Source organism: Acidiferrobacter sp., assembly GCF_054609335.1.
In genome coordinates, this window is record NZ_JBTRWP010000003.1 from 57,672 (window position 1) to 99,250 (window position 41,579).

Below are 41,579 nucleotides of genomic sequence, written 5' to 3' on the forward strand. Positions count from 1 at the left end.
CAAAAAAATGCAGGCCACGCATGCGCCCGTAGTCCTTGAGCGCGTGCCACTGGCGGAAGAACACGAACTGCTCGAAGGCCACCGTCTCGCAGACATCCGAGCCCTTGATGGCCGCGATGGCATGCAAGTCGCGATCCTTGAGGGCCGCGGGCCACTCCCACCACGGCGCACCACCCCGCTCGGCCTTGATACATTCGTAGGCGCAGTAATCGGACAACCATGCCTTGTGGTCCTGCTTGAAATCAGCGAACGCGGCCAAGATCGCAGCCTCTCCACGCTGCTCTAGACGCAGACGCGCGCCCCAGAGTGCCATGCGTCGAGCAGACGCGTCCCACGCGCCGACGGACACCTCGGACGCTCCAATCCAGCCCTGCTCGACAAGATCCTGAAGACTGATGAGATCGGGGTCGCCGGCGTGCGCCGAAGGGCTGTTATAGGGGGAGCCGCCGCCAAGGGGCCCAAGCGGCAATACCTGCCACACCGTCGCCCCGGCCGTGCGCAGGACGTCCACGAAGCGCCGCGCCTCAGCGCCTAGCGTCCCCTTGGGACCATCTCCGGGCAAAGAACTTGGGTGCAGCAAGACGCCCAGACGCCGGCGATCCAGAACGGGGGCGCTACGCGACACCCTACCAGTCATACAGCTCCTGAACTGCGCATGGCCCCGCCGCGCTCGCAGCGGTCGCCGCCGTGCTGGACGAAGGCCTCCGCGATCATAGGTGGCGGCGGTTCGCCGAGGATTCGATAAAGGTCGTTGATGTGGCAGCGATAGAGGCGCTCAAAATCCCGAACCGACTCGCGGGGGTTGTAGTCACCGAACCACCAGCACCAATCAGACCCCTCGCACACGGCCAAGGCCTCCGTGGCGCGTTCGACGTCCTCCACTGAGAGGCGCCCCAGACCCACAACCCGGTCGTAGTCCTTTTTGGCCTGCACGAGCATCTCCCAACCACGGTTCTTGTCGGGACTGCCTATCCAGGTCGCGAAGGTCCCATTGACCCAGCTTCCCGCTATGAGCGGCGGCAGCGCGGTGTAAGCCGACTCTTCCTTCAAGTAGTCCGAGAAGGTCGTAAGCCGGATCAAAGGATGGTTCGCAAGCCTCTCGTAGAGCGCCCGCAAAAAGTAATAGGCGTTTTCGGGGTAATATTCCCAGGCATTTTCGCCATCCATGATGATAGACACAATCGGCGCATTATCAGTGTCGGCTGCACGGGCAATGGTCTCGAGATGAGAGATCAAATTGCCGACCGCATCATCGGCGTGCCAATCGGCGTAGGAAAACCCGATGAGGTCCGAGAGCCCGTCGTCCCGAAAGAAACACCGTATGGCCCGGCCCGGCGCACCATAGGCACAGTACCGATCCCCGTTGCCTGCATCCATCGCGCTCGCCTGCAGGCTATGGCGTAGGACGCGCTCACCGGACGCCGTCCACTTCACGCCCGCATCATCCAGGAGCGCGAGCGTCTGGGCGCTGATACCCCCCTCGGCCGGCCAACAGCCAGCCGGGGCGTATCCAAAATGTCGGATAAACGCCTCGCGGCCCGCCTTGATCTGCCAGCGTGCCCGCTCTTCGCCTCCGGGATAATGCGCGACCGCGGGAAGCTTCGCATCCGGCTGCGCCTCGCGGGCCACCGCAAAGTCCAGCAATAGTGGCACAATAGGATGCGCATACGGGGTAAACGACAACTCGATCTGCCCGCTTTCCGCGAGCTTGCGGAAGCGAGGCACGATACTTGCGAGGACCTCCGCAATCACGGTGAGCAACGTCTGGGCCGCATCCTCGTCGAAGTCCCGGGCCTTATCCATGAGCTGCCCCACGCGCGCGTCACTGCGACGCACCGTCTCTCCGAGCCAGCTTAGGTGGTACCACACGACGAGATCCCGCAAATAGCGCTCTTCGAGATATCCGGACAGCTCCGGGTCCGCGATCACGGGCTCGGCGAGCGCGGTCAATCTCTTGAAGGCCGGAAATCTCTCGATCACGCGGGCCTTATTGGCCCTGAGGCAGGCCTCTATGAGCGCCGCCCGCGCGGGCCCCGGCGGAGGCCAGTGACCAGCCAGCGCCGCAAGCAGCGGGTCTCGAAGGGGCGCGTGATCCTGGAGATGGGTCCGGACCTGTATGACATAGTCGGCGAGCTGCTCGAGCAGAACGGGTGAGAAATTGACGACCGCGCGGGCACCTGGGATCGCTTCGATGTGCGCCGCCATGTCAACGTAATCCTTGATGGCATGCAAATAGGTCCACGGCTGCTGGTACTGGCCGTCAGATAGGCGCCGATACTGCGGCTGATGCATATGCCAACACAGGACCAGGTTGAGCCCCCCTTTATCGCGCATGATGCAGATCCTGACCCAGCATCTCCGGCGTCACCACCACTACGCCCGCGGGGGTGACATGATAGCGGCGCGCATCTTCTTCGTGATCCCATCCGACTGTGGTGCCCTCGGGTATACGACACCCCTTGTCGATGATCGCCTTGCGGATACGGCTGTGCCGGCCTATATCGACATCGCCCATGACCACGGAATCCACGACTTCCGCATAGGAGTGCGTGCGCACGGCGGAAAAGAGCAGGGAATGGCGCACCACCGCGCCCGAGATCACGCAGCCACCCGACACCATGGAGTCCACCGCCATTCCCCGGCGCCCATCGTCATCAAAAATGAACTTCGCCGGCGGGTGCTGCTCTTGATACGTCCAGATCGGCCATGACGTGTCGTAGAGATTGAGCTCCGGAGTCACGCCGACCAGTTCCATGTTGGCCTCCCAATAGGCATCCAAAGTCCCGACGTCGCGCCAGTAGGCTGACTGGCCGCCGCTGTCGTTCGCAAAGGCATAGGCCATGACCCGATAGCGCGGCAAGGCCTCTGGTATGATGTTGTGACCAAAATCGTGCTGCGATTTCCTGGTATCGGCGTCTTTGATCAGCTGCTCATAGAGAAAACGTGCACTGAACACATAAATGCCCATGGAGCCGAGCGCCATATTGCCGCCTGGCACGGTTGGCGTCGGATTCTTGGGCTTCTCGTCGAACCGCACGATGCGGCCTTCCTCGTCGGTCGCCATGACCCCGAAGTCGCTCGCGCGTTCGAGCGGCACATGGACGCACCCTACGGTCAGGTCCGCGCCCTTGCGCACGTGATAGGCGATCATGGGTCCGTAGTCCATTTTGTAGACGTGGTCACCGGCCAGGATCAGGACATATTCAGGATTGTGATTGCGCACGATATCGAGATTTTGATAAACGGCATCGGCCGTGCCTGCATACCAGGAAGATTCGATCCGCTGCTGGGCCGGAAGGAGCTCCACGAATTCCCCAAAATCGCCGCGCAAGCTCCCCCACCCCTTCTGGATATGATGGATCAGAGAATGGGCCTTGTACTGCGTAAGAACCCCGATGCGGCGGATGCCGGAGTTCACGCAGTTCGATAAGGGGAAGTCGATCACCCGAAACTTGCCACCGAACGGCACGGCCGGTTTCGCGCGCCACATCGTCAAATGCTTGAGCCGCGAGCCACGACCTCCAGCAAGAATGAGCGCGAGGGTGTTGCGGGTGAGCTGGCTTACAAATCTTGGTGCTTGGTCCATGGGACAGCGATTCCTCGTTCTCATGAAATGTTAAGGACGCCGCCTCTCGCCGAGGCCGGCCCCAAGGCTCATGCCTAAGTCGCGGCGGTCAGCCGCCGCGCATCGCCAAATAGCGCTCGATCAAAGCTGTAGTCGAGCTGTCGTGGATCGCCTCGGGGGCACCCCCTTGCATCTCCGCCACGATCCGTCGCGCCAGCACCTTGCCCAACTCCACGCCCCACTGGTCGAAGGAATCAATACCCCAGATGACGCCTTGCGTAAAAACGACATGCTCGTAGAGGGCAATGAGCGCGCCCAGCGTACGCGGCGTCAAGCTCTCGGCCAGAATGACGGTAGTGGGGCGATTGCCTTCACAGACCCGGTAAGGGATCTGGTCGGAAGGAACCCCCTCCTCCGCAAGTTTGGCGGCCGAGCGCCCGAAGGCAAGCGCCTCCGCCTGCGCCAGAAGGTTTGCCATTAAAAGGTCCTGGTGGCCGGACAAACCAGCACGGGAACGGCAAAACCCGATCAGATCGCAGGGCACCACCTTGGTCCCTTGGTGCAAAAGCTGGTAGAAGGAGTGCTGCGCGTCGACCCCCGGTTCGCCCCAGATTATGGCGCCCGTCTGGTAGGTGACCGGTCGCCCGGCCAGATCGACGTGCTTGCCGTTACTTTCCATCTGAAGTTGTTCGAGATAGGCCGGAAGCCGTGCGAGTCCATGCGCATACGGCAAAATTGCCTGGGTCTCCATTCCAAAAAAGTTGTTGTACCAGACCCCTAAAGCCCCTATCAGCACCGGCAGGTTCTGCTCAAACGCCGCGGTCTGGAAATGCTCGTCCATATCCCGAAATCCCGCCAGCATCTCCCGGAAATGCGCCGGCCCCACTGAGATCATCACAGACAAGCCGACCGCCGACCCCAGCGAATACCGCCCCCCCACCCAATCCCAGAAGCCGAACATATGACCAGGATCGATACCGAAACGCGCAACCTCAGTGGTATTGGTCGAAACCGCCACGAAGTGCGCGGCGACGGCGGCGTCGCTTCCGAGCCCCGCTATGCACCATTGTCGCGCTGTGCGCGCGTTAACCATGGTCTCCTGGGTCGTGAAGGTCTTCGAGCAGACAATGAAAAGCGTCTCCGCCGGATCCAGATCCGCGGTCGCTGCACGAAATGCCTCGCCGTCGATATTCGCCACGAAACGCACCGCGATATTCGGATCGGCAAAGGCCCGCAACGCCTGGCAGGCCATCTCGGGGCCAAGGTAGGATCCACCGATCCCTATATTGATCACGGTGCGGATGCGTTTGCCGGTGTAGCCTGTCCACGAGCCGTCGCGGACCTTGTCGGCAAAAACCGCCATCTTCTCGAGGACTGCGTGCACGCCGGGCACCACATCGTCCCCGTCGACCAGGATCTCGACGCCTAAGGGGCTGCGCAGGGCGACATGCAGTACCGGCCGATCCTCGGTCACATTGATGCGCGCGCCCCGGAACATGGCATCGCGGCGGCCCTCAAGCCCGCGCGCCCGCGCGAGTTCCACGAGCAACCGCATCGTTTCCCGGGTGACACGATTCTTAGAATAATCGAGATGGAGACCGCCACCCTCTGCGGTAAGCGCCTTTCCCCGATCTGGATCGGCATCGAAAAGGGCGCGCAGGGTGAGGCCCTCCACGCTCCGAAAATGGCCGGCGAGCGCCCGCCACTCCGCACTATCGGTCAGCGCAACACCACCGCGCTCCGCGCCCGGCGCACCCGCGTCGCGCGACGTATCGAATTGATTGTCCAAGGCGGCTGCCTCCTAGCCTGATCTGTCGCTTTCGGTCGTCCAATTGACCCCTGTTCCTGGAACGCCGCCGCGTGCAATACGGCAGCGCTTTAATTGAGACCCTAACGCGACATGGCGGTTTAAGCAAGCCCCACGACGATCGCACAATCGTCACAAATCGAACCCGTCTCCCGAGCACCCCTTAAGGCTTTTCGACGTGCCCACCAAACTGGTATCGCATGGCAGCAAGAACACGGTCGGCGAAATCGGCGTGTCCGCGCGAGCCAAAGCGCGCATAGAGCGCCGCGGATATGACCGGGACCGGCACACCCTCCTCGACCGCCGCCTGGACCGTCCAGCGCCCTTCCCCGGAATCCGCCACCTGGCCGGCAAAACCCTTGAGGTCGGGGTTCCCTTGCAGGGCGGCCGCGGTGAGATCGAGCAGCCACGAGCTTATCACGCTACCGCGCCGCCAGAGTTCCGCGACCTCGGCGACATCGAAGTTATATTGAAAATGTTCCGGGTTGCGCAGGGGAGCGGTCTCAGCGTCCTTGTCATGGGACGATATGCCGACATTCGCCCGCTTGAGGATATTGAGTCCCTCGGCATAGGCGGCCATCACGCCGTATTCGATCCCGTTATGAATCATCTTCACGAAATGGCCCGCGCCATGCGGACCACAGTGCAGATAACCCAACTCGGCCGATCCGGAGCCTGCGGGCCGCCCAGCCGTGGGCGGCACGGCCGCGGCCCCTGGGGCCAGAGCTCGAAACACAAGGTCGAGAGACGCCACAACACGCGCCTCGCCGCCAATCATGAGGCAATACCCCCGCTCGAGACCCCACACGCCGCCACTCGTACCGACGTCGAGATAATGGAGGTCCCGCTCGGCAAGCGCCTGCCCTCGGCGGATATCGTCCTGGTAAAAGGAATTGCCCCCGTCGACTATGATGTCGCCCGGAGCAAGCAGCGGTGCAAGCTCAGCGAGCAGCGTATCGACCGAGGCCGCCGGGACCATGCACCAGACGACGCGTGGCGCAGGAAGCTGGGCTACAAGATCGGCCAATGTGTTGGCGCCGAGCCCGCCCTGAGCCTTGAAGCCGTCCACCGTCGCGCGACTGCGGGCATAGCCCGCCACCTCGTGGCCCGCTCGTATAAGGCGCTGCGCCATATTCGCGCCCATGCGTCCCAAACCACACATTCCTATGCGCATGCTGTCCCCTTTCATTATGGTGGGCCGTTCCCGACGCCCATCCTCTTGGCACACTAGCGGCTCGCCTGAAGTTTTTCCAGGGCCGCAGCGCACCGAAGACGGCCAATGCTGTACCATGGGGATGCACACCCCGGATCATAACTGCTGCAAGAGGGGGACCCTAGCCGTGCGAGAAAGCGACGTCTTATTGATCGGTGACATCGGGGGGACCAAGACCGACCTCCTTGTCGTATCGAAAGCGGCAGGCCTGGCCCAACCGCTCGCGCGCGCCCGGCTAAAGAGCGCCGAATATCCGAATCTCCAGACCCTGCTCGGCGAGTTCCTAAGGACCGCGGGCCTTTCCGTGCGACATGCCTGCCTCGACGTCGCGGGCCCGGTCATAAACGGCCGCGCACAGCTCACCAATCTCCCATGGGAGGTCGATGGGGCCACCCTCCGTGCCGAACTTGCCTTCACATCAGTCGATATCTTGAACGATCTCGCCGCCGTCGCCCACGCCATCCCGACCCTCCAGGCCACCGACCTGAAGACCCTGAACGCCGGCGAGGACACCCCCGGCGCGACCAAAGCCATCATAGCCCCGGGCACGGGCCTGGGCGAGGCCTTTCTCGTGTGGGATGGCGCCCGCTATCTGGCACAACCTTCGGAGGGCGGCCATGCGGACTTTGCCGCGCCCACGCCTGAGCTTACGGGTCTCGCCCCCTACTTGCGAGGCCGTTACGATCACGTGAGCTACGAGATGGTCTGCTCGGGCATCGGCATCCCGCATCTCTACGATTTCTTTCGTGATCAGGACGGCGCACAGGAATCGCCCGCATTCGCCGCACGCCTGGCTGCGAGCCCGGACCGCACGCCGCTCATCCTCGAGGCCGCCCTGCGTCCCGACACGCCGAACCCGCTCTGCAGCGCGGCGGTCGATGCCTTCCTGACTATCCTGGCCGCCGAAGCCGGCAACCTCGCCCTCAAGGTCTTTGCGCTGGGCGGCATCTATATCGCCGGCGGCATCCCGCCCCGGCTTTTGCCCCTCATAGACCGCGCGCGCTTCGCACAGACCTTTTGCGCCAAAGGGCGCTTCGCCAAACTGCTTACACAGATCCCGGTGCATATGGTGGTCAATCCCGACGCCACCCTCATGGGCACGGCCGCTTACGGCTGGGCCCGCATGCATCGCTCGCCCACACCCCCTTCACCCCCCTGACGTGGGCGCAACGGCCCGGCGGCCGGATGCGGATGCTTTAATGGGCCCCATCAGCAATCGCCTGTGGCGCGGCTCACGACACTCCCCCCACTCACGCGACTTAAAACTTATGCGGTCGCCGCAATCACGTGAGGAGACCCGTACTGGGACGGACACCCATTCAGCGCAGGTATTTTTCGAAGAACGCCAACGTCCGGTCCCAGGCGAGCGCCGCCGCCTTCGGCTCGTAGCCAAGCGGGGGCAGCTTCATGGAATCCGCCTCCTCGTTGGCGAAGGCGTGCTTGGCCTCGTAACGATGGAACTCGTAACCCACGCGCGCCTCTTTGAGCTTGGTCTCCAAGGCATCAACGCCGCCGATCGCGAAAAATTGGTCCTGGGTCCCGAAATGACCCAGCAGGGGCGCCTTGATCTTACCAGAATCAACGTATTCGAGTGGGGGGTAGCCATACCATGTGACATTGGCATCGCTTTCCGGAACCAGCATCGCGGTAAGCACCGTAAGCGCCCCGCCCATACAGTAGCCGGACACGCCCACATGAGAGCTCCCGCTCGTCCTTAAGTACTGCACTGCCCCACGGATATCCTGGCTCGCGGCATCGACGAAATTCAGCCCATTCATCAGATGCTCGGCCTCTTTGGCCTCCATGGTCACCTGCCCACGAAAGAGATCAGGCACCAAGACCCGGTAGCCCGCTGCCACGAAGCGTTCAGCAACACGCTTGATCTGTTCGTTGAGCCCCCACCACTCCTGGATCACCACGATCCCAGGCGCCTTAGCCGCTCCTACCAAATACCCCTCGCAGCTGCCACCATCCGGCCGTTTAAAACTGACCATTTCGCCCATATTGACCTCATCGATCTCTCATATTCGTAAAGAAATACCCCGCGATCGTGCAATCCGCGAGGCGCCTATGATAACCGCGCCGACCGGTCGCGACTAAGACATAAATCCCTCATTCGCCAACGATTGCTCCGCCGCCGCAAGCGTCTCGTCCCAAGCCGCTGGCCGCTCATCAAGCACCGCTACCAGCGGCACGGTGGGGCCTATGACATGAAGCGGTTCCATGGGATGGACTTGACCATGCTCGTCTATAACCGCTTCCGCTATCTGTTTCATGAGCACAACCCCTTCTCGCGAGAACGCACTGAAATTCTAGCAAAGACCAAGCGGCCAAGGAGGCGCACCCCTCCTTCCACGTGCCGCCCGCGGGTCTTGTGTGCGCTTGCTGCCCCGCGGCGGGGAAACGGCCAGGGCACCGCACCCCCCGTAGAGACAAGAGGTCGTGGCCGAGCCCCCTAGGGTTGCACGTTCCGCCCCGGGTCACGGATCAGGCCTTCATAGAGCGCACGGTAGCGCTCGGCGCTTGCCGCCCACGAGAAATCCTTGCGCATGCCGCTTACCATGATGCGCCGCCACCAAGCGGGAGTGCGATAGGCGCCGAGCGCCCGTTCGATCGACCCCCACAAGGCTGTACTCGTCGGTTCGTCGAACAAAAACCCGCTACCCTCGCAGTCTTCCGGGTCTACGCCATCGATCGTATCAGCGAGCCCCCCTGTGGCACGCGCTACGGGTGGCGTGCCGTAACGCTGACTGTACATTTGATTCAGGCCGCAGGGCTCGAAGCGCGACGGCATGAGAAAGATATCCGCGCCGGCCTCGATTTCGTGGGCGAGCGCCTCGTCGAATCCGATACGCACCGACACCGCCCCGCGATGACGATGGGCGAGCGCGCGAAGAACATCTTCGAGGCTTCGTTCACCAGTACCGAGGACCACGAGTTGACCACCAGCACGCACGAGACGATCTGTAACCTCCGCCATGAGATCGACCCCCTTCTGCCACGTCAGGCGTCCAACCATGGCAAAAAGCGGTCGCACCGGGTCGAGGGCAAGGTCGAAGCGACGCTGCAAGGCCTCCTTGTTCACGGCCTTTTCCGCAAGGTGGTCGCGATCATAGCGCGCGGGAATCAAGGGATCAGTGGCGGGGTCCCAGACTCTGTCGTCGATACCATTGACGATTCCGGTCAAATCGTCGCGCCGACGCGTAAGAAGACCATGCAGGCCGCAGCCCCAGGCCTCTCCCTGGATCTCCTGCGCATAGGTGGGACTAACGGTCGTAAGAATATCCGCATAATGGAGGCCCGCCTTCAGGAAAGAGAGGCGGCCATAGAATTCAGCGCCCTCCACAGCAAAGACCTCAGGCGGGAGCCGCAGAGCCTCCATGGTCTGCGCTGGAAACAGCCCCTGAAAAGCCAGATTGTGGATGGTCATAATTGAAGGGGCGGGCTTCGGCAGGCTCGTCTTCAGCCACAAAGGCCCAAGGCCCGCCTGCCAGTCGTGACCGTGAAAGATGTCCGGCCGCCACAAAAGCGGTGTCTCGTCGGAGGCCAGGATAGCCGCGGCACGCGCGAAGAGCCCGAAACGCTGAGCATTATCCGGCCAATCACTCCCATCGGCGTCCTGGTAGGGCCCGCCATCGCGCCCAAAGAGCCAGGGGGCATCGATCAGATAAGCGATGATGCCCGAAGGGAGGCGCGCCTTGCGTACGAGCGCGCCCACAACCGTCGCCACCGGCGGCGCTTCGCCCACCTCGGGACGCAGCGACCGGTAATAAGGCAGACAGACACGCACGTCGAGCCCCGCCGTTACCAGCGCCGGGGGCAAGGCTGCCACGACATCCGCAAGCCCGCCGGTCTTCACCCAGGGCGCGCATTCCGAGGCAACGAACAAGACGCGTAAAGACCGATCGTTCATGGTTCGCACGCTCGCTGCCTTTCGCCGACGGGCCGTCACGCCCAACCTTTAATGGGTCGGTCCGCCGATGGCGATGCGTTGACCTGCAGCAATGGACTTTAAATAACTCACAAGATCGACCATGGTCGAACTCCCATAGGCCGGTGCACGACCCACGATCCCGTCTCTCACGCAGTGCCGGATCTGAGCTTCCAGGGTCATGACGCGATGTGACTTCACGCTGTAGCGCGGGAACACGGCGGCGGCGTTACGCAGGCTCGCGATTCGGCGTCCGTCGGGGAGACGTCCGCGGACTAGGCCCCCCTGGATATGGCAGGCCGCGCACGTCATGAAGCGGGGTCCGCCATGCGGCGCCCCGTCCAGGGCCGCAAATGCGCTCGCGGCATCCGGAACGGGCTTTACGTGACTACCGAAGCTGTCGTCATTGAAGATGTGCGCGCCACGCGCCACGGCCTGCTGTAAGGCGGGCGGTAAAGGCGCGGCCCCCGCGACCCCGGCGATGACCAGAGCCGCAATTGCCAAAACGTTGCGTCCGCGGCGTGCCCTCCTTCGACCCCCCATAACCCGCCCCTCCCGTGTAAAGATCCGTGATCAAAGTACCCGCCAAAAAACCCGCCGCCCGTCTTGCTACGCGAGCTGCGATCGGGGCCTTCAAGATCGGGTCACTATACTATCGTTCGCGAAGCGGCAAAAGCGCCGCGGCCGCAAGCTTGCGGGCGAGCCGGGGGTGAAGCCGTGAGGTATTGGGAAGGGGTAAACCCCAGGACGGCCCCGCCAAGGCGGCCGTCCTGGAGATGGGGGCTTAGTTGCGGCGCCCCCCTTGAAGGGCACCCAGGATCTGGAGCAAGGCCATGAAGATATTCAGGACGTCGAGGTAGAGGCTCACGGCAATGATCACTGGGCGCGTCTCGCCACCGTTGATCATGCGGCTCGTGTCGAACAACACAAGCCCCGAGAATACGATCAAGGCCATGCCCGCCACCACAAGCTGCAGGCCCGCCAGATGGAAGAACATGTTGGCGAGCGAAGCCAGCACCACGATCACGAGCCCCGTCATCAAAAAGCCGCCCATGTAGCTGAAGTTGCGGCGTGACACCAGCGCGTAAATCGAGAGGCTCCCGAATATGACGGCCGTGCCGAGCAAGGCCTCGGCCACGATGTTCGGGCCCGCCGGCAGCCGCAGGTACATGGCGATCGCGGGGCCTAGTGAGTAGCCCATGAGCCCGGTGAACGCGAAGATCAGCGGGACGGCCATCGGGCTTCCGCGGCCCCCCGTCCATTCGACCGCGAACAGGCTCACGAAGGCCGCGATCATGACCATGATCGGATGCTGATAGGCGAACAGCGAATGCATGCCAAACGTCGCCGTGAACGTGCTGAACAGCAAGGTCGCGGCGAGCAACAAATAAGTCTTGTGGATGACCGTCGTGGCGGCGTAACCGCTCTGAGCGCCCGTGGGCGGGACATCCGCATACCAATTAGAACGAGCCATGCTGGCCCTCCTTACCGTGATGACGGTGCAAACCGATTATATCGACCTTCCGTACGATAGCACATTCCTGCAAACGGGTTCAGACGGACTCCTCCAGCGCGTGGAGGATCACGGCGACCAGGATGCCGACGAGTCCAACCCAAAAGAACACCCATACCAACGCCAGCAGGATATGCATGACGAACAACACAGCCCAGATCACGAGCAGGCTCAAGCCCACGCCCATGAGAGTCCGCTTGATATCCTTCACTATCGCACCCCCTTCCTCTCCACTTGGACCCTTATATGGGGTCGCATGGCGCCCAGGTCAAGGCCGCGCGCAAAGGGGCCCGCAGTGGTGCATTTTTTTGGCCATCACACAAGCTTGGTGCAGAGCGGATCCCCAGGATGCCCCATTTCTGCGCCTAGGGCGCCTGGCACGATGGTTGCTCATGGATCGAGAGGACGCGATCGCCGTTCCAGCGACCGCGCTTATCGGACCTCGCGAGGTGTAGGGCATGAACAATGCGGTTTCAGTGAAGCCCCGGCTGGTGGTGATCGGCAATGGCATGGCCGGCATGCGTACCATCGAGGAGCTCCTAAAGATGGCCCCCGACCATTACGACATCACCGTGTTCGGGGACGAGCCCCACCCCAACTACAATCGCATCCTGCTGTCCCCGGTGCTCGCCGGCGAGATGGCCTTCGAGGACACCATCCTGAATGGCCGGGCATGGTATGAGCAACACGGCATCTCCTTGCATACGACCGCCCCTGTCACGACCATCGACCGGGTCCGCCGTCAGGTGATCGCGGCGAACGGCACCGTCGCCCCCTATGACCGGCTGCTCCTCGCCATGGGCTCGCACCCCTTCGTCCCCGACATCGAAGGGGCGCGACTACCCGGCGTCATGAGCTACCGCACGATCGAGGACGTCAACGCCATGCGGGCCCTGCCAGCGGGCGCGAAAGCGATCATCATAGGCGGCGGCCTCTTGGGCCTCGAGGCGGCCTACGGCCTCCTCTCCCAGGGGGTGCAGGTGACCGTCGTCCATCGCCATCCCTGGCTGCTCGAGCGCCAGATGGACCGGGTCGGGGGCGACCTCCTGCAGCGGAGCCTCATCGAGCGCGGATTGTGCTTTTGTCTATCGTCGGAGACTGAGGCGATACTCGGCGGCGAGCGCGTCGAGGCCATACGCCTAAAAGACGGGCGCCTCCTCGAAGCCGATCTTGTGGTCTTCGCGGTCGGCATCAGGCCGCGCAAGACCCTTGCCCGCGAGGCCGGACTCCATTGCGATCGCGGCATCATCGTCGACGACACGCTCCAGACCTTTGACCCGCGCATCTACGCCGTGGGGGAATGCGTCCAGCATCGCGGCGCGACCTATGGGCTCGTGGCGCCACTCTTTGAGCAAGCCAAAGTGGCGGCCAATCACCTCGCATGCTACGGAAGGCTGCGCTACACGGGCTCGATCACGAGCACCAAACTCAAGGTCACGGGGATAGACCTGTTCTCGGCGGGGGATTTCGCGGGCGGCACGGGCTGCGAAGAGGTCTCCCTCCTCGACCCCGCAGCCGGCGTCTATAAGAAGGCGGTAATCCGCGACCACAAACTCGCGGGCATGCTTCTGTACGGCGACACTTCGCTCGGTCCCTGGCTCTTTCAGCTGCTGCGCAATGGCAACGACATCACCGACCTGCGCGACCACCTTCTATTCGGTGAACCCGCCGGCGATGCGCGTCACGGCGGCGAACGCGCCATCGCGCAAATGCCGGACACAGCGGAAGTGTGCGGCTGTAACGGCGTAAGCAAAGGGACGATCGTGCACGCGATCCGGGCCCAGGGACTCTTTACCGTAGACGACGTCCGTCGCTGCACCAAGGCGAGCAGCTCCTGCGGCTCGTGTAGCGGGCTCGTAGAGCAGATCCTCTCCAGCGTCCTCGGGGGGCTTTATGAAACGCCGCCCCAAAAACGGGCCCTGTGCGCCTGCACCGATCTCACCCACGACGAGGTTCGCGACGCCATCGTCACACGCAAGCTCTTGTCTGCGCGCGAGGCCTTCCGGGTCCTTGAGTGGAAGGCCCAGGGCGGATGCCCCACTTGCCGGCCAGCCGTGAACTACTACGTGCGCACCGCCTGGCCCATCGAGGCCTCGGACGATCCGCAGGCGCGCTTCGTCAATGAACGGGTGCATGCCAACATCCAGAAGGATGGCACCTACTCGGTCATACCGCGCATGTACGGCGGCGTGACCACGCCCGCCGAGCTCAAGCGCATCGCGGAAGTGGCCGAACGCTACGACGTACCCATGGTCAAGCTCACGGGCGGACAGCGTATCGACCTGCTCGGCGTAAAAAAAAGCGACCTCCCGGCGATTTGGGCCGACCTCGGGATGCCGTCCGGGCACGCCTACGGCAAGGCCTTGCGGACCTGTAAGTCGTGCGTGGGCACCGAATTCTGCCGCTTCGGGACGCAAGACAGCACACATCTGGCCATCACTCTCGAAAAGCGTCTGGAGCGCATGTGGTCGCCGCACAAGGTTAAACTCGCGGCCTCCGGCTGCCCGCGCAATTGCGCTGAAAGCACGATCAAGGACTTCGGCGTCATAGGCGTGGACTCCGGCTGGGAGATCTATGTCGGCGGCAATGGGGGGATGAAGCTGCGCGGCGGCGACCTGCTGGCCAAAGTCAAGACCGAAGACGAGGTCGTCGAGATCGCCGAAGCATTCATGCAACTCTATCGGAAAGAGGCCTACTATCTCGAGCGCACCGCGCCATGGATCGAGCGGGTCGGCCTAGACCATGTGAAGGACCAGATCCTTGCCAAACCCGAGACCCGCAAGCAACTCGCCGAGGAACTGAGGACCGCGATCGGCCAGGAGCGCGACCCGTGGGCCGCGGCCCTGGCAGGCGCCATCACCATCCATGCCGAGCCCCTGCGTGCGACGGAGGCCCTCCCATGAGTGCGGCGGCGGACGACATGACCTGGCGGGACGTCGCGGGGCTCGCCGATATACCGCCCCTCGGGGGCCGGGTCCTCGTGACCCCAACAGGCGAGATCGCCCTTCTGCGCAACGAGGACGGAGAGGTATTCGCTCTCGACAACCACTGCCCCCACAAAGGGGGTCCACTGGCCGAGGGCACGGTGACCGGATACACCGTTCATTGCCCTTTGCACGGCTGGCGCATCGATCTCTCCTCTGGGCAGGCGCGCGACCCCGACTGCGGCTCGGTCCGAACCTGGGATGTGCGCATCGAAGGGAACCGCATACTCCTGCGCTTGCCGCGATGAGCCTCGACCGATCCCTGGAGATGACGACGATGATCCCGGCCCAAGACATACCGGGGATATTGAGTGTAGTGGCACGCGGCGCGGACGGCTCCTCCGACTTGAGTCGCGAGGCCGCCCACGCCCTGTTCGCCGAGTGGTTGAGCGGCCAGCTGCCCTCGGTCGCCCAAGGCGCGCTCTGGGTCGCCTTTCGGTTAAAGGGCGAGACCCTAGCCGAGTTGCTCGGTTTCGTGGCCGCCACCGAAGAGTGCCTGGCGACCATCACGGCCCCGACGGGTCCCAAGCCCGTCGTCCTCCCCTCCTACAATGGGGCGCGGCGACACGCAAACCTCCTACCCTTGCTGGCCCTGCTGCTCGCCCGCGAAGGCGTGCCCGTGCTCATCCACGGTTCCTACGGCGGCCCCGCCGAGGAAACGACGCTCACCTTGCCGCAACATGATCCGAGCGCACGTACGACGACCGGCGAGATCCTCGCCCACCTGGGGTTTCCTCCGGTGCCCACGCGCTACGCCCTGCACAATCAACTCCAGCGTCACCATCTGGCGTACGTGCCTCTGGACATACTCCATCCAAAGCTCGCCTCCATACTATCGCTGCGCCGTGCGCTCGGCGTACGCTCGAGCGCGCACACGGTGATCAAGCTTTTCAATCCGTTCAAAACCCCCGTCGTGCAGTGCGCGGCCGTGACCCATCCGCCCTATCTCGAGCGCATGCGCGCATTCTTCGTCGCCGCCGGATCCACGGCCCTCGTGCTACGCGGAACCGAAGGGGAACCCGTGGCCCACGCCCGGCGCCGTCCGGCTCTGATTGGTATCGACGCCGGCTCTGAACGCGAGTGGTTCAGTGAGGATCGCGCGCCTTTGACCCACATCACCGAATTGCCGACCGACCGAGGCGCAGCCGCAACCTGTCTCTTCATCGAAGAGACGCTGGCCGGCCACCGGGCCATCCCCGACCCTATTCGTGACCAAGCGGCCTGCCTGCTCGTCATGAGCGGGGCTGCGCCCAACTTGGCACAAGCGTGGGCCACGCTCGATTCATCGCCGAGACATGCCGGGCGGCGATCGTGACGACTCCCGGTCCCACGATCGGCAGCCCTTGCGATCCCATGGCAGCGCGTAATACCCGGATCGCCGCGCACCCCGCGGCACGCCGCGCACCCAGCAAACACGCCGAATACATAATGGGTTTGTCGCTTATAGAAAGATGCGATGGCGATGGCCGCCGGCCCGACTACCCTCCATAAAGACCCTGCAGACCCGTGCCACCACGCGCACCCACCGTTCGGACACGCGCGACCCCCCCTCGACCCTGACCCCACGGAATGAAAGGGCATTTTCCGCGCTCGGGTGGCATTCTTGCCTCTGTGGGATACTAGCGCGACCGCCGCCTACGGCCGCGCCCGTACATCGCCCCTCGTAACCCGCTCATACCCCCCGTGCACCATGAGCGAAGGCCGAGCGTCTATGATCGTCCCTGCGAGACCGGACCGGTCCGCCTTCCGCGATCAGCGTCGCCAAGTTCTGTCCGACGTCGGTCGGGGGCTATCGAGGAGAGTCCATGGCCGCATACAAGAACCCGATATCGCCGCCTCTTCCGGAACAGCTTTTCCACGAGCTTGCAAACACGCTGGAATTCGACCGCTTCTTCTGCAATGCGGCGCGCGCCGCGGGGCTTGCGGTCAATGCAGATTACGCCGGTCTCATCCGGCGCTCCGGGAACCCGTCGCGTTATGAGTTCTTTTTCGCCCTAGACTCCGCAGGGAAACAGCCCCCCACGCCGGAGATCCTGATTGCAAACACCGACACCGTGGGGCGGGTCCTCAATCTGGGCCAAACCCTATACGCAACCAAAAGCGCCTTTGTCACCCCCGCACCGGACATAGACCTGGCCTCGCACCTCGTCGTGCCCATGCGTGTGGCGGGGCGCGTTGAAGGGGCGCTGGTGCTCGCTTGGCGGCATCGGCCACGGCGGCCGCCGACACGACGCAGACTGCGCCTCGTAGAGGCCTTGGTGGCCTTCATGGGTAATGCCAGCTACCGCTCGGCCGTCGAAGCCGCGCTTACCCGCGATGCAAGGTGCGATCCGCTCACGGGACTACCCAACCGCAGCGTCCTCATGGATCGCCTCGCCCATGGTTGTCGCAGGGCCGGGCGGAACGACCACTTACTTGTCATCGCGCTCCTCGATGTGGACAGCTTCAAGAGCATCAACGACGAGCTCGGGCATGAAGCGGGCGACCATCTGCTCGCGACCCTGGCCGGGCGGCTGGCGAATTCCGTTCGCCTGGCCGATACCGTCAGCCGATACGGCGGCGACGAGTTCGTGATCCTCATGGAAGACATAACGCATCTCGAGCAAATCGAGGGCATGCTCGACCGCATGCTGTTTGCCATCCGCCAGCCGATCCCGTTTGAAGGACGCTTCCTCAGTGTCACCATAAGCGTGGGCCTCACGATCTACCCTTTCGACGATCAGCCGCCCGACGTCTTGCTGCAGCACGCGGATCAGGCCATGTACGAGGCCAAGCGCGCCGGGGGCGACCGCTACCGCTGCTTCGAGCGCGCTAATACCGCGCTCCTCGCGCAGCGTTCGCAGCTGCGCCGCGATATCGAGACGGCCATATCGCATAATCTCTGGGAACCTCGCTACCAACCCATTCTCGATCGCGCGGGTCGCCCCGCCGGGATCGAGGTCCGCCTCCGCTGGCAGAGATCCGACGGCACCACTGTATGCGAAGAGACGGCGTCTGAACTTGTCGAAGCGTCCACGCGAACCGGCCTTCTCGAATGCCTGCTCGCGGCGACCCGACGTGACTGCCTAAGCTACGGCCGCCCGCCTGCGCCCCTGCACATCAATATCCACGCCGCCGAACTGTATGATCGACGGCTGCCCGCCCGGCTCTCGGATTGGCGCGACGAGATCTACGGGGCCGAGAGCGGCACCATCGTCGTAGAAGTTCCGGATGACGTGCTCGCGTCCCATCCCCAGGCCGGCGCGCGGCTTGCCTTGGCCCTGGAGGAGCGCGGTCTGCGTCTCATCGTCGATCAGTACCAGGCGCACAAGCGCGCGGATCTGGCCCATATCGCCGCCACGCCTCTCTATGGCGTCAAGTGCGATCCCGTCGCCGACGCGCGCGGCTCACGCCTCCTGCGGGCCCTCAGCGCGGGCATGAACGCTCTGGGGCTCGCGGTGTACGTCGACGGCATCGATACTCACCCCGCCCGCACGGTGGTCGACGCCATCGGCTGGGACTACGGTCAGGGTCTCGCCTTCGCGCCCGAACTCGACGCCCCGGCGCTCGCGCTCTGGCTCAAGAACGGCCTCCCTGCCCTATGACGTCGCGGATGATAGTCGTCCGATACCGGATAGGCAGGGAGTAGTGTCCCTCGCCCTCAATCAGGTGCGGACGGGCCCTTGGGAGCAGCGCGGCGATCTCGAGCGCCATACGCGCCGGCACGATGCGGTCGGCTGCACCCTGCCAAAGCGCACACTCCGATGAGATCTCGGCCAGAGAGAAGTCCCAAGGTCGCACGTACAACAGGAGATCCTGCACCGCCGCTTGCGCGCCGCGGCGCATGCCTTCGTACTGCGCGGCCACTAGGACATCGAGCACGGCGGGATCGGCCAGCACCTCGCGATCCGCGGCCGAGGCAAGACGGGCGCCCAACCTCAAACGACCCCGCAAACGCAGGAAGCGCGTCACGGGCCACGCCACAAGAGGGGCCAAGACCGGTCCAAGATCGGCGAGATGCAAGGCCCCGCGCACGAGCGGAAACAGGTCGTCGCGGCACGCCCTGAGCGCCTCCGGTGGTCCAAGGGCGCCCACCAAGGCGCCGCGCGTGACCCGCTGCGGCATGTGCGCAAGCAAGGACAGAGCGTAAGGTCCGCCACCCGACACCCCAACGACCGCGACGGAACCGAGTCCGAGCGTATCGAGCAGCACCGCGACATCATCAGCAAAACTTCTCAAGGTGCGCCCCTTGAGGGGACTCGACCGTCCGTAGCCCGGCCGGTCCGGGGCGATGATGCGCGCACCCTCGGCGGCCAACACGGGGGCAAGCAGGCCCGCCTCGAGCGAGCAACTCGGGAAGCCATGACAATAGAGGATCGGTATCCCAGAAGGTGGGCCGTAATCCGCATAAGCGAACAGGCGCCCGTCCGGCAGCGTCACGGACCCAAAGGAGGCGCCCGCCGGGATGACAATCCCATACCTCCGAAGCGCTCGCGCGCCACCCCCGACGCCTCCTGTATCGGCTGTGATCCGGGCATCTTTGCGACTCCAGTCAATAGACATGAGACATCCTCAATAGAGCGACCCAACGACAGAGCCCCCGATGGCGAGCGCCCCGACGGGCCGCGGCCGCCAAGCCTCCCGACGGCGCTCATACCATTATGGCGCAGGCCCAGCCATCCCCGGAATCGGACGTGCCTTACACCTCGATTGCAGGCGCCCTTCCCACCGACCGAGCGCGCAGGTGCCCTGAAGGCCCGACACCCCGGTCCACGGCGGTGAGTAATCGCTTCGCCATCGGGAGCTGCGAGACGTAATCATTGATCCTGCCCGGGTTCCCCTGGCTGCGCGTTTCGCGCTATCCTCCGACGTATACTCGCTCCAAAGAGGTTCGGCTTCCCGTCATGCCTTTGGCAACACCTTAACCGCTCGTGCGCAAACTCTCGTTTCTGACCGCCATCGCGCTCACCGGCGCGCTCGCGCTTTTGAGTTCGACTATGGCCAAGACCCCGGCCTTACCACTCTTTGCGCGATCGCTCGGGGCGTCCCCGCAGCTCATAGGTTGGGCGGTCATGGCCTCGACCGTACCCGGCATCCTCATAAGCCTGCCGGCGGGCCTCTTGCGCGACCGCTTGGGCGCCCGGCCGCTTCTGGTCGCGGCACTCTTCGTGTTCGCCACCGCCCCGTTCCTGTATCTGCTTGTGCAAACCATAGGGGAACTCGCCATCGTGCGCTTCTACCACGGCTTTGCCACAGCGATCTTCGGCACGGTTGTCGGCGCTGAGATCGCCGCCCGCTATCCGCAGAATCGCGGCCACGCGCTCGGCGTTTACAGTTCGGTAAGCACGGTGGGACGTTCCATCGCGCCCTTCCTGGGCGGCGTCTTGATCTCCGAGGCAAACTTTCCGGGCGTCTTCCTGGGGTGCGCGGTGGCCGGGGTACTGGCATTGAGCTTTGGGCTGCGCGCGAGCGCCTTCCACGCGCCGACGACAGCACGCGAGCGCCCCGCCTCCGGGACGAGCCCCACGCTGGCCGTGCTCCGCGATCGCGTCGTGATGGTCACAAGCCTCGTGGAGGCCCTGCAATACTTGGTGTTCGGGTCGGTCGAGGCCTTTCTGGCCGTCTACGCCGCCCACCACCACCTGCCCCCTTGGACCATAGGCCTGCTTCTTGGGATCCAACTGGGTATCGTCGTACTCTTCAAACCACGGCTGGGCGCCTTATCCGATCGGTTTGGACGTCGTCCGGTCATCCTCGTGGGCCTCTTGATTGGGACGCTGGCCGTCGCAGCCCTGCCGTTTACCGCCCGCGTCTGGGCGCTCTTGCTGATCAACGCGCTCTTCGGGTTCGGATTCGCGGCGACCACCGCGGCGACCGGGGCACTGGTGGCCGACCGCGCGCGCTCGGGGGGCTTTGGGGCCAACATGGGCGTGCTGCGCTCGATCATGGATATCGGGCAGGCGACCGGGCCCGTCATGACCGGCGCGCTCATAGGCGCAGGCGGCTACCGCTTGGCCTTCCTCACGCTCGCGGCACTCCTTGTAATCGGCGCCTGCGCCTTCGCGCTCTCAGGATACGGCCGAGCGGCCGCAGCAAAGCCCTGACGGAGGGCGCAGGCCCTTAGCCGAGTAACTTCCAGAGGCTGCGGCCACCACTTTTTTTGTCGAGCATTTCGAGGTAGGCCTCATGGGCGGCTAGTTCCTCCGGCGATGGCTTGATCACAAGCGCTTCACCCCCCTCGAAGCTAAAACCCTCACCCGCTACCGACTCGACCTTGGCAGTCTCCTCGAGAAACAAAGGCGTCTGCCCACCGGTCATGGCCAGATAGACATCAGCCAGGATCTCAGCATCCAAGAGCGCGCCGTGGACCACGCGCTGACTATTGTCGATGCTGTAGCGACGACAGAGGGCGTCGAGGTTGTTTTTCTGGCCCGGATGGAGGGTGCGCGCGAGCTTCAGGGTGTCCTGGATCGTACAGCACTGCCCGATCTGGGTAACCGGTAGCGCGCAGCCCTGCGCCGCGGCGCGGGCGAACTCGGCGTTCAGGAAGCCGACATCGAACGGGGCGTTATGGATCAGGAGTTCAGCGCCCTCGACGAAGGCGATGAATTCTGCGGCGACATCCACAAAGCGCGGCTTGTCGGCCAACATCGCATTAGTGATGCCGTGGATCTCGATCGCCGCCGCGTCGATCTCCCGATCAGGATTCAGGTACTGGTGGAACCGCCGCCCCGTGACCCGCCGATCGATGAGCTCGATAGCGCCCACCTCAATGATGCGGTGCCCCTCCGCGGGCTCGAGGCCCGTGGTTTCGGTATCCAGAACGATTTGCCGTATCATGATACTCCCTTACGCCTTATACCCTGGAGCCGGTCTATAGCCTCATTGGCAAGACGGTCCGCGTGCTCGTTCCCGGCATCGCCGGAGTGGCCCTTTACCCATCGCCAATGCACGTTATGGCGACTCGCCGCCGCCTCTAACTCTCGCCACAAATCCGCATTGGCAACCGGCTGCCGTGATGCCGTGAGCCAGCCCCGTCGCTTCCATTGCGCAAGCCATTCGGTGACGCCGCGCCGCACATATTGCGAATCTGTAACGAGCTCGACATCACAAGCGCGACTCAAGGCCTTCAAAGCCGAGATCGCCGCCATGAGCTCCATGCGATTATTGGTCGTCATGGCCTCAGCGCCGCTTAGCACACGTTCATGGGCGCCCGCTCGCAGAACCGCGCCCCAGCCCCCGGGCCCGGGATTACCGCGGCACGCCCCGTCTGTATAGATCAACACCTTAGCCATAACGTGCCCCCGCCGGCTGCGACAAGGCGCGCACGCGCGCCTGTCTGCGGGTGACAAGGATGGGCGTCATACCAACGACGCGCTTGCGTGCCACAAGCACATACACAGCACCCCCCAGGGGCCACCAGCGGTCGCCCATAGGCTCCATAAAGGATAGACGATCCATCCAGCGCTGACCCCGGAATGGAGGCCGATAAAAGAGCATACTGCCCTGCGTCAGCTCAAAGTCGAGCAGAGACAACCAATCGCGTAACCGCCGCACACCTATCCAATCGCCGCACCATGGGGCGCGAGCGGAAGCGCGACGCAGCAGACAGGGCACGCGCCAGAGGCTCATGGCATTGAAACCCAGAATCACGACGTGCCCCTCCGGCACGAGGATGCGGTACGCCTCGCGCAACAGTTGATGGGGCATGGCCGATACATCCAGCGTATGCGGCAACAGCACGACCTGCACTGACTTGCTGTCAAACGGCAAGGCCTCCGCGCGCCCCGCCACCCATTGGGGTCCACTCATGGCGGGCTTGGGATCGACCACGAGATGCACGGCCGTGGGGCTCGATTCAAGCAGGTTGCGGCGCCCGAGCCACCCACACTGGACCCCGAAGGTGCCGGGCAACATCGGCAGGATCTCGCGTAGCCGATGCGCCTCCAGGGCCTGTAGTGACTCGCCGAGTGGCCCCGAGAACCACTCGCGCAGTCGCGCGACGCGCGCCTCCATGCCCTCGTCCGTTGACTCCCCCACGGCTAACCCCCACACTGCGTCGCATGGACGACGTCATAGCAGTCCAAGCCTTTCGCGACAACTATATATGGCTTGCCCCTGGATCGGAACCCGGTATCGTCGCGGTCGTGGATCCCGGGGACGCCGATCCCGTCATCGCGACCCTTACGGCACGAGGGCTTGCGCCCGCCTTTGTGCTCTGCACACACCACCACGGCGACCATGTGGGCGGCGTCGAAGCCCTGGCGCGGCGCTACCGAATCCCCGTGTACGGGCCGGCCGCCGAATCGATCCCCGGCGTCACCCATCCCGTCGTGGAAGGCGACATCGTCGGATCCGACCTAGGTGGCCGATACCAGGTGCTGGCGGTGCCCGGACACACGCGGGGGCATGTGGCCTATGTGGGGGCCGGTCGTGTCTTTTGCGGCGACACGCTCTTTTCCGCGGGCTGCGGCCGCCTCTTCGAAGGCACGGCCTTTCAGTTGCACACCTCACTCATGAAGCTCGCGGCACTCCCCCCCGAAACCCTGGTCTACTGCGGCCATGAATACACCCTGGCGAATCTTGCCTTCGCCCGCACCGTGGAACCGGACAATGCCGACATCCTGACCTTCGAGCGACGCTGTCGCCGCAGGCTAGCCGCGGGCCAGCCGACTATCCCCACCAGAATCGCCGACGAACGGGCCATCAATCCCTTCCTGCGGACCGCGATGCCGGCGGTTCGCCAGGCCGCCACGCGCCAAAGTCACCAAAAGTCCGATACGGACGCGTCCGTATTCGCTACACTACGCCGCTGGAAGGATGATTTTAAAGGATAAGCATCGTTGACGCAGAGCCTGGCACCTCCTATAGTTCGGGCTTATGGTCACGGCGTTCTTACATGGCAATCGCGGCAAATAAAGCGTTTCGATATGCAGGGCTCGGCATTCTGCTCACGAGCTTGGTAGGATGCGCCACGGCTCCCATGGCGCGATTCGCGTCGAGCAGCCCCGCACCCTCCCCCCTATCAAACACCGCCCAAACGCAGCCCGCGGCGCCCGCCGCGCCAGTCCCGACGGTCGTGAAAGTGGGGGAATGCCCGGTCCCGGCCATAAAGAATGCGCCCATGGCGCACGCCGTGGAAACGAGTGACGAGAAATACTCAAACCTTTGGAACCGCATCCGCGCCGGCCTGCGCTTGCCGCGTATGGAAGGGCCTCGCGTGGCGCGGTACGAACAGTGGTTCGCGAACAATCCGCAGTATGTCAACCGCATGCTGCAGCGCGCCAACCTTTATCTCTACCAGATCGTCGAGGATGTCAGCAAACGCAATATGCCGATGGAGATCGCGCTGCTGCCAGCGATCGAGAGCGGCTACTCCCCGAACGCCTACTCGCGATCCGCGGCGATCGGGCTTTGGCAGTTCGAGCCCTCGACGGGCCGACTCTGGGGCCTCAAGAACAACTGGTGGTACAACGGCGAACGCGACATCATTGCCTCAACGAATGCCGCGCTCGACTTCCTTCAATCGCTCCACCATCAATTCCATAGCTGGAACTTGGCGCTTGCAGCCTACAATTCGGGCCAGGGCACAGTCGCCAATGCCATTGCCCACAACAAGGCCTTGGGGCTCGGCACCCGCTACCGCGATCTGAGACTACCGCTTCAGACCGAACACTACGTGCCCAAGCTCATGGCGTTCGTGAACATCGTGCGCGATCCCGCGAAATACGGCCTGACGCTACATGCCATCCCCGACAGCCCCTATTTCGTGCGCGTGAATACGGGTTCCCAGGTCGATTTGAGCGTAATCGCGCGACTGGCCAACATGTCCTTGAAACAGCTCTACGCCATCAACCCGGGCTTTACGCAGTGGGCAACCGCGCCGAATGGCCCGCACACCATCCTCGTGCCGGTAGCCACCAAGGCCGCCCTCATTGAAGGCTTGAGTCAACTGCCGCCGCAGGATCGTATGCAGTGGGCCCGACACCGGGTCGTGCCGGGCGATTCCTTGTATCAAATCGCCCGCGAGTACGGCGTGAGCATCGCGTCGATACGCTCCACCAACCACCTCTACGGCAACCTCCTGCATGTAGGCCAAAGCCTCCTCATCCCCATGGCCGGGCGCCGGCTGGTCGTGTCGCGGCTTCATGATCACCACCCGCGCCCCGAGGTGACGTTGGCACGCCGTGGCGTACGACGCGTCAAGATCATCCATCGCGTGCGTCCCGGCGACACCCTCTGGAGCATCGCGGCACGCTATCGCGTCTATGTCGGACAGCTCGAGCGCTGGAACGTCCTCAACGCGCACGACGTCCTGCGACTCGGCCAACACATCCTCATATGGGCATCTCCCGCCATGGTGCCGCAAGCGGTGGCCAAGGCGCGCATCACGGAATAACGCCAAACCAGCTCAGGCCCGGCTGGCGACCGCAGTCGGCCTGACGTGCCGCGCCTGAGGATGGCGTGGCTTCTGTCGGGCAAGGAATAGCGTTAGACTGCGGTCCGTCATCGGCACCCCTCCGACATCATGCGAGTCCATCAGCATCACGAGGGGGCCACGACCGCCGTTACGGGGTCCGGTCTTGCGAGAGCGGGCCGTCACGAGCCTTACGGCCATCAAGCCCCGAGTGCGATCGGGGTCAGTCCACACAGCAATGGAGAGAGTCTCATGGGATTTCTGGCGGGTAAGCGCGCCCTTGTCGTCGGAGCACTGAACGAACGGTCAATCGCCTGGGGAATCGCCCAGGCCATGCACGCCCAGGGCGCGGAGATCGCCTACACCTACCAAAACGACAAGGTCCAAAGTCGCGTCGAGGGACTGGCTGCCCTTACCGGAAGCCACATCGTGCTGCCTTGCGACGTGAGCCGTGACCAAGATATTGCGACTCTGTTCGAGGAGTTGCGCAAGGCGTGGCCGGACGGATTCGATAGCCTCATCCATTCCGTGGCCTACGCCCCACGCGAACAGCTCGAGGGAGACTATCTGGACGCCGTAACGCGCGAGGGCTTCCTCGAGGCCCACAACATCAGCTCCTACAGCTTTGCTGCGCTCGCCAAAGGTGCCCGCGACGCAATCGTCCCGCGCAAGGGCTCGCTACTTACCCTTTCCTACCTAGGCGCCGTGCGTGTCGTGCCGCACTACAATGTAATGGGGCTCGCTAAGGCAAGCCTCGAGGCCAATGTCCGTTATCTTGCGCAAAGCCTGGGACCGCATGGGGTCCGCGTCAATGGCATCTCGGCGGGACCCATAAAGACCTTGGCGGCAGCGGGGATCAGCGATTTTCGCAAGATGCTCGACTACTACGAGCGCAATGCGCCGTTGCGGCGCGGTGTCACCATAGAAGAGGTCGGCCACGCCGCCGCCTTCCTGTCGTCGGACTTAGCCTCCGGCATCACAGGCGAGATCCTCTACGTTGACTCCGGCTACCACATGATAGGCATGGGTGAAGGGGAAGGCTGAGCGGCCTTAGCGTCCAGTGGGCGGGGGCATTAAGGCCACCCGCCCCCGGGCCCACCACATCTACGCCCTCAGAGCGCCCGAGCGCTAATATGAATGTCAGCGCGTTCACGTAGGCTCTTCATATAGGCGAGGTAGGCGCCGACACCGCTATCGCTTATCAACGACCGTGCAAGCTTGATCTCGCGCGCACTGCCGTTCTGCACAGTCCCGGGGATCACCTGGCGCAGCACGAACACAGCATGGCGGCCGTCACCCAGGCGCGCACTGCCCGCCACCGGGTGACCGCCGGCCGCTGGCGCAGACGTACGGAACACAGCCGTGACCAGGGGCTCGGGCAGACCCGGCGCCACCGCCTCGACAGGTGCCGGCACCTCGAGCACGAGATGCATCTGGCGCGCGAGCACGGGTAGCGACGCCCCCTTGCGCAGCTCCTTGAGGAGCAAAGCCTCCTCGCCCTTCATGTGGTCGCGGGCGATGGCTGCGCGGATATCCCGGATAACCGTAGGTCGCGCCAGCGCCAAGGGCTCCACACGTGCCACCTTGCGCCCGATGACGTGCGCCACGAGCAGCGCGTCGGTCCCGAGCGTGATCGCGTGAGTGTTGCGCCGACCGGCCAAGACCTTGGGCGCGAACACCGCCTTCGCGACCTGCGGCAGGGCGCCGATACCAACACCCCCGGCACGCGTAAACCAGCCGCTCTTGTGCAGCGTGAGGCCCAGTTTGGAAGCCGCCGGCGCGAGGCTATGCGGATGTTCATAGGCCACACTGCGCAGCCGCTCGGAGAGATGGTAGAGGCGTCGGCGCGCGCGTTTACGCAGTACCATGCGCTCAAGCGCGGGCTGCGCGGTCGCAAATGGCGTAACTGAAGCCGGCCGCACGGCGGTTACCTCCAAAAGGTGTACCCCGGAATGCCCGACGATGGGCGCGCTCACGGTGCGCAGCGGTAATGCAAATGCCGCCTGGCCTACGGGTTTCGATAGATCCGCCTCGGTGACAAAACCCAAGCTTCCCCCGTTGACGGCCGATGCGGCGTCTTGGGAGTAGCGTTTGGCGAGCGCCGTAAACGACGCGCCGTGCGCGATCTGGGCCCGCAAAGCGATCAGTTTCGCTTTGGCCTGTGCCACGTCCAGCGTGCTCGGGTGCGGCGGCAGCGCAATCATGATATGCCGGAGCAGACGTTGTTGTGGCTGCGTGAATTGCGCGATATGGCTCTGATAGGCCTTTTGCATGGCCGCCATGCCAACCTTGTGCGACATCTTGCGCATGACTGCTTGGGGGGAGAGCACGACATAGGCGACCCGGACCTGTTCTGGGAGACGGAAGGCCTTGGGGTGCTGCGCGTAATACTGGGAGATCTGGGCGTCGCTTACGGGGGGCTTGGGACCCGCGGACCGCGGTGACAGGGTGACGTAGGCGAAGGCACGCTTTTGCCCGAACAAGGCGGCCGCGCGCGCGATCTGCTGCTGCGGCACGAAGGCGCTCGCGAGCAGTCCTGCCTTCATTTGATTCAGGAGCATAAGGTCGCGCACGCGCCGTTCGAAGCCCGCCACGGTGAAGCCTTGACCGGCGAGCAGTTCGCGGTAGCGCGAGGGGCTGAAATGACCCTTCACGCGAAACGCCGGGACATGGCGAATTTCGTAGCCGAGTTGGTCCTCATTCACGACGTAACCCGCCTTGACGGCGGCGTGCACCAATAGCGTCTTGTCGATGAGCCCCTTCAGGACGGCCTTTTTGAATTTGCGGCCGCTCAGAACCGCAGGATTCAGATTCTTGCCGAAGGCGTGTTGGAGCGCGGCGCGCTGCTGCGCGAGCGCCCGCTGGAATTGCGCCTGGGTGATGCGCAGACCGTGCCCGCGCGCCACATAGACCTGCGATCCCCCGCCGAAGTAGGAGCTGATGCCCCAGAGCGCGAAGGGAACCACCAGAACGACGAGCAAAGCGCCGCCGATCAAACCTTGGGTCTTTTCTCTAAGAGCATTTAACATGATTTTAAGACAGGCCTCGTGTGATAAGACCCGTCGTCGGAAAGATGGCGGAGTGGACGGGACTCGAACCCGCGACCCCCGGCGTGACAGGCCGGTATTCTAACCAACTGAACTACCACTCCATGATCGATATGGTGGGTGCTGAGGGATTCGAACCCCCGACATTCGCCTTGTAAGGGCGACGCTCTACCAACTGAGCTAAGCACCCGGGCGGCGACTCCCACCAAGGGTCGCTAATTTACGGCATCCTTGAGACCTTTGCCAGCCTTGAAACGCGGATTACGCGAGGCGGCGATGTTTATGGTCTCACCGGTCCGCGGATTGCGACCACTGCGGGCCGCACGCTCTCCGACGGAGAAGGTGCCAAAGCCCACCAAATTGATGGTCTCGCCGTTGCGCAGACCCTGCGTAACAGCCTCAAACACGGCATCTACCGCGCGGGCGGCCGAGGCCTTGTTGAGGTCGGCCCGTTCCGCCACTTTCTCGATCAGTTCGGATTTATTCACCTGATGCTCCCTTCCTGCTAGTGGTCCCAAAATGCCGGTCTTTAGGCGCCGGCCTTATGATCAGACTGGTCTTATACAAGCCGCCCCATCCCGCTGTCAAGGAAAGCCGGGGGGAGGTGCGTTTCCCTGCTTCACGCGCCGAAATGGTACACGATTGTCGCGACCGCTGCGCGCTCAATGGCTCAGTGTGTACGAATCGCCTTGGGCTCGGGCTCCGCCTCGCGTGGCTTGCCCCCCTCCGGGGGCTCGGCGACCGGCTTAGGTATACGCTCCAAGGCGACCTCGAGCACCTGGTCGATCCAACGCAACGGCTTAATGTCCAGAGATTCCTGGATGTTTTTAGGCAATTCGACCAGATCCTTCCGGTTCTCCTCTGGGATGATCACAGTCTTGATCCCGCCCCGGTGGGCCGCCAGCAGCTTTTCCTTCAAGCCACCTATGGGAAGGACCTCACCCCGCAAGGTGATCTCGCCTGTCATCGCCACATCGGCCCGCACGGGAATGCCCGTCAACATCGACACCATGGCCGTACACATGCCGATGCCGGCGCTCGGGCCGTCCTTGGGGGTCGCCCCCTCCGGAACATGGAGGTGGAAGTCATGCTTCTGGTAGAAGTCTTCCGGAATGCCGAGGGACGCGGCCCGCGAGCGGACCACGCTCATGGCGGCCTGTATGGACTCCTGCATCACATCCCCAAGCTTACCCGTAATAGTAAGTTTGCCCTTACCCGGCAAAAGCGCGCTTTCGATGGTCAAAAGCTCGCCGCCAACCTCGGTCCACGCAAGCCCCGTGACCTGGCCCACCTGGTTACTCTGTTCGGCCATGCCATAGCGGTAGTGCCGGACACCCAGATACTTGTCGAGGTTCTTGGCGTTCACCGCAATATGTTCGCGCTTCTTGTTCAGCAAGAGTTCGCGCGCCACCTTGCGCGAGATCTTGGCGACCTCCCGCTCCAGATTGCGCACCCCGGCCTCGCGCGTGTAGTAGCGCACGATATCGCGCACCGCGCTCTCCGAGAGCTGAAGCTCGCTGGACTTTAGGCCATTGTTCTGCTTCTGTTTCTCCACCAGGTAGCGCATCGCGATATTGATCTTCTCGTCTTCCGTGTAACCGGACAGACGGATGACCTCCATGCGATCGAGCAGCGGCCCGGGGATATTCAGACTGTTCGAGGTCGCCACGAACATCACGTCCGAGAGATCATAATCGACCTCCAGATAGTGATCGTTGAAGGCATGGTTCTGCTCGGGATCCAACACCTCGAGCAGGGCCGATGACGGATCGCCCCGGAAGTCCATGGCCATCTTGTCCACCTCGTCCAGCATGAACAAGGGGTTGCGTGTCTTGGCCTTAGCCATGTTCTGGATGATCTTACCCGGCAAGGACCCGATGTAGGTGCGGCGATGACCACGGATCTCCGCCTCGTCGCGGACCCCGCCGAGTGACATGCGGATAAATTTGCGGTTGGTTGCGCGCGCGATCGACTGACCCAAAGAGGTCTTGCCAACGCCGGGTGGGCCCACGAGACAGAGAATCGGCCCCTTGACCTTGTTCACGCGCTGCTGGACCGCGAGATACTCGATGATGCGTTCCTTGACCTTCTCAAGGCCATAATGGTCGGCCTCGAGGATGCGCTCCGCCTCGGCGAGATCCTTGCGGATCTTACTGTGCTTCTTCCAGGGCACGGCGAGCAGCCAATCGATGTAGTTGCGCACCACCGTCGCCTCGGCGGCCATGGGCGACATCATCTTGAGCTTGTTGAGCTCCGCCTGCGCCTTCTCGCGCGCCTCCTTGGGCATGCCCGCCTTCTTGATCTTCTGGGCAAGCTCCTCGGCCTCACTCGGGTTGTCCTCGAGGTCCCCGAGCTCCTTTTGGATCGCCTTCATCTGCTCGTTCAGGTAGTACTCGCGCTGACTCTTCTCCATTTGGCGCTTCACGCGCCCGCGGATGCGCTTCTCGACCTGCAGAAGATCGATTTCGGACTCCATGACGCCCAGGATGTGCTCGAGCCTATCGCGGACGTTCAGCATCTCGAGGATCTGCTGCTTTTCCTCGATCTTCAGGCTCAAATGCGCTGTGACCGTATCAGCAAGTCGCCCCGGGTCATCGATGCCAGCCAGCGAGGTCAGGATCTCGGGCGGAATCTTCATATTGAGCTTGACGTACTGATCGAATTCGTTCAGGACCGAACGCATGAGGGCCTCGCCCTCCTTGTCGTTCAGCTCCTCGCTCGCAAGTCTCCGGATCTCCGCGGAAAACGTCTCACCGGTCTCCACGAACCGCGTCACTTCCGCCCGCTGCTCCCCCTCCACTAGCACCTTCACGGTGCCGTCGGGCAACTTCAGGAGCTGTAGGATATTGGCGACCGTCCCTATGGTATGGATGCCAGTGGGAGACGGATCGTCGTCGGACGCGCTCTTTTGGGCCACCAGCATGATCTGCTTGCCGCCCTCCATGGCGCGCTCCAGCGCTTTGATGGATTTCTTGCGACCCACAAACAGCGGGATCACCATGTGTGGGAAAACCACTACATCCCGCAGGGGCAAAACGGGTATGGCCGTGGATTCCGGCGCGTGCGACAAATTCGATTCTTCAGTCATTAGGTGGCCCTCGTGACGATTGGCGCCGAAGTGAAGGGACCCCGGAGCGGCCCGGGGATCCACAATCGGTAAATGGGCCCGGCCCGACTTGAATTCAAGCCCGGCGGCGGCCGCAGCGCCGGGCGATCCACAAACACCGCCGCGGCCTTAGGGGCGTGTCGACACCCGTTTCGGGCTCGTCTGCTCGGCGTGGTCGTGATCAGCATATATGAGGAGCGGCTTGCTCGTATCCGCTATGACCCCCTCGTCGATCACCACCTTCTTCACGTTCTCCAAAGACGGCAGGTCGAACATGACTTCCAGCAGGGCGTGCTCGAGGATGGACCGCAGACCGCGTGCCCCCGTCTTGCGCTCCATGGCCCGGTGCGCCACCTTGACGAGCGCATCGTCCCGCACCTCCAAGTCCACGCCTTCAAACTTCAAAAGCTTCTGGTACTGCTTGATGAGCGCATTCTTCGGTTCCGTCAGGATCTGGATCAGCGCCGCCTCGTCCAACTCGTCCAGGACCGCGACCACCGGCAGACGGCCCACAAACTCGGGGATCAAACCGAATTTGATCAGATCCTCGGGTTCGACCCCACGGAACACGTCACTCGCACGCTTGCTCACGACACGGCTTTTAATCTCGGCGTTGAAGCCGATGCCACTCTTCTCGGAGCGATCCTGAATGATCTTCTCGAGCCCCGAGAAGGCACCGCCACAGATGAACAGGATGTTGCGCGTGTCGACCTGCAGAAACTCCTGCTGCGGGTGCTTGCGGCCGCCTTGCGGCGGGACCGAGGCGACGGTCCCCTCTATCAGCTTCAAAAGGGCCTGCTGCACGCCCTCACCCGATACGTCGCGCGTGATCGACGGGTTGTCCGACTTGCGCGATATCTTGTCAATCTCGTCGATGTAGACGATGCCGGTCTGGGCCTTCTCAACATCGTAATCGCACTTCTGAAGCAATTTCTGAATGATGTTCTCAACGTCCTCGCCAACGTAGCCGGCTTCCGTCAAGGTCGTGGCGTCGGCAATCGTGAACGGCACATTCAGGAGGCGCGCCAAGGTCTCGGCCAGCAAGGTCTTTCCGGAGCCGGTCGGCCCTATGAGCAGGATGTTGCTCTTCGAAAGCTCGACCTCCCCGATCTTCTCCTGGTGCTCGATGCGCTTGTAATGGTTGTAGACGGCCACCGACAGCACCTTCTTGGCCGTCGCCTGCCCGATCACGTATTCGTCGAGAATCTGCTTGATCTCTCGAGGCTTGGGGAACTTGTTGCGGGCCAGCCCGATCTCCGCTTCGTCCTGCACTTCTTCGCGGATGATATCGTTACACAGCTCCACGCATTCGTCACACACGAACACGGATGGGCCGGCAATCAGCTTGCGCACCTCGTGCTGGCTCTTGCCACAGAAAGAGCAATAGAGGAGCTTCTCACCCTTGCCATCATGCTTGTCGTCTGCCATCACTGAACCTCGCTCAAGGGAACCGCAGACCTGCGCGGCTTCATGCACGCAGACCCCGCGCTTACGTTCCAGTCTAGCATAACCCCCTATTTACGCTTGTCGATCACCGAGTCAATCAGACCGTACGCGACAGCTTCGCCGCCGTCCATGAAATTATCCCGCTCAGTGTCCTGCTCAATCCGCTTGAGCTCCTGGCCTGTATGTTTGACCAGAATGCCATTTAATCGTTCTCGGACCCGCAGGATCTCGCGGGCATGGATATCGATATCCGTCGCCTGCCCCTGAAACCCGCCCGAAGGCTGATGCACCATCATCCGCGCGTGCGGCAGGGCGTAACGCTTGCCCTTGGCGCCGCCTGCGAGCAACAAGGCCCCCATGCTGGCCGCCTGACCGATACACACGGTGCTCACATCGGGCTTTATGAACTGCATCGTATCGTAGATGGCAAGCCCCGCCGTCACCGCGCCGCCCGGGGAATTGATATAGATATGGATGTCCTTATCCGGGTTTTCGGATTCGAGGAACAGAAGCTGCGCCACCACGAGGTTCGCCATATGATCTTCCACCGGCCCCACGAGGAAAATCAGACGCTCCTTCAGCATCCGCGAATAAATGTCGTAGGCACGCTCACCGCGGCCCGTCGTCTCGATCACCATCGGCACGAGCTGCGCTCGTGGCGAAAGGTTGTCCGGGAATTCCGACTTAATCATGCACCGTCCCAGATAATATTAGGTCAACTCCTCAAAGCGCACGGCCTTTTCGGTCACCTGCGCCTCACCCAACAACTGCTCCACGACCTGATCCTCGAGCACTAGCGATTCCGCTTCCGCCACCCGCTCGCGTTCACCGTAATACCAGTCCACGAAACGCGCCGGGTCGTCGTAATCGGCCGCCATCTCCTCGATACGCGCACGCACTCGGCCAGCATCCGGCTTCAGGTCGCGCGCGCGGATCAATTCCGAAATGATGATGCCGAGCGCTACACGCTCTGCCGCGCGCTCACGGAACGGTGCGTTGTCCGCGGGCAAGGCCTCGGTGCGCAGACCTTGGCTTGCCAGCTGGCTGCGCGCCGCCTCCCGCAAGCGGATCGCCTCGTTCTCTACCAAAGAGTTCGGCAGATCAATCGCGTTGACTTCCCGCAAGCGCTTGAATATCTCACCTTTCACCCGGTCCCGAATCCGCCGGGCGGACTCGCGCTCGAGATTCTTCCGGACCTCCAGGCGCAACGCCTCGACGCCCCCTTCGGCAACACCGAGCGAGGCGGCAAAGGCATCGTCCAGGGCCGGCAGTACCGGCTCACCGACCTCACGCACGGTCACATGGAACTGCGCGGTCTTGCCGGCCAGGGTCTCGGCGCCGTAGCCCGCAGGGAACGCGACCGGGATGTCGATGGCCGCCCCGGCGGCGACACCCTTTAGACCCGCCTCGAAATCAGGCAGTAGGTTCCCGGCCCCAAGGATCAAGGTGTGACCCTCGGCGCTACCGCCCGGAAAGCGCTCGCCATCCAGAGTCCCCGCGAAATCGATGGTCAGCCGGTCGCCGTCTGCCGCCGCCCGATCTGTCGGCACGAAGGTCTGGCGCTGCTTGCGCATAACCTCGACGGTCCGCTCGACATCGGCGTCCTCGATCGCGCATGTCGGCCGCTCGACATCGACACCCTTCAGATCAAGCCGCGGGACCTCGGGGTACACTTCGAAGACCGCGACATACTGCACATCCTGACCCCGCACCATAGCCTTGGGCTCGATCATGGGACCACCAGCGGCCTTCAGGCCCTCGCGATTCAAAGCTTCATAGAAGCTGTCGCGGATCAGATCCTGTGCCACCTCGTCGAGCAGCTTGTCGCCGTACTGGGCCTCCACGATTCTCAAAGGGGCACGGCCTGGGCGAAACCCGGCAAGCCGCGCGGTCCGTGAAACGCGCTTCAAGCGCTCCGTGAACTCGCGCTCAAACTGTTCGGCCGGAACCGCCACCGTCATTCGCCGGCCGAGCCCGCCCGTTGCTTCAATGGATACTTGCATGCTGCCTTCTCATGAAATATTGGGGTCAATGGGGAAACGTGGTCGTTTACCTGATCATACCGATTTGCTGGCTAACGGCCAAGACGAAAACGCGTCGCCACCCGCGGCGCGGGATGAATACATGGTTTTGGTGCGAAAGGGGGGACTCGAACCCCCAAGGGCTTCCCCACTGGAACCTAAATCCAGCGCGTCTACCAATTTCGCCACTTTCGCCCGCAGTCGACGGAACGGTAGCACAAACCCCGCTGCGCCGGCCAGCCTCGGCCCAAGAGGCACTCAGACGGCGGGGGCCGTCAGCACGCGCAAGGCCTCTTCGTAGCGCGCCACGGTCTGCGCGACGATCTCGGGGGGCAAGGATGGTGCTGGTGGGCGCTTATCCCACGTCAAGGTCTCCAGGTAATCGCGGACGTACTGCTTGTCGAAGCTGGGCGGGCTCGTTCCTGGCCGATACAAAGATTTGGGCCAGAAGCGGGACGAGTCCGGGGTGAGAACCTCATCGATCAGTACGAGTGTGCCGCGGGCATCGGCGGCGAACTCGAACTTGGTGTCGGCGATGATCACCCCGCGCGAGTCCGCATAGGCCGCAGCTTCGGAATAAAGCCTGAGGCTCGTCTCCCGGACTTGGCGCGCGAGATCTGCACCGAGCAGGGCCTCGGCCGCCCGGAAATCGATATTCTCGTCATGCGCCCCCACCGCCGCCTTGGTGGATGGCGTGAACAAGGGTTCGGGGAGCCGATCGGCCTCCTTCAAGCCCGCCGGCAACGGGATGCCAGACACGGCGCCCGTCCGCCGGTATTCCTTCCAGCCGGAGCCCGCCAAGTAGCCCCGAACAATGGCCTCGATCGGCAGGGGCTTCAATCGACGCACAACCACCGCCCGCTCGGCCACCGTCGCCCGCTCGACGGGGTCGGGCAGGACCGAGGCCAAGGGCCGGTCCGCGAGGTGGTTGGCGACTACGCCGCCCGTCCGCCCGAACCAGAACCTCGACATCGCATTCAAAATTCGGCCCTTGCCGGGAATCGGATCAGGCAAGACACAGTCGAAGGCCGACAGGCGATCGGTTGTCACCACCAATAGGTGCTCAGGACCGGCGTCATACAGGTCCCGCACCTTGCCTCTATGCAACAAGGGCAAACTCAGGCGCGACTCATAGAGCGCCTCCACCTTAAGCACCCGTCCCGGACGCCACCGCTACCCTCGCCGCACCACCTGCCAACGACCTCACGCGCTCCTGCCCCCGGGCGCCCAGCGCCACCTCTTTGAACGATTCCATACTATCCGCCCTGGAGACCCAACAACAAGCCGTTCAGACGCTGCACGAAGCCCGCCCCATCCTCAAGCGCCCCCCCTTCGGCGAGAACCGCCTGATCAAGCAACAAGAAAGCCCAATCCGCGAAACGATCGTCCGCGACCTCGGCCCGCAACCGCGTAACCAGGGGATGCCCGGCATTGATCTCCAAGACAGGCTGGCTGCCGGGGGTCTTTTGGCCGGCGGCCTTCAAGAGCCGCTCGAGATGGATGCCGAGGTCATGCTCGCCTGCTACCAGGCAGGCCGGGGACTCGGTGAGCCGGTGGCTTAGGCGCACCTCCTTGACTCGCTCGCCCAGAACCCGGGCCATGCGGTCGGTGAAGGCCTTCCATTCGGCATCCTCGGCCTTGGGGGCATCGATCGGGTCCTCACCGTTGCCGACCCCTTTGAGGTCGAGATCGCCCTTGGCGACGGAACGTAGCGCCTTGCCCTCGAACTCCGCAAGGTGGCTCACGAGCCACTCGTCGATTCGGTCGGTCAGAAGCAAGACCTCTATCCCCTTGCGCCGGAAAATCTCCAGATGCGGGCTGCGCCGCGCGGCCGCTAGACTCTCACCGGTCACATAGTAGATGTTGTCCTGTCCCTCGACCATGCGCCCGATATAATCGGCAAGCGACACCATATCGCCCGACTCGCTCGTGCTCTGAAAACGCAAAAGCTTCGCCACGCGATCCCGATTGGTCGTATCCTCGACAATGCCCTCTTTCAACACCACGCCGAACTCGGTCCAGAAAGTTCGGTATTTATCAGGCTCGCGCTCGGCCAATTCGGCCAGGAGGTCCAGGACCTTGCGCGTGGCGCCGCTACGGATGGTATCGATATCGCGACTCTTTTGCAGGATCTCGCGCGAGACATTCAACGGGAGATCAGCCGCGTCGATCACGCCCCGGACAAAGCGCAGATAATTCGGCATCAACTGCTCGGCATCATCCATGATAAAGACGCGGCGCACATAGAGCTTCACGCCATAGCGCCGATCGCGGTCAAAGAGGTCGAAGGGGGCGCGGCGCGGGACGAAAAGCAGGGCCGTGTACTCCTGCTTGCCCTCGACGCGACTGTGAAGGTGCGCCAAGGGCGGATCGATGTCGTGCGCCACATGCTTATAGAACTCGTCGTATTCGAGTTCGGTGACCTCACTCTTCGGTCGCGCCCAAAGCGCCGAGGCCTTGTTGACCGTCTCCGGCATGCCGTTGGAGTCCAGCATGACGATCGGCAGGGTGATGTGATCCGAGTAGCGGCGCACGATGGTTTGCAGGCGGTGTTGGTCGAGGAACTCGTCCTCGGCTTCGCGCAGATGCAGCACGACGCTGGTGCCCCGCTCCTGGCGCTCGACAATCTCGACGGTATACTCCCCCGCACCCGTTGATTCCCAGATCACACCCTGATCGGCGGACGTGCCGGCCCGGCGGGTATGTAAGGTTACGCGGTCGGCCACCATGAACGCCGAGTAGAACCCCACGCCAAACTGCCCTATCAGTCGCGCATCCTTGGCCTGATCACCACTCAAGCTCTCGAAGAATCGCCGCGTACCCGAGCGGGCGATAGTGCCGATATTCTCGATGACCTCTTCGCGCGTCATGCCGATGCCGTTATCGGCGATCGTGAGCGTGCGTGCGTCCCGATCGACCAGTACCTGAATCTTCAAATCGGAATCGCCCTCATACAGGGACTCGTCGCGCAAGGCCTCGAACCGCAGCTTGTCGGCGGCGTCAGAGGCGTTCGAGATCAACTCCCGCAAGAAAATATCCTTGTCGCTATAGAGCGAATGGATCATGAGATCGAGGAGCTGGCGCACCTCGGTCTGAAAGCCCAATGTCTGTTTTTCAGTCGTCGTCATCGCTGCTCGTGGCCTCTCTTGCCGCAGTATTCCAGGAATCCCAGGCCCCTTTTGGGGGTGGCCTCGCCAAAAATCAACTCCCGGCGGCCTCCTGCGTGCGGAGATAGGCGGTCGCCGCCTCGGCATCGAGGGGCGCTGCGATATAATGGCCTTGCATGGCGTCACAGCCCGCGTCCGCTAGGAAGCGATGCTGGGCGGCGGTCTCGACCCCACTGGCCACCACGCGCATGTTGAGGGCGTGTCCAAGGGCGATGATGGCCAGGATGACCGCGTCATTGCTGCTCTCGCCGATCCCGGCAATGAACGCGCTCTCGATCTTTAACATGCCCACGCGCAGCTGCTTAAGCATGCCGAGCGAGGACGAGGCGCCCCCGAAATTCTGGACGGCAAACTGGATACCCTCATCCAGCAAGGCATGCAACCCCCCCGTCGACGCTTCCGCGGCGGCCACGAGAACCGACTCCGTGAACTCCAGGACAAGATCGTTGGGGGTCAGATCGTGCTCGCGCAAGACTGCACGGATCGCGCAGGCCAAGCCCTCGTCCCCACACTGGTGTCCCGATACGTTGACGGTCACCGGGAAGGTGGCAAGGCCGAGATTGCGCCACTCGCGATTCTGACGACAGGCCGCGCGCAAGACCCACACGCCAAGCTCGGTCATAAGACCCGCCTCCTCCACGGCCAGGAGGAACTCCCCGGGGTATTTGACCCCCTCCACCGGATGCATCCACCGCAGCAAGGCCTCCATCGCCACGAGCCTGCGGTTCATCGCCCGCACCTGTGGCTGGTAGACAAGACAAAATTCCTCGCGCTCGAGGGCGCGCCGCAGAGTGGTCGCGACCGAGAACGGATGCGCCTGGGGCCGACCGGCGGTAGGGCCTTCGAAAAAGCGATAGGCGTCCTTGCCGGCGGCCTTGGCCTCGTACATGGCGGCATCCGCTGCCCGCACGAGCGCGCGCCCATCGCCGCTGTCTTCCGGATACGCCGCAATACCGATACTGACACTCAAGGAGACTTCGCCGAGCGCCACAACCAGGGGCTCGCGAAAAATGGCCATGATCTTGTGCACAACCGGCAGCGCATCCTGACGGCTCCTGAGTCCCGGCAAAACTACCGCGAACTCGTCGCCGCCCAGGCGCGCCAAGGTATCCGCCGCGCGCACCGCACGCCTCAGGCGCTCCCCTATGAGCACCAGGATACGATCCCCGGTGCTATGGCCGAGCGTGTCGTTCACCCTCTTGAAGCCGTCCACGTCAAGAAAGAGAAGCGCGACCACGCTGCCGCTCTCCTTGGCCTCGACCAGCGCCCGCTCCAGGCGCTCGTTATACAGGATACGATTAGGTAGCTCGGTCAGCGGATCGTGGGTCGCCTGATGGACGAGCCGTTCTGCGAGCTTGCGCTTCTCGGCTGCATCGCGGAACGATAGCACCGCCCCCACGAGCTCGCCCTGCGGACCGAACCTGGGTGCCCCGCTGTACTCCACCGGAATCCCCCGGCCGTCGCGGTGAAAGACAAACGCGTCCCCGGGGGCGAGCGCCTGCCCTGCCAGACATACCCCGAGCGGATCTATAGACTCGCCGCTATATTCATCGAAGCACGGCAGGACGTCATTTAGCGCGCGCCCCCGGATTTCCCCCTCCGCCCACCCGGTGAGACGCTCCGCGGCGCGGTTCACGTACTCTACGCGACCGTCCTGGTCGGTCGCGACCACCGCCTCCGCCAGCGACTGCAAGGTCCCCTCAAAATGCGCCTTGGCGGCCGACAGTTGCGCCTCGGTGAGGGCCCGCTCCTCGGCCGCGCGCGTCTGGCCGTGCACCGTGCGCCTGTACAAAAAGATGATGATCGCGAGCACAAGACCCAGCAAAAGCAGGCCTAGGCGAGTGATGTGCCACCATTGCGCATCCACGGCACGCATGGATCGAAGGGCGAATACCCTGAAAGGGTATCGTCGCACGCGCCGCGCGACCCCAAGCCACGTCCCCTCGCGCCCTTTCAGGTGGGCGACAAAACGACCTTCACCGGCCAGACCCACGGCGGCGGCCGCCTTGATCGCCGGAGCGCTGAGAGAGGCAGGCCACACGGCCTCGACACGCCCATCGACTCCGAAGAGACCGATCGCGGTCCCGGGTGCCATCCTCCGACCCGGCCACAATCCTTGCCGCCGGGAAAGGGACAAAAGCGCACAGATCCGAAATCGCACCCGGCCTCCCGCCCGCATCGTAGACCAAAGAGGCAGCACTGGGACGCGTGCATTCGACTGATCGACCGACCCGACCTCAAAGATGCCGGGCTGCGCGGCGGTACTTGCCCTCACCCAAGGCCGGACATTGTGGGGCGCGAGCCCTTCCCGCCACCAGAGCGATCCGTGTGGACCCAGCAGGGCGAGACCTGCGATCTCCGGATGCCGACGACTGAAGCGCCGGCCGAGGCGGTCGATGGCCGCGCTGTCTTGGCCGGCACTCAAGCCCGGCAAGCGGCCGATGTCGCGACCCAGCAAGCGCAGAGCGGAGCGGTCACCGTTAAGACGCAGCTCGGTGGTGGTCGCCATGAAGCGCGCCGCCCCCGAGAGCTCACCCCAGGCCTCGCGCCGCATATCGCCCCAGAAGGTGACGGCATAGAGGACGACCGTAAAGATCGCGACGAGCGCGAGCCCGACGAACGCCACGACAATCAATCGTCCCGATCGTGGAGCCATCCTGTCACTCATAGAGTAAGGACAGCGTCCCGATGGCGTACGGGCGCGGGCCCGCCCAACGGACGACCCGCGAGGAGCCACCGGGGGCGATCGACACCCAAGGGCCCATCGGTCCCGCCGTGTAGTCAATACGGACCGCCTGATGTCGCGGCCAGCCCCAGGCGAATACAGCGTGAAGACATAGGGCACCCCGGGCCTTGATCAACCCTGGCGCGCGCATAGACCCTGCCGATACCACCCTCATGCCCCCATCCACGCAGTCGCGAGAGGCCCAAGTGCGTGCCGAGTTGCCCCTATAGGCCCCCTCACCCGCCTCCCATCCCCTCTTGTTTTTTTTAAGTATAGCTGAGCCTGGAGGAATACCGACCCATTCGGCAGGGTCGTACACGATCTCCGTCTATTGATTCGTATTCCCGGTATGCACTACCATGCCGCGCGGGCTACGAGCACCCTCACCTCACGTTGAACCGTTCTCAAAGACGCGAGAGAAGCGGAGAGCCCGCCTACGGCAGGTATGGGGGATGCCTCCGCGAGGCACACCTCGGCCGCCGAAAACACACCCCGCGGGGCCGCCGCCAGGTTCCGCCGGCGCAATGAAGCGCGGGGCGCACCTGCGCGAAACCGCAAAAGATCAGCTGCTGAAATTCTTGTTGGCCCCTCGGGCCCCCGGAGCTGTGCTTAAAGAACGGCGCGGGAATTCCCATCCCCTTTAGGGGATTGGGATGAG

33 protein-coding genes and 3 tRNA genes (1 of these 36 only partly in view) are annotated in these 41,579 nt (G+C 63.4%); 9 read left to right on the plus strand and 27 right to left on the minus strand.

Translation table 11 applies throughout. The annotated features are described in order from the left end of the window. From malQ to gnd, 5 genes are all read right to left on the minus strand, one after another. Nucleotides 1-637, minus strand: the 5' end (the start) of a protein-coding gene (gene malQ, locus ACYCTF_RS01365) for a 4-alpha-glucanotransferase (protein WP_461282303.1). Its footprint begins 851 nt before the window's first position; 637 of the gene's 1,488 nt are visible here — the first part of the coding sequence; its start codon is at nucleotides 635-637; its stop codon lies beyond the left edge, outside the window. Then, on the minus strand, nucleotides 634-2,334 hold the full coding sequence (locus ACYCTF_RS01370; protein ID WP_461282304.1) for a glycoside hydrolase: 1,701 nt from the start codon (nucleotides 2,332-2,334) through the stop codon (nucleotides 634-636). The genes malQ and ACYCTF_RS01370 overlap by 4 nt, the downstream gene beginning before the upstream one ends. Continuing rightward, entirely contained in the window at nucleotides 2,324-3,586 is a 1,263-nt protein-coding gene (gene glgC / locus ACYCTF_RS01375) for a glucose-1-phosphate adenylyltransferase (protein ID WP_461282305.1), read from the minus strand. Before glgC ends, ACYCTF_RS01370 begins: the two co-directional genes overlap by 11 nt. Before the next feature lie 88 nt (nucleotides 3,587-3,674). After that, nucleotides 3,675-5,288: a glucose-6-phosphate isomerase gene (gene pgi, locus ACYCTF_RS01380; RefSeq protein ID WP_461282337.1), complete on the minus strand. Its 1,614-nt coding sequence runs from the start codon at nucleotides 5,286-5,288 to the stop codon at nucleotides 3,675-3,677. A gap of 247 nt (nucleotides 5,289-5,535) precedes the next feature. Beyond that, nucleotides 5,536-6,546, minus strand: a complete 1,011-nt coding sequence (gene gnd, locus ACYCTF_RS01385; protein ID WP_461282306.1) for a phosphogluconate dehydrogenase (NAD(+)-dependent, decarboxylating) — start codon at nucleotides 6,544-6,546, stop codon at nucleotides 5,536-5,538. Between the two features lie 166 nt (nucleotides 6,547-6,712). Between gnd and glk the strand changes: the two genes are divergently transcribed. Beyond that, nucleotides 6,713-7,744, plus strand: a complete 1,032-nt coding sequence (gene glk, locus ACYCTF_RS01390) for a glucokinase (protein WP_461282307.1) — start codon at nucleotides 6,713-6,715, stop codon at nucleotides 7,742-7,744. A gap of 160 nt (nucleotides 7,745-7,904) precedes the next feature. On the opposite strand, the gene ACYCTF_RS01395 is transcribed toward glk, so the two are convergent. The 6 genes from ACYCTF_RS01395 to ACYCTF_RS01420 all read right to left on the minus strand — a co-directional run bounded on the left by ACYCTF_RS01395 (nucleotide 7,905) and on the right by ACYCTF_RS01420 (nucleotide 12,240). Continuing rightward, entirely contained in the window at nucleotides 7,905-8,588 is a 684-nt protein-coding gene (locus tag ACYCTF_RS01395) for a dienelactone hydrolase family protein (protein WP_461282308.1), read from the minus strand. A 93-nt stretch (nucleotides 8,589-8,681) separates the two neighbouring features. Further along, entirely contained in the window at nucleotides 8,682-8,861 is a 180-nt protein-coding gene (locus ACYCTF_RS01400) for a hypothetical protein (RefSeq protein ID WP_461282309.1), read from the minus strand. Nucleotides 8,862-9,040: 179 nt separating this feature from the next. Next, nucleotides 9,041-10,498: a glycogen synthase GlgA gene (gene glgA / locus ACYCTF_RS01405; protein ID WP_461282310.1), complete on the minus strand. Its 1,458-nt coding sequence runs from the start codon at nucleotides 10,496-10,498 to the stop codon at nucleotides 9,041-9,043. Between the two features lie 48 nt (nucleotides 10,499-10,546). Beyond that, nucleotides 10,547-11,020 (minus strand): c-type cytochrome, encoded by a 474-nt coding sequence (locus tag ACYCTF_RS01410; RefSeq protein ID WP_461282311.1) that lies wholly within the window; start codon nucleotides 11,018-11,020, stop codon nucleotides 10,547-10,549. Nucleotides 11,021-11,300: 280 nt separating this feature from the next. Next, a complete protein-coding gene (locus ACYCTF_RS01415) occupies nucleotides 11,301-11,990 on the minus strand; it encodes a Bax inhibitor-1 family protein (protein ID WP_461282312.1) in 690 nt (229 codons plus the stop codon). A 79-nt stretch (nucleotides 11,991-12,069) separates the two neighbouring features. Further along, nucleotides 12,070-12,240 carry a hypothetical protein gene (locus ACYCTF_RS01420; protein WP_461282313.1) on the minus strand — a complete coding sequence of 57 codons (171 nt, stop codon included), beginning with the start codon at nucleotides 12,238-12,240 and terminating at the stop codon, nucleotides 12,070-12,072. 247 nt (nucleotides 12,241-12,487) lie between these two features. Between ACYCTF_RS01420 and nirB the strand changes: the two genes are divergently transcribed. The 4 genes from nirB to ACYCTF_RS01440 all read left to right on the plus strand — a co-directional run bounded on the left by nirB (nucleotide 12,488) and on the right by ACYCTF_RS01440 (nucleotide 18,597). After that, nucleotides 12,488-14,932, plus strand: coding sequence for a nitrite reductase large subunit NirB (gene nirB, locus ACYCTF_RS01425; protein WP_461282314.1), 2,445 nt, complete (start codon nucleotides 12,488-12,490; stop codon nucleotides 14,930-14,932). Nucleotides 14,933-14,949: 17 nt separating this feature from the next. Continuing rightward, nucleotides 14,950-15,261 carry a nitrite reductase small subunit NirD gene (nirD, locus tag ACYCTF_RS01430; protein ID WP_461284425.1) on the plus strand — a complete coding sequence of 104 codons (312 nt, stop codon included), beginning with the start codon at nucleotides 14,950-14,952 and terminating at the stop codon, nucleotides 15,259-15,261. 20 nt (nucleotides 15,262-15,281) lie between these two features. Beyond that, nucleotides 15,282-16,328 carry a DNA-binding protein YbiB gene (ybiB, locus tag ACYCTF_RS01435; RefSeq protein ID WP_461282315.1) on the plus strand — a complete coding sequence of 349 codons (1,047 nt, stop codon included), beginning with the start codon at nucleotides 15,282-15,284 and terminating at the stop codon, nucleotides 16,326-16,328. Between the two features lie 490 nt (nucleotides 16,329-16,818). Further along, nucleotides 16,819-18,597 (plus strand): diguanylate cyclase domain-containing protein, encoded by a 1,779-nt coding sequence (locus ACYCTF_RS01440; RefSeq protein WP_461282316.1) that lies wholly within the window; start codon nucleotides 16,819-16,821, stop codon nucleotides 18,595-18,597. On the opposite strand, the gene ACYCTF_RS01445 is transcribed toward ACYCTF_RS01440, so the two are convergent. Then, entirely contained in the window at nucleotides 18,572-19,555 is a 984-nt protein-coding gene (locus ACYCTF_RS01445) for an alpha/beta fold hydrolase (RefSeq protein ID WP_461282317.1), read from the minus strand. The two genes, ACYCTF_RS01440 and ACYCTF_RS01445, sit on opposite strands and share 26 nt — an antisense overlap. Before the next feature lie 368 nt (nucleotides 19,556-19,923). Here ACYCTF_RS01445 and ACYCTF_RS01450 point away from each other — a divergent pair, with 368 nt between their 5' ends. Next, nucleotides 19,924-21,096: an MFS transporter gene (locus ACYCTF_RS01450; RefSeq protein ID WP_461282318.1), complete on the plus strand. Its 1,173-nt coding sequence runs from the start codon at nucleotides 19,924-19,926 to the stop codon at nucleotides 21,094-21,096. Nucleotides 21,097-21,112: 16 nt separating this feature from the next. Here ACYCTF_RS01450 and dnaQ read toward each other — a convergent pair whose 3' ends face one another. The 3 genes from dnaQ to ACYCTF_RS01465 are packed head-to-tail and all read right to left on the minus strand — an operon-like array spanning nucleotide 21,113 to nucleotide 23,032. Then, on the minus strand, nucleotides 21,113-21,829 hold the full coding sequence (gene dnaQ / locus ACYCTF_RS01455; RefSeq protein WP_461282339.1) for a DNA polymerase III subunit epsilon: 717 nt from the start codon (nucleotides 21,827-21,829) through the stop codon (nucleotides 21,113-21,115). Continuing rightward, entirely contained in the window at nucleotides 21,829-22,287 is a 459-nt protein-coding gene (gene rnhA, locus ACYCTF_RS01460; protein WP_461282319.1) for a ribonuclease HI, read from the minus strand. The genes dnaQ and rnhA overlap by 1 nt, the downstream gene beginning before the upstream one ends. Continuing rightward, nucleotides 22,280-23,032 carry a class I SAM-dependent methyltransferase gene (locus ACYCTF_RS01465; protein ID WP_461282320.1) on the minus strand — a complete coding sequence of 251 codons (753 nt, stop codon included), beginning with the start codon at nucleotides 23,030-23,032 and terminating at the stop codon, nucleotides 22,280-22,282. Before ACYCTF_RS01465 ends, rnhA begins: the two co-directional genes overlap by 8 nt. A 23-nt stretch (nucleotides 23,033-23,055) precedes the next feature. Here ACYCTF_RS01465 and gloB point away from each other — a divergent pair, with 23 nt between their 5' ends. From gloB to ACYCTF_RS01480, 3 genes are all read left to right on the plus strand, one after another. Then, nucleotides 23,056-23,829, plus strand: a complete 774-nt coding sequence (gene gloB / locus ACYCTF_RS01470) for a hydroxyacylglutathione hydrolase (protein ID WP_461282321.1) — start codon at nucleotides 23,056-23,058, stop codon at nucleotides 23,827-23,829. A 287-nt stretch (nucleotides 23,830-24,116) separates the two neighbouring features. Beyond that, a complete protein-coding gene (locus ACYCTF_RS01475; protein WP_461282322.1) occupies nucleotides 24,117-25,391 on the plus strand; it encodes a LysM peptidoglycan-binding domain-containing protein in 1,275 nt (424 codons plus the stop codon). A 270-nt stretch (nucleotides 25,392-25,661) separates the two neighbouring features. Continuing rightward, entirely contained in the window at nucleotides 25,662-26,453 is a 792-nt protein-coding gene (locus ACYCTF_RS01480; RefSeq protein ID WP_461282323.1) for an enoyl-ACP reductase FabI, read from the plus strand. A gap of 68 nt (nucleotides 26,454-26,521) precedes the next feature. Here ACYCTF_RS01480 and ACYCTF_RS01485 read toward each other — a convergent pair whose 3' ends face one another. From ACYCTF_RS01485 to ACYCTF_RS01540, 12 genes are all read right to left on the minus strand, one after another. Further along, nucleotides 26,522-28,438: a SurA N-terminal domain-containing protein gene (locus tag ACYCTF_RS01485; protein WP_461282324.1), complete on the minus strand. Its 1,917-nt coding sequence runs from the start codon at nucleotides 28,436-28,438 to the stop codon at nucleotides 26,522-26,524. A gap of 45 nt (nucleotides 28,439-28,483) precedes the next feature. Next, a tRNA-Asp gene (locus ACYCTF_RS01490) sits at nucleotides 28,484-28,560 on the minus strand. 10 nt (nucleotides 28,561-28,570) lie between these two features. Further along, nucleotides 28,571-28,646: transfer RNA gene (locus ACYCTF_RS01495), tRNA-Val, on the minus strand. Between the two features lie 25 nt (nucleotides 28,647-28,671). Further along, nucleotides 28,672-28,944: an HU family DNA-binding protein gene (locus tag ACYCTF_RS01500; RefSeq protein ID WP_461282325.1), complete on the minus strand. Its 273-nt coding sequence runs from the start codon at nucleotides 28,942-28,944 to the stop codon at nucleotides 28,672-28,674. A 182-nt stretch (nucleotides 28,945-29,126) separates the two neighbouring features. After that, a complete protein-coding gene (gene lon / locus ACYCTF_RS01505) occupies nucleotides 29,127-31,544 on the minus strand; it encodes an endopeptidase La (RefSeq protein WP_461282326.1) in 2,418 nt (805 codons plus the stop codon). A 147-nt stretch (nucleotides 31,545-31,691) separates the two neighbouring features. Further along, complete coding sequence (gene clpX / locus ACYCTF_RS01510) at nucleotides 31,692-32,990, minus strand: ATP-dependent Clp protease ATP-binding subunit ClpX (protein WP_461282327.1); 1,299 nt, start codon at nucleotides 32,988-32,990, stop codon at nucleotides 31,692-31,694. 86 nt (nucleotides 32,991-33,076) lie between these two features. Beyond that, complete coding sequence (clpP, locus tag ACYCTF_RS01515; protein WP_461282328.1) at nucleotides 33,077-33,700, minus strand: ATP-dependent Clp endopeptidase proteolytic subunit ClpP; 624 nt, start codon at nucleotides 33,698-33,700, stop codon at nucleotides 33,077-33,079. 18 nt (nucleotides 33,701-33,718) lie between these two features. Continuing rightward, nucleotides 33,719-35,011 carry a trigger factor gene (tig, locus tag ACYCTF_RS01520; protein ID WP_461282329.1) on the minus strand — a complete coding sequence of 431 codons (1,293 nt, stop codon included), beginning with the start codon at nucleotides 35,009-35,011 and terminating at the stop codon, nucleotides 33,719-33,721. A gap of 128 nt (nucleotides 35,012-35,139) precedes the next feature. Then, nucleotides 35,140-35,224 (minus strand) — tRNA-Leu (locus tag ACYCTF_RS01525). 63 nt (nucleotides 35,225-35,287) lie between these two features. Next, complete coding sequence (locus ACYCTF_RS01530) at nucleotides 35,288-36,175, minus strand: phosphoribosylaminoimidazolesuccinocarboxamide synthase (protein WP_461282340.1); 888 nt, start codon at nucleotides 36,173-36,175, stop codon at nucleotides 35,288-35,290. A 110-nt stretch (nucleotides 36,176-36,285) separates the two neighbouring features. After that, nucleotides 36,286-38,157, minus strand: coding sequence for a molecular chaperone HtpG (gene htpG, locus ACYCTF_RS01535; protein WP_461282330.1), 1,872 nt, complete (start codon nucleotides 38,155-38,157; stop codon nucleotides 36,286-36,288). A gap of 73 nt (nucleotides 38,158-38,230) precedes the next feature. Further along, on the minus strand, nucleotides 38,231-40,852 hold the full coding sequence (locus ACYCTF_RS01540; RefSeq protein WP_461282331.1) for a putative bifunctional diguanylate cyclase/phosphodiesterase: 2,622 nt from the start codon (nucleotides 40,850-40,852) through the stop codon (nucleotides 38,231-38,233). Between the last annotated feature and the right edge of the window lie 727 nt (nucleotides 40,853-41,579).

What these genes read in the sequence shown, in the direction of transcription:
- nirB (WP_461282314.1), top strand. Translation starts at nt 12,488, where the DNA reads ATGAACAATGCGGTTTCAGTGAAGCCCCGGCTGGTGGTGATCGGCAAT.
- ACYCTF_RS01480 (WP_461282323.1), top strand. Translation starts at nt 25,662, where the DNA reads ATGGGATTTCTGGCGGGTAAGCGCGCCCTTGTCGTCGGAGCACTGAAC.
- ybiB (WP_461282315.1), top strand. Translation starts at nt 15,282, where the DNA reads ATGACGACGATGATCCCGGCCCAAGACATACCGGGGATATTGAGTGTA.
- glgA (WP_461282310.1), bottom strand. Translation starts at nt 10,498, where the DNA reads ATGAACGATCGGTCTTTACGCGTCTTGTTCGTTGCCTCGGAATGCGCG.
- ACYCTF_RS01440 (WP_461282316.1), top strand. Translation starts at nt 16,819, where the DNA reads ATGGCCGCATACAAGAACCCGATATCGCCGCCTCTTCCGGAACAGCTT.
- clpP (WP_461282328.1), bottom strand. Translation starts at nt 33,700, where the DNA reads ATGATTAAGTCGGAATTCCCGGACAACCTTTCGCCACGAGCGCAGCTC.
- gloB (WP_461282321.1), top strand. Translation starts at nt 23,056, where the DNA reads ATGGACGACGTCATAGCAGTCCAAGCCTTTCGCGACAACTATATATGG.
- ACYCTF_RS01415 (WP_461282312.1), bottom strand. Translation starts at nt 11,990, where the DNA reads ATGGCTCGTTCTAATTGGTATGCGGATGTCCCGCCCACGGGCGCTCAG.
- nirD (WP_461284425.1), top strand. Translation starts at nt 14,950, where the DNA reads ATGACCTGGCGGGACGTCGCGGGGCTCGCCGATATACCGCCCCTCGGG.
- clpX (WP_461282327.1), bottom strand. Translation starts at nt 32,990, where the DNA reads ATGGCAGACGACAAGCATGATGGCAAGGGTGAGAAGCTCCTCTATTGC.
- htpG (WP_461282330.1), bottom strand. Translation starts at nt 38,157, where the DNA reads ATGACGACGACTGAAAAACAGACATTGGGCTTTCAGACCGAGGTGCGC.
- ACYCTF_RS01475 (WP_461282322.1), top strand. Translation starts at nt 24,117, where the DNA reads ATGGCGCACGCCGTGGAAACGAGTGACGAGAAATACTCAAACCTTTGG.
- rnhA (WP_461282319.1), bottom strand. Translation starts at nt 22,287, where the DNA reads ATGGCTAAGGTGTTGATCTATACAGACGGGGCGTGCCGCGGTAATCCC.
- ACYCTF_RS01370 (WP_461282304.1), bottom strand. Translation starts at nt 2,334, where the DNA reads ATGCGCGATAAAGGGGGGCTCAACCTGGTCCTGTGTTGGCATATGCAT.
- ACYCTF_RS01400 (WP_461282309.1), bottom strand. Translation starts at nt 8,861, where the DNA reads ATGAAACAGATAGCGGAAGCGGTTATAGACGAGCATGGTCAAGTCCAT.
- ACYCTF_RS01485 (WP_461282324.1), bottom strand. Translation starts at nt 28,438, where the DNA reads ATGTTAAATGCTCTTAGAGAAAAGACCCAAGGTTTGATCGGCGGCGCT.
- lon (WP_461282326.1), bottom strand. Translation starts at nt 31,544, where the DNA reads ATGACTGAAGAATCGAATTTGTCGCACGCGCCGGAATCCACGGCCATA.
- ACYCTF_RS01445 (WP_461282317.1), bottom strand. Translation starts at nt 19,555, where the DNA reads ATGTCTATTGACTGGAGTCGCAAAGATGCCCGGATCACAGCCGATACA.
- ACYCTF_RS01395 (WP_461282308.1), bottom strand. Translation starts at nt 8,588, where the DNA reads ATGGGCGAAATGGTCAGTTTTAAACGGCCGGATGGTGGCAGCTGCGAG.
- glgC (WP_461282305.1), bottom strand. Translation starts at nt 3,586, where the DNA reads ATGGACCAAGCACCAAGATTTGTAAGCCAGCTCACCCGCAACACCCTC.
- tig (WP_461282329.1), bottom strand. Translation starts at nt 35,011, where the DNA reads ATGCAAGTATCCATTGAAGCAACGGGCGGGCTCGGCCGGCGAATGACG.
- ACYCTF_RS01540 (WP_461282331.1), bottom strand. Translation starts at nt 40,852, where the DNA reads ATGGCTCCACGATCGGGACGATTGATTGTCGTGGCGTTCGTCGGGCTC.
- gnd (WP_461282306.1), bottom strand. Translation starts at nt 6,546, where the DNA reads ATGCGCATAGGAATGTGTGGTTTGGGACGCATGGGCGCGAATATGGCG.